We start from the raw sequence: 56,200 nt of genomic DNA, 5'->3' as shown, positions 1-56,200 counted from the left end.
GTCGACAACACCGAACTGATGGTCAGCGAGCTGGTCACCAACGCGATCCAGCACGCCACCCGGCCGGTCACCCTCCGTCTGGTGCGCACCTCGGTGCTGCGCTGCGAGGTCGGCGACGACAGCGCGCTGCTCCCCCGGGCCCGCCGCGCCGGGCCGGAGGACGAGCGCGGCCGGGGGCTCCAGATAGTCGCCCGCTGCGCCGAGCGCTGGGGCGCCACCCGGCTCGGCGCGGGCAAGGTGGTCTGGTTCGAGCAGCGCCTCCCGGTGGCCCGACCGGTGGCCTGACCGGTGGCCTGACGATCCGTCACCCCTGACTTTCGTCCACCCCGGGCCCTGCCCTTCGGGAGATCCGGCACCGGCCCGGGCTGCCTAGGTTCGTACGCCATGGAAGCCCTTGAACTCCTCACCGAGGCGGCCCTGGTGGGCCTGCTCGCCCTGCTCGCCCTGAGCTGGTGGTCGGCCAGGACGGCCGGTGCCGTCCTGGCCGGCCTCGGCACCGGCCTCGCCTACGGGCTCAGCGAACTGCTCAAGCTGCTGGTCCGGGAGGAGCGCCCGTGCCGGGGCCTGCCCGACTGCCCGCCACCCGGCGACTGGTCCTTCCCCAGCAACCACGCCACCATCGCCTTCGGCCTGGCCGCCGGCGTCCTGCTGCTCCGCCCCAGGCTGGGGTGGCTCGCCGTACCGCTGGCCGTGACGACCGCCGGGCTGCGGGTGGTGACGGGCGTTCACCACCTGCACGACGTGCTGGCCGGGGCGGTGCTCGGGGCCGCCGTGACCGCCGCCGTCCTGCTACTGGCCCGACGCCTCCGGCCGCAGTCCGGCCTCGTGGGCCAGCACCGCCGCGGCGGCCCGGTTGGCCACCCCGAGCCGGGCCAGCACGGAGCTGACGTGGGCCTTCACCGTCCCCTCCACCACGTGCAGGCGGCGGGCGATCCCCGCGTTCGGGAGTCCCGCGCCGACCAGGGCCAGCACCTCCCGCTCCCGGGCGGTGAGCACCGCGACCCGCTCCCGGGCGGCGGCGGCGCGGGCCGCCCCGGCCCCGGCCCCGGTGGCGGCCAGGTGGGCCACCACCCGGGCGGCCACCTTCGGTGACAGGTAGGCGGCGCCCTCGGCCACCGCCCGGACGCCCGCGATCAGCTCCTCCGGCTCCCCGGACTTCACCAGGAAGCCGGACGCCCCGCCGCCCAGCGCCTGCAGGATGTACTCGTCCTCGCCGAAGGTGGTCAGCATCAGGACTCCCGTGCCGGGCACCGTGCGGCGGATCTCGGCCGCCGCCGCGATCCCGTCGGTGCCCGGCATCCGGATGTCCAGCACGGCCACGTCCGGGCGGTGACGCTGCGCCAGCTCCACCGCCGCGTGCCCGTCGGCCGCCTCGGCGACCACCGCCAGCCCGGGGTCGGTGGCCAGCACCGCCCGCACCCCGGCCCGCACCATCGGCTCGTCGTCGGCCACCAGCACCCGGACGGGCGCCCCGGCACTCACCGGACACCCACGGCGGCGCTCACGGCGTCAGCAGGTCGCGGACGACCAGCCGCCCGTCCCGGAAGCACAGCCGGTAGGCGTCCCCCGAGCGGTCGTCGAACCGGTCCGCCGTCACCGCGTAGTACTCGCACTCGATGCCCTCTCCCTCCGGTGCCACCGCCCGTGGGCGGTGCACGGTCTGACGCTCCGGCAGCAGCGGGGCCAGCTCGGCCCGGCGCTGCCCGGTCTCGATCTTCGCCCAGTCCTCCGCCGCCAGCACCGCGCCCGAGGCGGACAGCGTCTCCCACCCCACCAGCCCGGCGGTCAGCACACCGCCGGTGAACAGCGGCAGCAGCACCGCCGCGACCAGCGCCCGGCGCACCCGGCGGCGGGCCCGGTGGTGCTCCGGCGGCCCGTCCCCGGCCACCGGTGCCGGGCGCGGCTCCCCCGTGTACGGGAGCCGGGCGTGCAGCCGGTGGCCGCCCGCGCCGTCCGGACCGTGGGTGAGTACGCCCCCGGCCAGCCGGACCCGCTCGTCCAGCCCGGCCAGCCCGTGGCCGCCGCCGGCGGGGACCGAACGGCCTTGTGTGGCAGGGCCGTTGACCACCTCCACCACCACCTGCCGGTCCGCGTACCGGAGCCGGACGGCGACCGGGGCGCCGGGGGCGTGCCGGGCCGCGTTGGTCAGCCCCTCCTGCACCACCCGCTCGACCGCACGGGCCACCGCGGCGGGGGCCTCGTCCACCCCCTCGTCCGACCCCTCGACGGTCAGCCCGGCGTCCAGACCGGCCGCCACGGCCTCCGCCACCAGGGTGCCGACGCTCCGTCCGCCCGGCTCCCGGGGCGCCCGGTCGCCGTCGGCGCGGAGCACCCCGATCACCTCGCCGAGCCGCTCCACCGAGGCCGCCGCCCGGGCCCGGATCTCACCCGCCGCCGCCCGGTGCTCCTCGGCCAGGCCCGGCGCCAGCTTGAGCGCCCCGGCGGAGAGGGCGATCAGCGACAGGTCGTGGCCCAGCACGTCGTGCATGTCCTGGGCGATCCGGGCCCGTTCGCGCAGCCGGGCCTGCTCGGCCGCCAGCCGCTGCTCGCGCTCCAGCTGGGCCGCCCGCTCCCAACCCAACCGGGCCAACTCCCGGTACTGGAGCCAGAACCGGCCCACCAGCCAGGGCAGCATGCAGGCCGTCACCAACACCGCGGTCAGCCGGGTGGCGGGCACCGTCCAGTCCGGCAGCACCAGCACCATCACCACTCCGGCCGTCACCGGGACGGCCAGCGCGACGACCGCCGGGAGCACCGGCCCGGGCCGCCGCCCGGCCAGCAGTGCGGCGAGGGCGGCGGGCAGCGCCCAGCCGAGGTGCGCGGTGGAGAGCCCGGCGCAGGCGCTGGCGGCCGCCGCGAGCAGCCAGCCCGGAGCGGTGGACCGGAGGTGGGCGCCCCGGAGGTCGGTGGCCCGGAGGTCGGTGGCCCGGAGGTCGGTGGAGGTCACCCGTTCGACGGTACGTGCCCCGAGGGGCCCTCGGACACCGACGAAAGTTCAGTTCCGGTGCGGACGGGCCGTCAGGGCGTAGAGCGCGCCGGCCGCCTCCGGGCCGAGGACCGCCCCGGCCAGCGGCGGGTTGGCGGAGAGCCGGTGCACGGCGCGGACCACGTCGGCCTGCCAGAGCTGGTCCAGTGCGTCGGCCACCTCGGCGGCGGTGGCGTGGTCCCCGGCCTCGGTACGGGTCAGCCAGTCCCGCAGCAGCGCCTTGACCACCGCGAAGGCCAGCCGCCGCCCCCGGACCAGCTCGGCGCGGGAGTTGAGCGCGAAGACCTCGATGGTGGCCTCGCCCTTGGCGGTCAGGCCCTGGTAGGCGCCGGACTCCAGGTAGAGCAGCAGGTGGTCGGCCGGGTCCTCGGCCGCCGGGTCGATCAGCAGCGGATCGCCGGCCGGGTCGCAGGGGAAGCGGTCGCGCTTCTGGTTGGAGTTGCAGTAGGCGCAGGCCAGCAGGTGGTTGTGCCAGTCGAAGGTGCGCAGCGGGGCGCGGGCGATCGGCTCGAAGTGGTCGATGTCGGTGCCCAGGTTGTCCCCGCAGTACATGCAGCGCAGCAGCCCCGGGGACATCTCGTGCAGCAGCGCGCGCAGCCGGGCCTTCGGCACCCGGGCGGTCCGCCAGGCCGCCCGCCCGCTGGCCGTGGTCACCCCGGCCCGCCGGATCGCCTCCGTCCGCTGCGCCAGCTCGGCCGCCAACCGGTCGTTCAGCGGCGGCCGTTGCAGCGGGATCACCGCCCACCGCCCAGTCTGTCGCGCGCCTCGTCCACCCGGGCCGCCAGCGAGGCGTTCAGCTTGGCACCCAGCTCCCGGTACTCGGCCAGCTCGGCGGCCGAGGCCCGCCCGGCGTACAGCTTCTGCTCCAGCGCGACCAGCAGCCGCCGCTCCGCCTCCGCCTGCGGCGAGTAGACGCTGGGCATGGCGAACAGCTCGGTCAGCGCGGTGTCGTCGCCGCTGCCGTAGACCACCCGCTGGTGCAGGTCCTCGTCCAGCACGTACGGGCCGCGGCGCTCGGCCGGGCCCGGCACCCGGACCAGCCCGCCCGGGTCGGCGGCCTGGCAGACGTACGGACTGTGGGTGGAGACGATGAACTGCAGGCCGGGGAAGTGCGCGACCAGCCAGTCGCCGAGGCGCTGCTGGCCCTCCGGGTGCAGGTGGGCCTCCGCCTCGTCGATCAGCACCACGCCGGTGACCGGGACGGTGGGCGGGGTGCCCTCGACCACCAACTCCTCGTCGGGGTGGGCACGGTGGACCTTGGCCAGCAGGTCCAGGACCAGGCCGACCAGCTCGCCGGTGCCGCCGTCCCCGAGCGGGGCCTCGCGGCCGGCCTCGGCGATCCGGATGCCGTCGCAGTCGATCCGGCCGAGGCGGCTCCCCGCCGGGAGCAGGCCGTCGTCGAGCAACGCCCTGACCCCGCCGACCAGTTCGACGGCACCGGGCTGGCGCTCCAGGGCCAGCAACTGCTGGCCCGTCAGCCAGGCGACGCCCTCGGTGAGGTGGCGGCGGGCCGGGTAGTGGGCCAGGAACCCGAGCGGCCCGTTGCGCCGGCACTGCAGCCCGCCGGTCTCCGTCCTGGTCACCCGCCAGTGCGCGCCGTCCAACCGGACGCCGCCCTCCTCCGCCCCCTCCGGCAGCCAGCCCAGCGGGTCGGTGGGCTCGCCGAGCGCCGCCGCGACGGCGGCCAGCAGGGTGGTCTTGCCCGCTCCGTTGGGGCCGGCCAGCACCGTCCAGCCGGCGTGCGACCCGTCCGGCCTGGTCAGGTCCAGATCGACCGCCCGGGTGCCCCGGAAACCGCGCAGGTTCTCCACCTCGACCCTGGCGACGTACATCCGCCCACCCCCATGTCCAGTGCGATCAGCCTAGGAGTTGAGTACCCGTCAGGACATGATCCGGACCGGCAACTCCACGAGAACCTTTGGGTTGACCGGCGAACGTGGCTACGCCATCGGGGGCGCGGGGAACTGCGCGCAGGGGAACGGCACCACGTGCAACCGGCTCGCCTGCCCCGACCTCACGCTGGTCCGCCTTCCGGACTCGCGCAGTTCCCCGCGCCCCTGGGGCCTTCGGCCCGGGGCCGTCGACCACCGACGCGTCGTCAGGCGACGATGCTGACCGGGAGTTCGGCGAGGACGTCGCGGAGGGCGGCGGCGAAGCGTTCGTACTCCGGGGTGCGGGCGGAGCCGGGGCGGGTGGCGAGGCCGATGCGGCGGCCGGGGGCGGGGTGGGCGAAGCGGACTGCGGAGAGGCGGTCGGTGCGGCCGGTCTCGACGTCGAGGGCGGTGGCCGGGAGGAGCGTCACCCCGAGCCCGCCGGCGACGAGTTGGACCAGGGTGGAGAGGCCGGCCGCCCGGGTGGAGCCGCCGGCGTCGGCGCCGACCTCGCGGCAGAGGTCGAGCGCCTGGTCCCGCAGGCAGTGCCCCTCCTCCAGGAGGAGCACGTCCAGGTCGAGCAGCGCGTCCCGCGGCACGTCGGTCCGCCCGGCGAGCTCGTGCTCGGGCGGCACCACCAGTACGAAGTCCTCGTCGAAGAGCGGGATGTCCCGGGTCGGCGAGGAGCCGCCCGCCGGGAGGGCGAGCAGCAGCAGGTCGAGCCGGCCGGCCGCGAGGCCGTCGAGCAGCGAGGGGGTGCGCTCCTCGTGGACGTGCAGTTCGAGGTCGGGGAAGGAGCCGCGGACCAGCCGGAGCACGGTGGGCAGCAGGTACGGTGCGACGGTCGGGATCACCCCGAGGTGGAGCGGCCCGGTGAAGGGCCGGCGGGCGGCCTCGACCTCCTCGGTGAGGGCGTGCAGGGTGGTGAGCACCCGGCGCGCGTGTTCGGCGACCCGCTCGCCCAGCGGGGTGATGATGACCTTCCGGGTCGTACGCTCGACCAGTTGCGCGCCGAGGGTCTCCTCCAGGGCGGCGACCGCCCCGGAGAGGGCGGGCTGGCTGGTGCCGCTGGCGGCGGCGGCCTCGCGGAAGTGGCGGTGTTCGGCGACGGCCAGGAAGGCCTTCAGCTGGGCGACGGTGGGGGTGCGGGGCGTGCGGGGCCTGGTGCTCACGGTACTGATAGCTCTCTCCGATCAGATGGATCGAGTCTAACGATTTCCCCTATCAGTCCCGGTGTGCGACTGTGGATGTTGTCCGGATACCGGACAAATCCCCTCAGTTTCCAAGCCTGGAGAAGCGAACGTGCTTACGATCGGTGACAAGTTCCCGGAGTTCGAACTCAACGCCTGTGTCGACCTCGACGCCGCGAACGCCTTCGCCGAGATCAACCACAAGTCCTACGAGGGCAAGTGGAAGATCGTCTTCTTCTGGCCGATGGACTTCACCTTCGTCTGCCCGACCGAGATCGCCGCGTTCGGCAAGCTGAACGAGGAGTTCGCGGACCGCGACGCCCAGATCCTCGGCGTCTCCGGCGACTCCGAGTACGTCCACCACGCCTGGCGCAAGGACCACAAGGACCTGCGCGACCTGCCCTTCCCGATGCTGGCCGACGTCAAGCACGAGCTCATGCGGGCCTGCGGCGTCGAGGGCGCGGACGGCACCGCCCAGCGCGCGGTCTTCATCGTGGACCCGAACAACGAGATCCAGTTCGTCATGGTGACCGCCGGCTCCGTCGGCCGTAACCCCAAGGAGGTCCTGCGGGTGCTGGACGCCCTGCAGACCGACGAGCTGTGCCCGTGCAACTGGAACAAGGGCGAGGACACCCTCGACGCCCAGTCCCTGCTGGCGGGCTGACCCGTGGCGCTCGACGAACTGAAGGCGGCCCTTCCCGAGTACGCGAAGGACCTGAAGCTCAACCTGAGCGCCGTGATAGGCAACTCCGAGCTGCCCTCCCAGCAGCTCTGGGGCACCGTGCTCTCCTGCGCCATGGCGACCCGTTCGGCCTCCGTGCTGCGCGAGCTGGAGCCGGTGGCCAAGGCCGAACTGAGCCCGGCGGCGTACAACGCCGCCAAGGGCGCGGCCGCGATCATGGGCATGAACAACGTCTACTACCGGACCACCCACCTGCTGTCCGACAAGGACTACGCGGGCATGCGGGCCGGTCTGCGGATGAACATCATCGGCACCCCGGGCGTCGAGAAGGCCGACTTCGAGCTGTGGTGCTTCGCGGTCTCCGCGATCAACGGCTGCGGCCAGTGCCTCGACTCGCACGAGGGCGTGCTGCGCAAGGCCGGCGTCGACCAGGAGACCATCCAGGCCTCCATCAAGATCGCCGCGGTGCTCCAGGCCGTCGCCTCGGTGCTGGACTCCGAGGCCGTGCTGACCACCGACGCGCTGGTCTGACACCGCGTCAACCGACGAGGGGCCCCTTCCGGGTGAAACCGGAAGGGGCCCCTCGTCGCGTACGGACCCTCAGGAACGCTCGGCCGCCTGCGCGGCCTGGGCCGCCTCCAGCGCCTCGAAGACCTCCTGCCCGGCCGCCGCCCGGCGGCGCAGGTGGGAGACCACCGTGTTGGTCACCGCGATCAGCGGCACCGCCACCACCGCGCCGCCGATCCCGCCGACGATGGTGCCGGCCGCGACGCCGAGCACCACCGCGAGCGGGTGGACCCGCACCGCCCGGCCGAGGATCAGCGGCTGGAGCAGGTGACCCTCCACCTGCTGCACCGCGACCAGCACCACCAGCACCATCAGCGCGGTGAACGGACCCACCGTCACCAGCGCGATCAGCACGGCGATGGCGCCCGTCACCAGCGCGCCGACCAGCGGCACGAAGGCCCCCAGGAAGACGATCACCGCCAGCGGCATGGCCAGCGGCACCCCGAGCAGCTGGATGCCGATCCCGATGCAGAGCGCGTCGATGAAGGCCACGCAGACGGTGCCGCGCACGTACGCGGTCAGGGTGGTCCAGGCCTTCGGGCCGGCCCCGGCCATCGCGTAGCGGGACTGCCGGGGCAGCACGCCGAGCAGCCAGTTCCAAATCCTGGCCCCGTCGTAGAGCAGGAAGAAGGTGGTGAAGAAGGCCAGCACCACGCCGGTGAGCACCTCGACCGCGACCGTCACGCCGGTGAAGCCGGCCGAGGTGATCTGCTCCGAGTTGGTGCCGATGGCGGTGGAGATCTGCTTGGCGAAGTCGGTGATCTGCTGCTCCGTCAGGTGCAGCGGCCCGGTGACCAGCCAGCCCCTCAGCCGTTCGACGCCGGCCTGCACCTGGTCGGTGACGTCGTGCAGGTTGGTGCTCACCTGCCAGACCACGAACCAGCCGACCAGGGCGATCCCGGCTATGCCGGCCAGGAAGCTGCTGGCCGCCGCGAGCGGGCGCGGGACGCCGTGCCGCTTCTGCCAGGAGACCACCGGCTCCAGCAGGGCCGAGACCAGCAGCGCCGCCAGCACCGCGAAGGCCACCAGCCGGAGCATGTCCACCACCCGGAAGACCAGGTAGAGCGCCCCGGCCAGGAGCAGCAGCCGCCAGGTCGACTCGGCCGCCACCCGCAGCCCCCACGGCACCGCCTCCGCCGGGGTGGCCGGGCGGACCGGGTACGGCTCGCGGGCCGGCTCCGGCCGCGGCGGCTCCACCGGGGCCGGGGCCTCGACGAAGACCCGCACCTGCGGGACGGCCTGCGGCTCCCGCGGCACCGGCAGCCCGGCACCGCCCGCCGGCTCCCGCGCCGCGCGGGCGTCCTCGGCGGCCCGCGCCGCCCGCCGCCGCAACGCCGTGCTCAACCGGGCCGCCGCCCGGGACATCCAGAGGCCCTGTGACACCTCGACACCCGCTCCCCGCTCGTGCCGTGGGTCCCGCCACGGCCGTCCGGGGACGACGCTACCGGGCCCTGCGCCGCGGCATCCACGGGTATCCCGGGCCGCTCCGGACAGACCGTGCCCAAGCGGGATGTTTCGGGCGGCACGATCGCGGGGAGGGGCCGGAGTACACGGACCAACTGTCCGCGGACCGGCCCGGAGGCACCAGGACCCCCTCCGGCCCCCGCGTTCGCACCCGGCCGCACCGCCCGCGCGCACGGTCAGCGCATCCGGGCGGCGCGGCCCACCTCTACGGGCGCCCGGAACGACGACGGCCCCGACCTGTGATCAGGTCGGGGCCGCGCGCGTGGTCTGACGTGGTGTCTAGTACCAGTGGTGGGACTGCCAGAACGTCCAGGCCCCACACGGCGAGCCGTAGCGGCTGTTCATGTAGTTGAGGCCCCACTTGATCTGGGTCGCCGGGTTGGTCCGCCAGTCCGCACCGGCCGAGGCCATCTTGGTGCCGGGCAGCGCCTGGACCAGGCCGTACGCGCCGGAGCTCGGGTTGCTGGCGGTGTAGTTCCAGCCGCTCTCGCGCTTCACGATCTGGCTGAAGCACTGGAACTGCGTCTCGTTCCCGACGATCTGGAGGGCCATCTCCTGGACCGAGCCGGGGCTGACGGTGGCCATCACGGAGCGCGCCTTGGCGCGGTTCGCGGCCTCCTCGTCGGCCTTGCGCTTGGCCTCGGCGGCCTTCGCGGCCTTCTCCGCGTCGGCCTTGGCCTGGGCGTCGGCGGCCGCCTTCTGACGGGCCGCCTCCTCGGCGGCCTTCTTGGCGGCGGCGTCGGCCGAAGCCTGCTGAGCGGTCGCCTGGGCGGCGAAGTGGTCGCTGACCGTCTGGGCGTGGGCGCCCACCGGGACGTCCTGGAGCAGGGTGGCTCCCGCGACGTCGACCGTCTGGGTCGGCTTGCCCTCGCTGCCCGAGGCCACACCTACGACCGCACCGACGGCGGTGACGGCGGTGGCGGAGGCCACGGCAACTCCCCGGACCGAGATCCGAGTCACATGGTTTCCTTCCAGCAGCACCCACAGCCGTGACCGTCCGGGTGCACCATGCCCCTGGTCGCTGGCCTCCATGGTGGTGCTCTGGTCACGGGAGACGCGGGCCCGGCACCTCTCCGGCAGGCCGGATCAGCGGTTCGTTCGGGCGGCGTACGGCTCATGGCTGTTCAGTTGTCCACCCGGCGACCGGAGTTGTCGGGTGATATGTGCCGTACGCGGGGCCTGACAGAACCCTCACCATGCCGCACGGGGGCCGGTCAACGCAATTCCCCTTCGCGTGGCAGATGTCACAACCTCCGCCACCAGGGTGTTTGACGGAGCACCGTCCGAATGACAGTCAGATCTGATGACAGCAACGGGACCTGATACTTCGTACCAGGTCCCGTTGCCCCGTCTTGCCCCGTTATGCCCTACCGGCCGGGGCCCTCCGGAGGCCCGCTAGGGGCCGACGTCCTCCAGCATCTCGGTCACCAGGGCCGCGATCGGCGAACGCTCCGAGCGGGTCAGCGTGATGTGGGCGAACAGCGGATGGCCCTTCAGCTTCTCCACCACCGCGACCACGCCGTCGTACCGGCCCACCCGCAGGTTGTCCCGCTGGGCCACGTCGTGGGTGAGGACCACCCGCGAGCCCTGGCCGATCCGGGACAGCACCGTGAGCAGCACGTTCCGCTCCAGCGACTGGGCCTCGTCCACGATCACGAAGGCGTCGTGCAGCGAACGGCCCCGGATGTGGGTGAGCGGGAGCACCTCCAACATGCCCCGGGAGATGACCTCCTCGATCACGTCCGGAGTGGTCACCGCCGAGAGCGTGTCGAAGACCGCCTGGGCCCACGGGCCCATCTTCTCCGCCTCGCTGCCCGGCAGGTAGCCCAACTCCTGGCCGCCGACCGCGTAGAGGGGACGGAAGACCATCACCTTGCGGTGCTGCCTCCGCTCCAGCACCGCCTCCAGACCGGCGCAGAGCGCCAGCGCGGACTTCCCGGTGCCGGCCCGGCCGCCCATCGAGACGATGCCGACCTCCTGGTCGAGCAACAGGTCGAGGGCCACCCGCTGTTCGGCACTGCGGCCGCGGAGCCCGAAGGCCTCCCGGTCCCCCCGGACCAGCCGCACCCGGCCGTCCGCGGTGACCCGGCCGAGGGCCCGGCCGCGCTCGGAGCTGAGCACCAGCCCGGTGTGCACCGGCAGCTCCTCCGCGCCCTCCACGTCCACCGAGGCGTCGTGGCCCGCGCCGAACAGCGCGTCCACCTGGTCACCGGAGACGTGGAGTTCGGACATCCCGGTGTAGCCCGAGGTGATCGCCAGCTCCGCGCGGTACTCCTCCGCGAGCAGACCGACCGAACTGGCCTTGATCCGCATCGGCAGGTCCTTGGAGACGACGGTGACGTCGTACCCCTCGGCCTGGAGGTTGCGCGCGACCGCGAGGATCCGGGTGTCGGCCTCGCCGCCGCCGAGGCGGTAGCCGGCCGGGAGCACCGAGGTGTCCGAGTGGTTGAGCTCCACCCTGATGGTGCCGCCCACCTCCCCCACCGGGATCGGCTCGTCGAGCCGGCCGAAGCGGACCCGGTAGTCGTCCAGCAGGCGCAGCGCCTGGCGGGCGAAGTAGCCGAGCTCCGGGTGGTGCCGCTTGGCCTCCAACTCGGTGACCACGACCACGGGGAGGACGACCTCGTGCTCCTCGAAGCGGGTCATGGCGAGTGGGTCCGCCAGGAGCACGCTGGTGTCGAGAACGTACGTGCGCCGGTCTGGTGTCCGGCGGCTCTTGGTACTGACCACTAGGCCTCCAGAGCCGGTCCCGCGACCCGGGTGGCCGGGTACCGGTCATGGTGGGTCTATTCCCTCGCCGATGACCCGGCGAACCCCCCTGGAGATCATCCTCTTGGTTAACTTTCGGTGCGTCAGCTCTCCTGCGGGACCGTGGTCCTGCGCCCGTGGGACCACAGCCCCATCCGACGGTTCCTCAGCTGACTGCGTCACTGCGGGGGCCGACCCCCGCACCCCCAGCCGCCCGTCCCCGCCCGCCGTTCCGACGCACCGGCCCTGCCGACCGGCCCGCCTCAGAGACCCATGCGCCGGTTGCGCAGCTGGAAGTCGCGCAGCGCCCGCAGGAAGTCGACCTTCCGGAAGGCCGGCCAGTACGCCTCGCAGAAGTAGAACTCCGAGTGGGCGCTCTGCCAGAGCAGGAAGCCGGACAGCCGCTGCTCGCCGGAGGTGCGGATGACCAGGTCGGGGTCGGGCTGGCCCTTGGTGTAGAGGTGCTCGGCGATGTGCTCGACGTCGAGGAGTTCGGCGAGCTCCTCGATGGAGGTGCCGCGCTCGGCGTGCTCCTGGAGCAGCGAGCGGACCGCGTCGGCGATCTCGTGCCGGCCGCCGTAGCCGACCGCGACGTTGACGGTGATCCCGTTGACGTGGGCGGTGGCCTCGGCGGCCTCCTTGAGGGTGGAGGAGGTCCGCTCGGGGAGCAGGTCCAGCGCGCCGACCGGGTGGACCTTCCAACGGCCGTCCGCGGCGAGGCGGCGGACGGTGTCCTCGATGATGCCGAGCAGCGGCGTCAGTTCGGCCGGCGGGCGGGAGAGGTTGTCGGTGGAGAGCATCCAGAGGGTGACCACCTGGACGTGCGTCTCCTCGCACCAGCCCAGGAACTCGCTGATCTTGTCCGCACCGCGCTGGTGGCCGTCCACGGTGGTGCCACCGGTCGCCTTGGCCCAGCGGCGGTTGCCGTCCAGGATCACGCCGATGTGGTGCGGGGTGTTCTCCAGGTAGACCTCGACCCGGCGGCCGTACAGCCGGTAGGCGTTGTCCAGCAGGGTGCGGAGACCCGGCGTGCGCTCGACGACGTCGCGCAGACCCAATGTAGTTCGGTCCCTCCGTGCTCGGCCCCCGGGACGGGTACCGAAAAATACCCTGCGCAGCCTACTCCGGCACCGGTCCGCACGGTAAAGCCGCAGGTACCGACCGCGTCACGACTTGACGGCCCCACCGTGACCAGGGACACGGAACGGTCTCCTGTTCCTTAAATATGGCGTAAGCCGACCGCCGACTCCTTGACGCTTGCCATTGGTCTAGTCCAGCTTTTGACCGAGAGCAGCGGACGCCCCACCGGCCGCCGCACTCACCGGAACCACAGCGGACCTTCCCTCCCCCACACGGAGCCGCCGCGCCCCCCACCGCGGCGGCTCCTCCCTCCTCCCCACAGGAGCGCATCCATGGCTCGTACGCTGTCGCAGCCGTCCCACCGGCGCCGGCGCAGCCCCGTTCCCGCCCTCGCCGCGGGCGGCACCGCGCTCGCGCTGGCCGCCACCGGCCTGGCCCTGTTCGCGGGCGGCGCCAACGCCGCCGTCGGCAACCTGGTGACCAACGGCGGCTTCGAGGCCGGGAACCTCTCCGGCTGGACCTGCACCGGCACCGCCTCCGCCGTCGCCTCCCCGGCGCACTCCGGCTCGTACGCGCTGAACGCGGCGCCGAGCAGCGCGGACACCGCCGAGTGCCGGCAGACCGTCAGCGTGCTGCCCAACACCAGCTACGCGCTGGCCGGTTGGGTGCAGGGCCCGTACACCTACCTCGGGGTCCGCGGCACCGGCGGCACCGACCCGTCGGTCTGGTCGAGCCAGTCCAGCTGGAACCAGCTCTCCACCACCTTCACCACCGGGGCGAACGTCAACAGCGTCACGCTGTACGTGCACGGCTGGTACGGCCAGGCCGCCTACCAGGCGGACGACATCACCCTGACCGGCCCGGGCGGCACCGCCTCCCCGACGCCGACGCCCACCCCGACCCCCACGGCCACCCCGACGGTCACCCCCACGGCCACGCCGACGCCGACCCCGACCGTCACGCCCACGCCGACGCCGACCCCCACGCCGACGCCGACGCCCACCCCGACCCCCACGGCCACCCCGACCGGCCCGGTCACCGACCTGCCGAAGCACGTGCTCACCGGCTACTGGCACAACTTCGACAACGGCGCGACCGTCCAGAAGCTGAGCGAGGTGCAGAGCGCCTACGACATCATCGAGGTGTCGTTCGCGGACGCCGTCCCGACCAGGACCGGCGCGATCACCTTCCAGCTCGACCCGGGCCTGTCCAGCAAGCTCGGCGGCTACACCGACGCGCAGTTCCGCGCCGACGTGAAGGCCAAGCAGGCGGCAGGCAAGAAGGTCGTCCTCTCCATCGGCGGCCAGAACGGCGCCATCACGGTCAACGACGCCACCGCCGCGACCGCCTTCACCGACACCGCCTACTCGGTGCTGAAGGACTACGGCTTCGACGGCATCGACGTGGACCTGGAGAACGGGCTCAACCCGGAGCACCTGGGCAACGCCCTGCTCAACCTCCAGGCGAAGATCGGCCCGAAGTTCGTCCTCACCATGGCGCCGGAGACCATCGGCGTCTACTCCACCGAGGGCGCGTACTTCAAGCTGGCGCTCAAGACCAAGTCCATCCTCACCGTGATGAACACCCAGTTCTACAACTCCGGTGGCATGAACGGCTGCGACGGCAAGGTCTACACCCAGGGCACCATCGACTTCATCACCTCCCAGGTCTGCACCCAGATCCAGGGCGGTCTGCGGCCCGACCAGGTCGGCATCGGCGTCCCGGCCTCGACCAAGGCGGCCGGCGGCGGCTACGTGGCCCCGAGCGTGGTCAACAACGCGCTCAGCTGCCTGGCCACCGGCACCAACTGCGGCTCCTTCGTCCCGCCGGCCAAGTGGCCGACCATCCGCGGCGCGATGACCTGGTCGACCAACTGGGACGCCAACAACGGCAACGCCTTCTCCAACACCGTGGGCCCGTTCGTCCACTCCATGCCGTAACACCTCCCCCGGTGCGCGCCCTATGAGGGTGGGGTCGCGCACCACCGAGGCCCGTCACGCCGCTCCGGGCGTGGCGGGCCTCTTGTCGTTTTTCGCCACACCAGTCACACCAGTCACTGTGGTGCGCTTCACGTTTCGGCCTCCACTCCGTGGCATATGCCCCCTGACGGTCCGTCAGGCGGGGCCGCCCCTCCGGATTCCGGACGGTCCGGGGCGACATGACAAGGTCTTGTGATGGCCGGTTAGCCCCCTAGGCCGGTCGGTTGGCGCGCATAGGATCGAATTGTTGCGAGCGGATGAATTCCACCGCACCGCGATGAACAGTTCGGCAACCTTTCATCCTTATTCCGAGGAGTGGGAATGCGAGCTTTCAAGAAGGCCGTCATCGGTTTCGTCAGCGCGGCCGCGCTGACCGTCGGCATGGCGGGCGCCGCCTCGGCCGCCAGTTACGACGGGGTCTGCGACTCGTCCGGCGGCGGTGAGGCGTGCCTCTACTTCAACTACAACTACACCGCACCGTTGTACGACACCCTGTACAGCAAGCCCAGCTACGGGACCAGCACGTTCTACGGCTCGGGCATGAACATCAACAACAACGTCGGGTCGGTCTGGAACCGCGACCCCGACTCCTCGCTGAAGCTCTACACCGGTGACAACTACACCGGCAGCCGGAAGGTCATCGCCGGCGGCGGCAAGTTCAACACCTACGGCGACGCCACCTTCCAGAACACCTTCAGTTCGCACTGTTTCTCGTCCAACCCGGGCTGCCCGGCCTGATTCACAGCGTGAGGCGCCCCGACGTCACCGGGGCGCCTCACCGGAATTATCCGAGCCGATTCAGGAAATTCGAGGAATTCACCGTGCCCAGCCCCGTCCGCTTCCGGATGCTCGCCGCTCCCCTGCTGCTCGCGCTGGCCGGCTGCCAGTCCGGTGGCGCGACCGCACCGAGCGCGTTCTCCGGCGCCCTGCCGACCAGGGCGGTGGCCGGTGCCACGGTGCCCGTGCTCCCGCTGGACGCCTACCAGCTGACGACCGATCAGCAGGAGCGGCTCCAGCAGGCGGCCGACCGGCTGGCAACGGCCTGCATGCGGGCCAAGGGGCTCGACTGGCCCGCACGCCCCGTCGCCGTCGGCCAGGAGCACGACGGCAACGAGCGGCGCTACGGCGTGAGCGACACCCGCACGGTCGAGACGCTCGGCTACCGGCTGCCGCCACCCGCCGGGGCGACCGCCGCCCAACTGGCCGACCGGAAGCAGCAGCTGGAGAACCGGAAGGCCGCCATGGCCGGTGCCGCGCTCGCCGCGTACACGGGCGAGAAGCCGGGGGCCACCACTCCCGACGAGGCCGGCCGCGGTGGCTGCCGCGGAGAGGCCGCGCAACGACTCGGCCTTCCGGCCGGAGCAGCCGACGGGGCCGACGCGGTCGACGAGGCGGTGCAGGAGGGCTGGCAGCGGACCGTCGCCGACCCCCGGGCCAAGGCCGCCGACGCGGCGTGGAGCAGTTGCATGCAGGAGGCCGGCCTCAGTTACCCCGACCCCCACCAGGCCGCGGGCGACCCGGCCTGGCGCCCCGGTGCCCCCGGCCTCGGCGCCACCCCCGACGCGCGGGAGATCAGCACCGCCCGGCACGACCTCGACTGCAAGCGCCGCACCGGCTACCTGACGGTCTGGCAGACGGTGGAGACCGAGCAGCAGAACGCCCTGCTCAAGGAGCGCGGGCCGCAGCTGTCGGCCGCCGCCGACGGCTGGCGCCGGGCGCTGGCCGCGGCCGAGGAGCTACTGCGCCAGTAGCACCGCGGCCAGCGTGCCGAGCAGCAGCGGCGGCCCGAAGGCCAGGTCGTCCCGGCGGCCGGCCCGGCGGGTGGCGAGCAGGGCGACCGCCCAGAGGCCGGCGAACAGGACGGCGAGGAGCAGGCCGGAGCGCACGGTGGACCAGCCGGTGACGGCCAGCAGGGCGCCGAGGCTGGGGGCCAGCTTGGCGTCGCCGAGGCCGATCGGGACCAGCAGGGCGAGCAGGGCGAAGCCGAGCCCCAGGGCCAGGGCCGCGAGCAGGCAGCGCAGCAGTGACTGGCGCTCCGTCAGGACCAGCAGGGCGGCGGTGCCGAGGGCCAGCGGGAGGGTGAGCACGTCGGGCAGGCGGTGCACCGAGGCGTCGATCAGGCCGAGCGGCACGCCGAGCAGGGCCAGCCAGACTAGCACCGGCCAGCCCGGCGCCCCGTACCCGTACCCGACCGCGGCTCCCACCGCCACCGTCACGGCGGCCTGCGCCGGCAGCGGCACCGGCCGTGCCGTCTCCCCTTCGTAGGGCACGGCCCAGCGGAGCACCGCCCAGCGCACCCACACCACCGCGGCCAGTCCCGCCAGCGCCCCGCCCAGAATCGCCGTCACGGTCCACAGCCTTCCAGAACACGTGACGCTGTGGGCAAGACCACTGCGGAACCGGGGCCTCCCGCCCGTAGCATTACCGAGCATGCAGGTCATCCAGTCCAGCAAGCTCGCCAATGTCTGTTACGACATCCGCGGCCCGGTGCTCGACGAGGCGATGCGACTGGAGGACCAGGGCCATCGCATCCTCAAGCTGAACACGGGCAACCCCGCCGCCTTCGGCTTCGAGGCGCCGCCCGAGATCCTCCAGGACATCCTGAAGAACCTCTCCTCCGCGCACGGCTACGGCGATTCCAAGGGCCTGCTCTCGGCCCGCCGCGCCATCGTGATGCACTACGAGGACCGCGGCCTGCACGGCCTCACGGTGGAGGACGTCTTCCTCGGCAACGGCGTCTCCGAACTGATCCAGCTGGCCATGACGGCCCTGCTGGACGACGGCGACGAGGTGCTCGTCCCGGCCCCCGACTACCCGCTGTGGACCGCCTCGGTCTCGCTGGCCGGCGGCACCGCCGTGCACTACCGCTGCGACGAGCAGTCCGAGTGGTACCCGGACCTGGCCGACATCGAGGCCAAGGTGACCGACCGGACCAGGGCGATCGTGGTGATCAACCCGAACAACCCGACCGGCGCGGTGTACCCGCAGGAGGTGCTGGAGGGGATCGTCGAGATCGCCCGCCGGCACAAGCTGGTGCTCTACGCGGACGAGATCTACGACAAGATCCTCTACGACGACGCGGTGCACGTCCCGCTGGCCACCCTGGCGCCGGACCTGTTCTGCGTGACCTTCAACGGGATGTCCAAGTCCTACCGGGTGGCGGGCTTCCGCTCCGGCTGGATGGTGCTCTCCGGCGACCGGCACCGGGCGGCCAGCTACATCGAGGGCCTGACCGTGCTGGCCAGCATGCGGCTGTGCGCCAACATGCCCGCCCAGCACGCGGTGGCCGCGGCGCTCGGCGGCCGACAGTCCGTCAAGGACCTGCTGCTGCCCGGCGGCCGGCTGCTGGAGTCCCGGGACGCGGCGTACGAGCTGCTCAACCAGATCCCGGGGGTCAGCTGCGTCAAGCCCAAGGGCGCGCTCTACGCCTTCCCCCGGCTGGACCCGCAGGTCTACAAGATCAAGGACGACGCCAGGATGGTGCTGGACCTGCTCCGGGCCAAGCGCATCCTGATCGTCCAGGGCACCGGCTTCAACTGGCCGGAGCCGGACCACTTCCGGCTGGTCACCCTGCCCCGCCCGGAGGACATCACCGACGCCGTGACCCGGATCGGCGACTTCCTCTCCGGCTACGTGCAGCCGTAGCGCGCGTCCCGGAAGCACGGCAGAACGGCCGGAGCCCCGCCCGGACGATCCCCAGAGGGTTGGGATCGTACGGTCGGGGCTCCGGCCGTTCGGTGACGCCGCGTCAGCTCACCCGGGCATCAGCCCAGGCGCTCGACCAGCGCCTCGTACTCGTCCCAGAGCGCCTTCGGCGTGTGCTCGCCGAACAGCTCCAGGTGGGCGGGGACCAGCGCGGCCTCCTTGCGCCAGATCTCCTTGTCGACCGAGAACAGCAGGTCGAGGTCGGCGTCGGCGATGTTCAGGCCCTTGAGGTCGAAGCCCTCGACGGTCGGCAGCACGCCGATCGGGGTCTCGACGCCGGCGCCGGTGCCCTCCAGGCGCTCGACGATCCACTTCAGCACGCGGCTGTTCTCGCCGTAGCCCGGCCAGACGAAGTCGCCGCCGGCGTTCTTGCGGAACCAGTTGACGTAGTAGATCTTCGGCAGCTTCGAGGCGTCGGCCTCGGCGCCGAGCTTCAGCCAGTGGGCGAAGTAGTCGCCCATGTTGTAGCCGCAGAACGGCAGCATCGCGAACGGGTCGCGGCGCAGCTCGCCGACGGTGCCCTCCTGGGCAGCGGTCTTCTCGGAGGCGATGTTGGCGCCCAGGAAGACGCCGTGCTGCCAGTCGAAGGACTCGGTGACCAGCGGGACGGCGGTGGCCCGGCGGCCGCCGAACAGGATGGCCGAGATCGGCACGCCGCCCTGGTCCTCCCACTCCGGGGCGATGGTCGGGCACTGCGCGGCCGGGACGGCGAAGCGGGCGTTGGGGTGGGCGGCGGGGGTGCCGGACTCCGGGGTCCAGTCGTTGCCGCGCCAGTCGGTGAGGTGGGCCGGCGGCTCCTCCGTCAGGCCCTCCCACCAGACGTCGCCGTCGTCGGTGAGCGCGACGTTGGTGAAGACCGTGTTGCCCCAGAGGGTGTCGATCGCGTTGGCGTTGGTGTCGGTGCCGGTGCCGGGGGCGACGCCGAAGAAGCCGGCCTCCGGGTTGATGGCGTAGAGCTGGCCGTCGGCGCCGAAGCGCATCCAGGCGATGTCGTCGCCGATGGTCTCGACCTTCCAGCCCGGGATGGTCGGCTGGAGCATCGCCAGGTTGGTCTTGCCGCAGGCGGACGGGAAGGCGGCCGCGATGTACTTGGGCTCGGCGCCGCTCGGCGGGGTGAGCTTGAGGACGAGCATGTGCTCGGCCAGCCAGCCCTCGTCGCGGGCCATGGTGGAGGCGATCCGCAGCGCGTAGCACTTCTTGCCGAGCAGGGCGTTGCCGCCGTAGCCGGAGCCGAAGGACCAGATCTCGCGGGTCTCCGGGAAGTGCGAGATGTACTTGGTGGTGTTGCACGGCCACGGGACGTCCGCCTGGCCCTCGGCCAGCGGGGCGCCGACGGTGTGCACGGCCTTGACGAACTCGCCGTCCTCGCCGAGCTGGTCCAGCACGGCCTGGCCCATCCGGGTCATCACGCGCATGGAGACGGCGACGTAGGCGGAGTCGGTGATCTCGACGCCGTACGCGGCCAGCGGGGAGCCGACCGGGCCCATGGAGAACGGCACGACGTACATCGTGCGGCCCTTCATCGCGCCCTTGAAGAGGCCCTCGGCGCCGGTGAACAGCTCCCGCATCTCGGCGGGGGCCTTCCAGTTGTTGGTCGGGCCCGCGTCCTTCTCCTGCTCGGAGCAGATGTAGGTGCGGTCCTCGACCCGGGCGACGTCGGTCGGGTCGGAGGCGGCGTAGTAGGAGTTGGGCCGCTTCTCCGGGTTCAGCTTGGTGAAGGTGCCCTGGGCCACCAGCTGGTCGGCGAGGCGCTGGTACTCCTCCTCCGAGCCGTCGCACCAGACGACGGCGTCCGGCTGGGTCAGCTCCGCGATCTCGCTCACCCAGGCGAGCAGGCGCTTGTGACGGGTCGGCGCGGTTGCGCTGAGCGCAGAGATCTCGTTCGACACGATCGCTCCGTTTCACGCCATCTCGTCGGGGAGGCGGCGTCGCGGTGGTTGAGGGTGTCTACACCGTAGCTCCGCCCTCAAGGCCGGGACACGGCACAGAGGCGTGATTGGCGGAATTTTTACGCCTTCTTGTCCAAGTACCGATGGGTAACAAGGCTTCGGCGTCCCTCCTTGGACCCCCGAGTGCCACCCTCGAACACTCCAGAACGTACAAAGGTGGCGATCATCACTTCCTACACGTCGGTAACCTACGGGACCGTAGGTAGGATCTGGCCATGACGGATGCTCTGACGCAGGCCCTGGCCGAGATCAAGCCCAAGTGGCGCGGATGGCTGCACGCGGGGATGTTCCCGGCCTCGGTGGCCGCCGGAATCGTGCTGATCTGTCTGGCCGGCTCGACCCAGGCCCGGATCGCCTGCACCGTGTACTCGATCAGCGCGTGGATGCTGTTCGGCGTGAGCGCCGTCTACCACCGCTTCGACTGGGGCCCGCGCGGCGACGCGATCCTGCGCCGGCTCGACCACGCGAACATCTTCCTGATCATCGCGGGCTCGTACACCCCGTTCACCATCCTGCTGCTGGACGGCGGCCGGCAGCAGGTGCTGCTCTGGCTGGTCTGGGGCGGAGCACTGGCGGGGATCGCCTTCCGGGTCTTCTGGGTCGGCGCGCCGCGCTGGCTCTACACCCCGTGCTACCTGGCCCTGGGGTGGGCGGCGGTCTTCTTCCTGCCGGACTTCCTGCGCACCGGCGGGGTCGCGGTCCTGGTGCTGATGCTCGTCGGCGGCGTGCTCTACAGCGTGGGCGGCGTGGTGTACGGACTCAAGAAGCCGAACCCCTCACCGCGCTGGTTCGGCTTCCACGAGGTCTTCCACGCCTTCACCCTGGGGGCGTTCATCACGCAGTACGTCGGGGTCTCCCTGGTCGCGTACAGCGTCGCCCACTGAGGGGCCGTCAACGGGCGGGCCGGCCCTCCAGCCGCCGCCGGGCCCGGGCGCACTGCTCGCAGTGGTCGGCCTCCGGCCGGACGGCCGCTCTGCGGTGCATCGCCCGCACCTTGAACCGGCGGGCCACGTCCATCATCACCAGCGCCACCTCGGCCGCCGCCACGATCCAGACCATCCTCGGTCCGCCCAGCACGTAGGCCAGCACGACGGCCAACGCCGCCGCGATCGCGACCAGCGCCCCCGTGTACCTCACCGCCATCTGCTCCCCTCTCCTGAACCCAACGGGACTCCGACGGCACACACGGTGACATGCCGGACCGGCAGGAAGGCGAACGAGGGGTCAACGCTTCGTCAAATAAGACCGACCGGCAGTTGGGGGGTGGGTCAAGGAGCGCCCGCCGCGTCAGCGGCTGATGTCCGCGTGGGGTGCGTGGCTCGGCGGCGTCGAGAAGGGGGTCCCCCCGGCCGGAGGCTGGGGGAGAGTCCATGCGGAGCATCGGCGACCGACGAGAAGCCGGCGAAGGGCCCCTCCTGCCCGTCGGCGGGCAAGGAGGGCGCGTGCCCCAACGCCGCGACGCCGCCCCCCAACTGCCGGTCGGTCTACGACCGAGGACGCGGTGCCGGTTTCCCGGCCCCGCGCCCTCGGTCGTACCCGTTCCCCGGCCCCGCTACCCGCGGGCCCTGCGCCGTGCCCGCAGTCCGAGGCCGGTCAGGGCGGTGGCCAGCAGGGCCGCGCCCGCCGTGCCCGCCGTCAGCAGCGACGGGCCGTCCGGCTCCGCCACCGGAGCGGCCTGGTAGCCGCCGCCCTTGCCCTGCCGGTCGTAGACCGAGCCGGGCAGCTTGTCGCCGTAGCGCTGCTTCACCTGACGCTGGTAGTCGGCCAGGGTGACCCCGGCGCCGACCGCCGTGCGGGCGTCCTCGTCCAGCGGCAGCACCCGGCCCCCGCGCAGCACGTACCAGGCGTCGATCTGCGGCTCGCGGAAGGCGGTGCCGCCCCCGCCCGCCGCGGCCTGGGCCACGTAGTCGGTCTCGTCGCCGCCGGTGGCGATGTTGACGACCCGCCAGCCCGCGCCCTGCTTCGCCGTCCAGACCGAGGCCACCTGGCCGTCGGCCGCCACGGCCTTGCTGGCGGTGAACTCCAGCCGGGCCACCGGGGCGCCCGGGGTGCCGGCCACGAAGCCCGGGTCCAGCAGGTAGACCGGGACGGTGTCACCGCTCAGCCGGGGTTCGGCCTCGGCCGCGGCCCTGGCCTCGTCGGCCGGGGAGAGCGCCAGCGACCGGTTCGGCGGGACGCCCTTGCGGGCGAAGAACCGGCCCAACTGCTCCAGCACGGCCGGGGACTGGGCCGCGCCGCGGGCCTCGCTCAGCTCCGTGGGGGCGAGCTGGGCGGGGGCCGCACCGGGATCGTCGGCCTGGGCCGACGGGGCGGCGGCCAGGCCGAGGGTGGCGGCCAGCACGGTGGCGGCCGCGAGGCGGGAGGCTTGCTTGCGGATGGTGTCGGTCATGGTCGTCTCCTCAGGCGCCGATCCGGTAGAGGGAGTGGGTCCAGGAGAACGTGTCGTTGTTGACGTAGTAGTTGTAGTCCGCCCAGTTGTAGCGGTAGCTGGAGGGCCACGGGTCGCCCCAGTAGACCCAGTTGTTGCCGGTGTCGTAGCCGTAGAGCACGTGCATGTGGCCGCCGCCGGAGGACCACTGGATGCGGGTCTCGACCGGCCGGTTGGCGTCGATCTCGGTCTGCACCGTGCTGTAGCGCAGGTAGCCCGTGACGTACGAGCCGGGGTTGATGCCGATGTAGCGCAGCGCCGTCTGCACGTTCCCCAGCGTGGCCTGGTTGTTGGGGCAGCTGGAGTTGACCGAGCGGTTGAACGCGGCGTTGCAGAACTGGTTCTGGCTGTAGGTGTAGCCGTAGTAGGTGGCGATGGTGTTGCCGCTCGCCGCCCAGCACCAGTTGGTCTGCTGCTGTTGCTGCATGGTGAGGTTGAGCTTGCGCACCCCGAGCGCCGTGACGGCACCGGGCGCCTGGGCGGCGGCCGGCCTGGCGAGGGGGGCGGTGGCGGCCACCAGGGTGGGGGCGAGGACGCCCAGCGCGAGTGCGGCGACCGCACGGCGCAGGCGGGTACGGGAGATCTGCATGGGCTTCTCCTCCTTGCGTTCCCGCAGGAGAGGGGATGTGGGGGCACCGCGATGGGGCGCGGTGCAGTGAGCATCGGCCCATGACGGGAGCCGGTCAACGCACCTCGTCGGGGCCCGGGCAGGGGTGTGAACGGGGCCCCGCACGGTGTGAACGCGGCCGGCGCCCGCCGCACGTCAACACGTCCCAACCGGTGACAACTCGCCACCGGCGTGTGAATATTCACGGTCAACCTGACAGACGGGAGCCCGTCGTGCAGCAGACCGTCCAACCCGAGCTCGCCACCGCCCTCCGCACCGGCCCGTTCCACCTCGCCCTGCGCGCCGCCATCACCGCCCGCGGCCTCGCCCTGCACCGCCTGCGGCTGCACCTGGCCCAGCGCGGCGTCCAGGTCGGGGTGACCAGCCTGAGCTACTGGCAACAGGGCCGACGACGGCCCGAACGGCCCGAATCCCTGCGCGCGGTACGGGTGTTGGAGGAGGTGCTGGAGCTACCGGAACACTCGCTGACCCGGCTGCTCGGCCCCCGCCAGGCAGCACCGACCGAGGTGGCCGGGCCCGCCACCCGGCCCTACCGCGACCTGATCGCACCGGCGGTGGCCGTCGACGGACTCCTCGCCACCATCGCCTCGCCGCCCGACACCGGCCTGCACACCGTCACCCACATCGAACGGGTCCGGATCGGCGCCGACCGGCAGATGGTCCGCCGCGACTCCCAGCACGCCCTGCGCGCCCACCGCGACGGCATCGACCGCTACCTGGCGCTCTACCAGGGGGATCCGGGGTGCGACATCGGGGCGGTGCGGGTGCGGGGGGAGGAGAACTGCCGGCCGGGGCGGGTACGGCGCGACCCGGAGGCCGAACTGCTGGTCGCGGAGCTGCTGTTGGACCGCCGCCTGCGGACCGGGGACACCCACCTGCTGGGGTACGGGTTCGACGACGCGCCCGCCGCGCAGCCCTCCACCGAGTACGTCCGCGGCTTCAACTCCGGTGCCGGGCAGTACGTCCTCCAGGTCACCTTCCACCCGGCCGCCCTGCCCGTCCGCTGCCACCGCTTCGCCAGCCGGGCTCCCGGCGAACCACCGTACGAGACGGAGGAGTTGACCCTGGACGGGCACCACTGCGTGCACCTGGTCGCCAGCTCGCTCAGCCCCTGTCTGCTCGGCATCCGCTGGGACTGGGAGTAGGGCCCGGCAAGGGGTGCCCCGCAGGGGCGCGGGGAACTGCGCGCAGGGGAACGGCAGCACCTGCAACCGGCTGACGGCGGCTCAGTTGCCGGTGAGCCGCCTCCCGACTCGCGCCCCGCGGCGGAGCCGCAGATCAGCAGAGCCTCGCGCCCCCGGTGGAACCACTTCCGTGCCCGGCGCCGCTCAGACGAAGTCGATGGAGACGCAGTCCTCGACGGGCCGGTAACCGAGCTTCTGGTAGATGGAGTTGCTGGTGGGGTTGGCCAGGTCGGTGTAGAGCAGGACCTCGGCCGCGCCGGAGGCGAGGGCGTGGGCGGAGCCGGCCGCGACCACGCCGCTGGCGTAGCCGTGGCCCCGGTGCTGCGGCGGGGTGTAGACGGGCCCGATCCGGGACATCCCGGCGATGACGTCGCTGACACCGGCGAAGGAGACCACCCGGCCCTCGTGCTCCCAGACGTGGAGGCCGCCGCGGGCGATCCGCCGCTCGACGGTGGGCCGGTGGTTCTCGCCGGGGATGCCGACCTCGGCCTCGGCGACGAAGGCGGTGAACCAGTCCACCAGGAGATCCGCCTCCGCCTCGGTGGCGAGCCGCACGGAGCCCCGGGGCAGCGGCGAGGGGTCGGTCAACTCGCCCAGCCGGTAGAGCCGTTCGTTGCTCTTGACGGCGCTCGCCACCCCGGTCTCACGCTCCCAGGCCTCGGCGAAGGTCCGCGCCGCGACGGTCCCGCCGCCGACGGCCGGCACCTCGCGCCCGGCCTTCGCGAGCGCCGTGGCCAGCTCGGCCGCCGCCTCGGGCGGCATGGCGCTGAGCCGCAGCGGGAACGGCGGCGTCCGGCAGAAGGCGCCGGCCACCGGTGCGTCCGGGGCCGGGCGCCACCAGCCGAACCACGGGTCGGCCTCGCCGAAGACGTGCAGGCCGCTCTGGGCGAGGTTGTGCACCAGGGTCAGCAGGACGGTGTTCTCGGCCGGATGGGCCGCCAGGAACTCGCCGGCGTGTGTCCGGAAGTCGTCCAGGGAGGAGGAGAGGGTCCAGTTCATGCCGCATCCTCCCTGATCAACGCCCCTTCACGCACCTCCATTACGGTCGGTCCGCGCCCCCACCTTGGCCGCCAGCTCCGCCGCCTCCGCGACCGGCGCCTCGCACACGAAGTGGTGGCAGACGTAGGCCCCCGCCGCCCCGCCCACCAGCGGCCGCCCGGCCAGCAGCGGCACCTCGGAGGTGCTGGGCTCGCCGACCGCGACCACGGCGCCCGGGGCGGTGCCGAGCAGCGCCGTCCGGTGCAGCAGCGCCCGCCCGGGGTCGCCCTCGGCCCCGACCACGGCCACCTCGCGCGGCCCGTCGGCCAGCGCCTCGGCGGCGGCCAGGCCCCAGCCGACGAACCGCGGCGCCCGGGTGCCCAGCGCGCCGACGATACCGAGCGCCCGCTCGGCCGCCGTCCGGTGCCGCTCGGAGCCGGTGTACGCGGCGTAGGTCAGCAGGGCCTGGGCGGCGGCCGTCCAGCCGGAGGGGGTGGCGTTGTCGGTCGGGTCCTGCGGCCGGCGGATCAGCTCCTCGGCGTCGTCGGCGGTGTCGTAGAGCGCGCCCGACGCCTCGTCGCGGAAGTGCGTCAGCACGGTGTCCAGCAGTCCGCCGGCCAGGCCCAGCCACTCGGCCCCGCCGGTCACCGCGTACAGCGCGAGGAAGCCCTCGGCGGTGTCCGCGTAGTCCTCCAGCACGCCCGCGTTGGCCCCGGCCCGGCCGTCCCGGGAGGTGCGCAGCAGTCGGCCGTCCTCGCCGAGGTGCACGGTGATCAGCAGGTCGGCGGCGCGTTCGGCCGCCTCGACCAGGTCGGGCCGGTCCAGCAGCGCGCCGGTCTCGGCCAGCGCGGCGACGGCCAGGCCGTTCCAGGCCGCCACCACCTTGTCGTCCCGGGCCGGGGCCGGACGCTTCAGCCGGGCCTCGTACAGCGCCGCGCGGATCCGCTCGTAGGCGATCTCGTCCACCGGGTCGGAGAGCAGCTGGAGCACCGAGCTGCCGTGCTCGAAGGTGCCCTCCGCGGTGACCTCGAAGAGCGTCGCGGCCACCGCCGCGTCCTGCTCCCCCAGCACCTCGGCCAACTGTTGCGGGGTCCAGGCGTAGTACGCGCCCTCGGCGTTCTTGCCGCTGGCCTCGTCCAGGCTGTCCGCGTCCAGCGCGGAGGCGAACCCGCCCTCGGGGGTGCGGAGTTCGCGCAGCATGAAGTCGGCCGTCTCCAGCGCGATCCGGCGCGGCAGCTCCTCCCCGGTGGTCCGCCACAGGTGCAGGTAGACGCGGAGCAGCAGCGCGTTGTCGTAGAGCATCTTCTCGAAGTGCGGCACCACCCAGCGGTTGTCCACCGCGTACCGGGCGAAGCCGCCGCCCAGCTGGTCGTAGATGCCGCCGCGGGCCATCGCCTCGCAGCTGTGCCCGGCCATCGCCAGCGCCTCGGCCGATCCGGTCCGGGCGTGGTGGCGCAGCAGGAACTCCACCGCCATCGACGGCGGGAACTTCGGCGCCCCGCCGAACCCGCCCCACTTCTCGTCGTACGTGCGGCCCAGCTCCGCCACCGCCGCGGCCAGCCCCTCCGCCCCGGGCACCTCGTGCACCCCGCTGCCGACCCCGTACACCGAGGCCCGCTCCGCCAGGTCCGCCCTGATCCGGGCGGCCACCTCGCCGACCTCGTCCCGGCGGTCCCGCCAGGCGGCGTTCACGCCCTCCAGCACCTGCCGGAAGCCGGGCATGCCGTGCCGCGGCCGCGGCGGGAAGTACGTCCCGAAGTAGAACGGCTCCTGATCGGGCGTCAGGAACACCGTCATCGGCCACCCGCCCTGCCCGGTGGCCGCCTGCACCGCCTCCATGTAGACCGCGTCCACGTCCGGCCGCTCCTCGCGGTCCACCTTCACGGCCACGAAGTGCTCATTGGTGTACGCCGCCATCTCCTCGTCCTCGAAGGACTCGTGCGCCATCACGTGGCACCAGTGGCAGGCCGCGTACCCGACGCTCAGCAGCACCGGCACCCCGCGCCGCCTCGCCTCCTCGAACGCCTCGGGCCCCCAGGGCCACCAGTCGACCGGGTTGTCGGCGTGCTGCAGCAGGTACGGCGAGGTCGCGTCCGCGAGACGGTTCGGCATGGCCCCATCCTTGCGCATCGAGCGCCTCAGGTCCCGTACACCGACTCCAGCAGGCCGTGGACGAAGGCGTCCACGTCGTCCAGGCCCGCCGCGGCGAGGGCTCCGGCCCCGCCGCCCAGCAGCTGCGGGATGGCGCCGTGCAGGGCGAGGGTGACGGCGGCGGCGCGCCCGGGGGTGACGGGGAGTCCGGCGGCGCGCTGCGCGTGTTCGAAGCCGGCGAAGTCGGCGGCGACGACGGTGGCGAGGATGTCGGCCAGCCAGGGGCGGCGGGCGGCCTCGGTCTGGAGTTCCAGGTAGGCGAGCATCCGGGGGGCGCCGGGGCCGGCCACGTTGCGGAGCAGTCCGGCCAGCAGGGCGGCCAGGCCGGCCCGGTCGACGGGCCGGGCGCCGGAGGCGACCAGTTCGGCGGTGGTGCGCCGGTACTGCTCGACGATCCGCTCGGCGGTGGCGCGGAGCAGGGCGTCGCGGCTCGGGTAGTAGTTCTTGGCGGTGCCCAGCGGCAGCCCGGCGGCGGCGTCCACGGCGCGGTGGGTCAGCCCGCGACCTCCCGCTTCGGCCAGGACGTGGATCGCGGCGTCGCGCAGCGCGTCCCGTCGGTTCCCACTCACCGTCAGTTCTCCTTGCTCGTCCGTGCGTTGCCCAAGGTACCCCAGGCGTGGTACCACAGGTGTGGTAGGCACCGACGGACACGAACGCCGGGGGGCGTGATGACGGGTACGGCCATCGTGGTGGGGGCGGGAGTCGGCGGGCTGGCGACCGCGATCGGGCTGCGCCGGGCGGGCTGGCGGGTGACGGTGCTGGAGCGCCGCACCGAGGTGGAGCGCTACGGCACCGCCTTCGCGCTGACCCCCGCCGCGCAGGACGCGCTGGACGAGCTCGGGGTGGGCGGGGCGGTGCGCCGCCGGGCGGTGCCCTACCGCTCCGCGCAGATCCGCCGGCCGGACGGCCGGGTGCTGGCGAGGCTGCCGCTGGACCGGGTGGAGAAGAAGGCGGGCAAGCCCGAACTGCTGGTCTCCCGCCCGTACTTGATCGACGCCCTGCTGGCCGGGCTGGAGTCCTTCGGGGACGTCGCGGTCAAGCTGGGCGAGCCGGTCACCGAGGTGGACGCGGTGCGGACCGGGCACGACCTGCTGGTCGGGGCCGACGGGATCCGCAGCGTGGTGCGCCGGCGCTGCTTCGGCGACGCGAGCGGGCCCGAGCCGATCGGCTCGGTGGCCTGGATCGGCATCGCCGACTTCGAGAGCGGGCTGCACGGCGAGACCTGGGGCCGGGGCCGCTTCTTCGGCCTGACGCCGGTCGAGCCCGGCCGCACCAACTGGTACGCGGCCGTCCCCGAGGGCACCACCGCCGCCGACCTGCCCGGCCTCTTCGAGGGCTGGCACGACCCGATCCCCCGCGTCCTCACCGGGACGGACCCGGCCGGCTGGCTCCGCTACGAGATGCGGCACCTGCACCCGGCCCTGCCGAGCTTCGTGCACGGCGGCCGGACCGCCCTGGTCGGCGACGCGGCGCACGCCATGACGCCCAACCTGGGCCAGGGCGCCTGCACCGCGATCCTGGACGCCGGGGCACTGACCCGGGCGGTGGTGCGGCACGGGCGCACCGGCCTGGCGGCCGCGCTGCGCGACTACGACCGCGAACGGCGGCGCACCGCCCAGCGCACCGCCTTCGTCTCCCGCACCCTGCACCGCTTCGTCTCCACCGAGCGCACCGCGCTCCGGGACGGGCTGGCCCGGCTGCTGCCGGGCTGAGCCGTCGTCAGTCCTTGGCGGGCTTGGCAGGGGCGGCGGCGGTCTCGGGCTCCTCGACGAAGTTCACCCGGCCGAACTGCTTGTTCATGGACTTGACCAGGAACCAGGTGGCCACGCCGAGGGCGGCGAAGACCACGAAGCCGAGCAGGCCGGGGGTGACCTTGGCCTTGTCGTAGGCGAGGGCCGCGGTGGCGAGGTCGGTGAGGTGCATCGGGGTGCTCATGTCTCCAATGGTGGCCCGGCCCTACACGGGCCGGGCCACCGGGGTGGAATGTGTCGCGCCGTCAGGCGTCGCCGTCAGGCCGAGGCGGCGCTACCGGCCGGGGTGCGCAGGCCGGCGAACAGGTCGTCCTCCGGCAGGTCGGTGTCGACCAGGGAGCGGGCCAGCTCGAAGTCCTCGGTCGGCCAGACGGCCTTCTGGACCTCCAGCGGCACCCGGAACCACGGGCCGTCCGGGTCGATCTGGGTGGCGTGCGCGATCAGCGCGCGGTCCCGGGTCTCGAACCAGTCGTCGCAGCGCACCCGGGTGGTGATCTCCCGGTCCTTGCGGCCGCTCTTCTCCCAGCCGGCGATCCACTCGCCGTACGGGGACTCGATGCCGTGCTCGGTGAGGTAGGCGTGCATGGTCTTGATCCGGTTCATGGTGAAGCCGTTGTAGTACAGCTTCGAGGGCTGCCACGGCTCGCCCAGGCCCGGGTACGCCTCCGGGTCACCGGCCGCGTCCCAGGCGGCCATGGTGATCTTGTGGGTCATGATGTGGTCGGGGTGCGGGTAGCCGCCGTTCTCGTCGTACGTGGTGATCACGTGCGGGCGGAACTCGCGGATCAGCTTGACCAGCGGCGCGGCCGCCTCGGCCACGTCCTGGAGCCCGAAGCAGCCCTCCGGCAGCGGCGGCAGCGGGTCGCCCTCCGGGAGGCCGGAGTCGACGAAGCCGAGCCAGGCCTGCTTGACGCCGAGGATCTCCCGGGCCGCGTCCATCTCCTTGCTGCGGACCTCGTGGATGTTCTCCTCGATCCACGGGTCCCCCTGGAGCTTGGGGTTGAGGATCGAGCCGCGCTCGCCCCCGGTGCAGGTGGCGACCAGGACGTCCACCCCCTGCGACACGTACATCGCCATGGTGGCGGCACCCTTGCTGGACTCGTCGTCCGGGTGCGCGTGCACCGCCATCAGTCGCAACTGCTCAGTCAACGCCTGGTTCCTTCCGGGAATCATCCGGTTCATCGGGCCGCTCCCCCGCCGCCTCCGGCGCGGACGGACCACTCCTATAGTGACTGACCGAAGGGCTCGTCCATTCCCTCCGCAGACCGGCGGCCCCTCCGCGAAAGGACTGAGCCGCCATGGACTCCGGACGTACGACCACCCCCACCGCCCCCGCCGCCGCGCCGCAGGGCCGCTACGGCCGCTCCTCCGACCGGGAGGCCGACCGCAGGCTCAGGACCGTCGGCGTGGTCTGCGGCGCGCTGGGCCTGGCCCTGGTCGGCTGGCTCGGCTGGTCGTACGTCAGCAAGGGCTCGGAGATGAACGGGCTGCTGCCCGGTTTCCAGGTGGTCTCCGACAGCGCCGTGCAGGTGCAGCTCTCCGTGCACAAGAGCGACGGGAAGGCCGGGGTCTGCACCGTCCGGGCCCAGGCCGAGGACGGCGGCGTGGTCGGGCTGCACGACTTCCAGGTGCCCGCCGAGGGGTCGGAGTACGACGAGGTGGTCACCCTGCGCACCACCGCCCGGGCCACCAGCGCACAACTGCTGGGCTGCGCCCCGGCGAAGTAACGCCTCCCTTTCGTCGGTGGAACTTGTTAGGCTCGTGGTTTCGCCCCTTCCGTGCCTCCTGCCCGGAAGCCGGGCGTTGCTTTGTAGTACGACACCGTTCGACTGCTGACCCAACCCTCAGCGCGACCCTGCACCTACGAGGAGCACCCGTGACCCAGACCAGCGAGAACGTGACCTGGCTCACTCAGGCCGGCTACGACAAGCTCAAGGCTGAGCTGGAGTACATGACCACCACCTGGCGTTCCGAGATCACCCAGAAGATCGAGGCCGCGCGCGAGGAGGGTGACCTCAAGGAGAACGCCGGTTACCACGCCGCCCGCGACGACCAGGGCAAGGGCGAGCTGCGCATCCGCCAGCTCACCCAGCTGCTGGAGCGGGCCCAGGTCGGCGAGGCTCCCGCGGGCACCGACGCCGTGGCCCCCGGCACCGTGGTCACCGTCGCCTTCGACGGCGACGAGGACGACACCATGAAGTTCCTGATCGGCTCCCGCGAGATGGCGGGCACCACCGACATCGACGTCTACTCGCCGCAGTCCCCGCTGGGCCTGGCGATCGACGGCAAGAAGATCGGTGACGAGGCGCACTACGAGCTGCCCAACGGCAAGCGCGCCATGGTCAAGATCGTCGCGGTCGAGGCCCACGCCGGCTGACGCGCCCTCAGCACGTACGAGAGCGGCCGCCCCCTCCTGGAGGGGGCGGCCGCTCTCGTACCGGGAGTCACCCCACGGCGGAGCGGTACTTGCGCACCGACAGCCAACCGAACAGCCCCAGGATCACCAGCGACCAGAGCACCGAGACCAGCACGGCGTTCTCCATCGGCCAGCCGCCCTGCACCGGGCCGAGCTGGTTGCCGAACAGGTCGCGGCAGGCCTGCACGGTGGCGCTGAACGGGTTCCAGTACGCGATCGGCTGGAGCCAGCCCGGCATCGAGCTGATCGGCACGAAGGCGTTGGAGACGAAGGTCAGCGGGAACAGCCAGATCAGACCGGCCGAGGTGGCCGCCTCGGGGCTGCGCACCGAGAGGCCGATCAGCGCGCCGATCCAGGAGAAGGCGTAGCCCAGCAGGAGCAGCAGCGCGAACGCGCCGAGCGCCTTGAGGAAGCCCTCGTGGAAGCGCCAGCCGACGATCGCCGCCACGACCGCCAGCACCAGCAGGGTGAAGGCGGTCTGCACCAGGTCGGCCAGGGTGCGGCCGACCAGCACCGCGGAGCGGGCCATCGGCAGCGAGCGGAAGCGGTCCACCAGGCCCTTGGTCATGTCCTCCGCGATGCCGGCCGAGGCGCCGGCCACCGCGAAGGTGACGGTCTGGGCGAAGATGCCCGCCATCAGGAACTGGGTGTAGGTGTCGGTGCTCGCGGTGGCACCGGGGATCTGGATCGCGCCGCCCATCACGTAGGTGAAGAGCAGCACGAACATCACCGGCTGCATCAGGCCGAAGACCACGATCTCCGGGATGCGGGTCATCCGGCGCAGGTTCCGCTTGGCGACCACCCAGGAGTCGTGCAGCATCGCCGCGAGGCCGTGCTTGGGGTGGGTGACGGCGGAGCCGATGGCTTGTTGCGGGTTGGCCGTGGTCATCAGGCGTCCTTCCCGTGGCTCTTGCGGCCCTTGGCCGGCTTCTGCCCCTCGCCCGACTCGTCCTCGTCCTCCTCGACCGTGGCCCGGCCGGTGAGGGAGAGGAAGACGTCGTCCAGGGTCGGGCGGCGCAGGCCGATGTCGTCGATCTCGATCGAGCGGGCGTCCAGCTCGCGGATCACGTCGGCCAGCACCCGGGCGCCGCCGCTGACCGGGACGGTGATCTTCCGGGTGTTCTTCTCCAGCGCCGGGTCGCCCTTGGCGTACGGGCCGAGCGCGGCCATCGCCTCGGTCACGTCGTCGCCGCGGTGCACCACGACCTCGATCCGCTCGCCGCCGATCTGGGCCTTGAGCTGGTCGGCGGTGCCGCGGGCGATCACCTTGCCGTGGTCGACCACCGCGATGTCGTGGGCGAGGCGGTCGGCCTCCTCCAGGTACTGGGTGGTGAGCAGCAGGGTGGTGCCCTGCTCGACCAGGGTCTCGATGACCTCCCAGAGCGCCAGCCGGTTCCGCGGGTCGAGGCCGGTGGTCGGCTCGTCCAGGAACATCACCGGCGGGCGGACCACCAGGGCGGCGGCCAGGTCCAGGCGGCGGCGCATGCCGCCGGAGTAGGTCTTGGCGGTGCGGTCGGCGGCCTCGGTCAGGTTGAACCACTCCAGCAGCTCCTTGGCCCGGGCCTTGGAGTCGCGGTTGCTCATCTGGTACAGCTCGCCGACCATCTCCAGGTTCTCACGGCCCGTCAGGTACTCGTCGACGGCGGCGTACTGGCCGGAGAGGCCGATCAGGCTGCGCACCCGGTTGGGGTGCTTGAGCACGTCCACCCCGGCGACCACGGCGCGGCCGGAGTCGGGGCGGAGCAGGGTGGTGAGGACCCGCACGGTGGTGGTCTTGCCGGCACCGTTGGGGCCGAGCAGCCCCAGCACCGTGCCTTCGGGGACGTCCAGACTGACGCCGTCGAGGGCGCGTACGTCACCGAAGGTCTTGACCAGGTTCTCGGCTTGGATGGCTGGCGCCATGAGCCTTCCTCATCTCGTCTTGCGGAATGACTTGCACAGGATGATCTGTCCGTTTTATCCCACGGCGGTACCCGGCGCACCGGGATTCGTGCCGCGGAACGGCGCTGACACCCTCTCAGCTACCGCTGACAACCGCCCCCGGTTTTCCCGCTCAGCGGCTCACCACGTAGTCCGCGTCCCGGAGTTCGCCCACCACCAGGGCGCAGTGCTCCGGCCCCTTGGTCTCCAGGTGCAGGTCCACCTCGACCTCGGTCAGCCCCAGCTGCGGGTCGATCCGCACGTGCGCCACGTCCAGCACGTTGGCATCCACCCGGGTGAGCACGGCCAGCAGGTCGGCCAGCGCCCCCGGCTTGTCGGTCAGCCGCACCCGCAGCGAGAGGTAGCGCCCGGCGGCGGCCAGGCCGTGCCGCAGCACCCGCTGCATCAGCTGGGGGTCGATGTTGCCGCCGGAGAGCACCGCCACCACCGGGCCGCCCCGGAAGTCCTCCGGGTGCTCCAGCAGGGCCGCCACCGGGCTGGCCCCGGCTGGCTCGACCACCATCTTGAGCCGCTCCAGGCCGACCAGCAGGGCCCGCGAGAGGCTCTCCTCGGAGACCGTCCGGACGCCGTCGGCCAGCGTGTTCACCACCTCGAAGGGGATGTCGCCGGGGCGGCCGACCATGATGCCGTCGGCCATCGTGGCGAAGCGCTCCAGCGAGACCGGCCGTCCGGCGGCCAGCGAGGGCGGGTACGCGGCCGCGCCGGCCGCCTGCACCCCGACCACCCGGACGTCCGGCCGCAGCGGCTTCACCGCCGCCGCGATGCCCGCCAGCAGCCCGCCGCCGCCCACCCCGACCAGGATGGTGCGCACCTCCGGGCACTGCTCCAGGATCTCCAGGCCGACGGTGGCCTGGCCGGTGACCACGTCCCAGTGGTCGAAGGGGTGGATGAAGACCGCGCCGGTGGCCTCCGAGTACTGCTGGGCGGCCCGCAGCGCCTCGTCCACGGTCGCCCCGTGCAGCTTCACCTCGGCCCCGTAGTCACGGGTGGCGGCCACCTTGGGCAGCGGGGCGGCGCGCGGCATGAAGACGGTGGCGCGCACCCCGAGCAGCGAGGCGGCCAGCGCCACGCCCTGCGCGTGGTTGCCCGCGCTGGCGGCCACCACGCCGCCGGCCCGCTGCACCGGGGTCAGCCCGGCGATCCGCACGTAGGCGCCGCGCAGCTTGAAGGAACCGGTGCGCTGGAGGTTCTCGCACTTGAGGTGGACCGGCGAGCCGATCAGCCCGGAGAGGTACCGGCTGCTCTCCATCGGGGTGACCCGGGCGACCCCGGCGAGCATCTTGTGCGCACCGCGGACGTCGTCCAGGGTGACCGGCCAGTTCTGCATGGTTCCTCAGGTGCCGTGTGCCGTACGGGAGTTGGCGAAGGGGCGCGCGCCGCACGGCGCGCGCCCCCGGGTGGAGCAGGATCAGCCGAGCGCCTGGGTCAGGTCCGCCAGCAGGTCGTCGATCGCCTCGATGCCGACCGAGACCCGGACCAGGTCGGCCGGGACCTCCAGCGCGGAGCCCGCGACCGAGGCGTGGGTCATCAGGCCCGGGTGCTCGATCAGCGACTCGACGCCGCCCAGCGACTCGCCCAGGGTGAACAGCTGCGCCCGGTTGCAGACCTCGACCGCCGCCTGCTGGCCGCCCGCGACGCGGAACGACACCATGCCGCCGAAGGCCTTCATCTGCTTGGCCGCGATGTCGTGGCCCTGGTGCTCCGGCAGGCCCGGGTAGTAGACCTGGCTGACCTTCGGGTGCGAGAGCAGCAGCTCGGCCACCTTCTCGGCGTTGGAGCTGTGCCGGTCCATCCGGACGCCCAGGGTCTTGATGCCGCGCAGCACCAGCCAGGCGTCGAACGGGCCGGAGACCGCGCCCATCGCGTTCTGGTGGTACGCCAGCTCCTCGCCGAGGCCCGCGTCGGCCGCGACCAGCGCGCCGCCGACCACGTCCGAGTGGCCGCCCATGTACTTGGTGGTGGAGTGCACCACCACGTCGGCGCCGAAGGAGAGCGGCTGCTGCAGGTAGGGGCTGGCGAAGGTGTTGTCCACCACCAGCAGCGCGCCCGCGGAGTGCGCCACCTCGGCCAGGCCGGCGATGTCGGAGATGCCCAGCAGCGGGTTGGACGGGGTCTCCACCCAGACGGCCTTGGTGTCCGGGCGGATCGCCGCGCGGACGGCGTCCAGGTTCTGGGTGTCGGCCACCGAGAACTCGACGCCCCAGCGGCTCAGCACCTTGGCGAACAGGCGGAAGGTGCCGCCGTAGGCGTCGTTCGGGATGACGATGTGGTCGCCCGGCTTCAGCACGGTGCGCAGCAGGGTGTCCTCGGCCGCGAGGCCGGAGGCGAAGGCGAGGCCGCGGGCGCCGCCCTCGATCGCGGCGAGGCACTCCTCCAGCGCGGTGCGGGTCGGGTTGGCGGAGCGGCTGTACTCGTAGCCGCCGCGCAGCCCGCCCACTCCGTCCTGCTTGTAGGTGGACACCTGGTAGATCGGCGTGACGACGGCCCCGGTCTGGGGGTCTGCTTCCTGGCCCGCGTGGATGGCGAGGGTCTCGAAGCCCTGGGGAAGAGGGTGCTCGGTCATGGTCCGAGCCTAGACCGCGAACGGGACCAAGGGGGTCAGAACGTCCTCCGGTCGGACCGTCCGTCAACTTCCGCGCGGGGTGCGGCTACGATCTGCACGCTCCGTACACCTGTCCGACCCGGGCGGAGCACGTCGGACCGCCCTGCCGCGCGCCGCCGCACCCGTCGTCCGACCCACCGTCAGTTCCCCCGTGAACCACCGGAGTGCCCCGTGCTGTTCCTGACCATCGCGGTCGTCATGCTGCTCTTCACCCTGGGCAAGTCGCTGCTCGCCCGCCGGGCCGCCCGCCCGGCGGCCCCGCTGGACGAGGCCACCGCCCAGCGCTTCGGCCTGGTCCCGGACCGGGGCCTGGTGCTCGGCCACACCACCCTGGACGACCGCGGCCGGGCCGCCCTGGAGGCGGCCGAGCGCGGCGACTGGCGCCCGGCCGCCGAGTACGTCGAGGCCGCCGGGACGGACTGGGACGAGCGCTACGACCGGATCGACCTGCTGGTCGACCTGGCCGGCCGGCACCACGCGTGGCTGGAGGCCTGGCGGCAGGAGCGGCCGGAGTCCTCGGACGCCGCCTCGATCCGCACCGCCGCGCTGGTGCACGCCGCCTGGGCGATCCGCGGCTCGGGCTACTCGGACACCGTCACCGACGAGATGCGCAAGGGCTTCCAGGCCAAGCTGGCCGAGGCCCGCGAGGCCGGCGCCCGGGCCGCCCGGCTCGCCCCCGCCGGGGACCCGACCCCGTACCTGGCCCAGCTGGCGCTGGCCCGCGGCCAGAACTGGTCCAACGAGGAGTTCCGCGCGCTCTGGTCCGAGGTCTCCTCCCGCGCCCCGCGGCACTGGGACGGCATCTGGCAGGGCAAGGAGTACTGGACCCGCAAGTGGCACGGCAGCCACGAGCTGATGCACGCCTTCGTCGACGCCACCGTCGCCGCGGCCCCGATCGGCAGCCTGCTCACCGTCTACAAGCTGGACGCCTACACCGAGCAGTACGGCGACGGCGCGGCCGGCCTCGGCACCCCGGAGCTGCGGGCCGCCGTGGACGCCCTGCTCGCCGACCTGGCCGCCGCCCGCCCGGACCACCCGCAGCTGACCACCGCCCGCGGCTGGGCCGTCCGCTTCCTGACCGGCCAGGGCCGGCACGCCGAGGCACTGGCCCAGTTCCAGGCCCTCGGCCCGGTCATCCCCCGCACCTTCCTGCGCTCCTCCCAGGGCCCGGACGAGTTCACCGACCTGCGGGCCCGCACGGTGGCCGCGTTCGCCCGCGGCTGAGCTCGCGGCTGAGCCCCCGTCAGCCCCCGTCGACCTGCGGGCCCGTCCGGAATGCCGGGCGGGCCCGCGGCGTTGTGACGGTCACCCCCCGATGCCGAACCCCGGGAGCAGGCCGTGCTGTTCAACCGTCACAAGAGCGAGCTCGTCACCCCCGAGCAGGCCCTGCCCGGCCGGGCCGAGCCCCGGTCCGTGCCGGCCGGGCCGCACACCGTCCTCGGCACCCCGCTCACCGGCCCGTACCCCGACGGCCTGGAGACCGCCGACTTCGCGCTCGGCTGCTTCTGGGGCGCGGAGCGCACCTTCTGGCGCCTGCCCGGCGTCTGGACCACCCTGGTCGGCTACCAGGGCGGCCACACGCCGAACCCGACGTACGAGGAGGTGTGCAGCGGCCTGACCGCGCACACCGAGGTGGTCCGGGTGGTGTACGACCCGCGGCTGGTCTCCTACGAGACCCTGCTGAAGACCTTCTGGGAGTCCCACGACCCGACCCAGGGCCACCGCCAGGGGAACGACCGGGGCACCCAGTACCGCTCCGCCGCCTACACCCACTCCCCCGCCCAGCTGTCCGCCGCACTGGCCAGCAAGGACGCCTTCCAGCCCGAGCTCACCGCGATCGGCCTCGGCCCGATCACCACCGAGATCGCCCCGGCCGGCCCGTTCTACCCGGCCGAGGAGTACCACCAGCAGTACCTCTCCGACGCCAAGAACCCGAACGGCTACTGCGGCCTCGGCGGCACCGGCGCCAGCTGCCCGATCGGCGTCGCCAAGGCCTGACGGCCCGGGCACGACGGAGGCCCCGCCGCTCCCCTGGAGAGGGGGAGCGGCGGGGCCTCCGTGCTGATCCGCCGTCAGCCCGCGACGGCGGCCTTGAGCTGGTCGTAGGTCATGCCGGTCTGGGCGAGCAGCTTGATCTGCGCCTCGGGCACGCCACCGAGCGCGGCGAGCTCCTTGATCTGGGCGTCGGTCAGGGTGCTGGTGCCGGCACCGGGCTTGGTGCCCGTGGTGGTCTTGCCGCCCGGGGTCTTGCCGCCCATCGCGGCACCCATGACGGCGCCCATGACGTCCTCGAAGTCCTTCTTGGTGAAGGCGGTGGCGCCGGCCGGGGCCTTGGGGGCCTCGGCGTCCTTGGTGAAGGTCACCTTGATCGGCATGTGGGCGTCGGCCGGGGCGTCCTTCTCGAACTGGGCCAGGTCGAGGGAGATCCCGGAGAGCGCGCCGTCCTTGATGTAGACGTCGACGCCGACCTTCTGGTCCGGGAAGTCGGACGGGACGGTGCCGGGGAGCTCGTCGAAGCCCGGGATGTCCTTGGCCAGCGGCTTGATGCTCTTCAGCAGGTCGTCGGCGAAGGCCTTGGCGGGGGCGGCCACGTAGATGTGGTCGGCGCCCTCGTGCTTGCCCTTGTCCTCGAAGGTGACGTTGCGGGAGATGACGTCCTTGACGGTGTTGACCAGGTTGGAGGCGACCTTCGGGTCCACCGACGGGGCGGCCGAGGGGGCGGTCTTGGTGCCGGACGCCTTGGTGGCCTCCTGCGCCAGCTCCTTGAAGGTCTTGGTGTCGACCGAGACCCACTTGCCGCCGAGGGCGTCCTGGATGACCTTCGGGAACATCGCGGCGCCCTGCTTCAGCTCCGCGGTGTCCTCGCCGGCGATCTTGGCGATGCCCTCGACGTCGGCCTTCGCGTAGAAGGTGCCGTCGACGTAGCGCAGGTCGGCGAGGGCCCCGTCCTTGCCGGTGACGGCGTAGGCGAAGTCGTAACCGAGGTCGTCCGGAATGGAGTTGAAGTCGGTGATCTGGCTGCCGTCCTTGAGGCCCGCCACGTCCTTCAGCGGCTTGTCGGAGGCCACGGCCACCGAGAGCTTGATGCCGGCCATCAGCTCGGCGGTCTTGCGGTCGAGCTGCTCGCTCTTCTTCTTGCCCTTGGTCATGGCCTTGTCGAAGGCCAGGATCTGGTCCGCGGTCGCGTCGAAGCCGACCTCGGCCTTGAAGCTCTTGCCCTCGGAGACCTTGCCGAAGGCGTCGGAGACCTTGTCGGCGGCGGACAGCTGCTTGACGGTGCCGCAGGCGACCAGGCCGCCGGCCAGCACGACGGAACAGGCGGTGGCGGCGACGGCGACACGCGCCGTCCGGCGCAGGGTGGTGTTGATGGGACTACTCCCCCGTGAAAGGCACCCGGACTGCTCCCCGGGCTGCAACGCTCGACTCTTGGTAACGCCCCCAGGCAAGCAGCTTTCGCCCACCGGGTCATCCCGTTTTCGGCACTCGTGGCCGAACCAGGACACACCCGGTAACTTATCCCGTTCTTATGACGTTCCGTCCGCAGGGTCAGACCGCGCTGCCCGCCTTCCAGGCGCTCCAGTCCATGTTCCAGCCATTCAGGCCGTTCGACGGACTCACCGTCCTGTCGCCGGAGTTGATCACCTCGACCACGTCGCCGACCATCGAATTCGCGTAGAACCTGGCCCCGTTCGTACCCGGATCCCCGGCCCCCTTGACGTCCCGCAGGGCGATGCAGCCGTGGCTGGTGTTGGCGTTGCCGAACTGTGACGCGGGGGACCAGTAGTTGCCGTGGATGAAGGTCCCGGAGGTGGTCAGGCGCTGGGCGTGCGGGACGTCCGGGATGTTGTACTCGTCGCCGAGGCCGACGGTCTGCGAGTCCATCTTGGTCTGGGTGTACTGCTCGGAGATGACCATCTTCCCGGCCCAGGTCCGGTGCTCCGGGGAGCCGCCGATCACCGGGTAGGTGGCGGTCACCTGGCCGTCGGTGGTCACCGTGAGGGTGTCCTTGGACAGGTCCGCGACGCTGACCTGACTGCGGCCGATGGTGAAGGTCACGTCCTTGGACTGGGTGCCGTAGACGCCCTTGGCGCCCTCCACGTCCTTGAGCCGCAGCTTGAGGGTGACCTTGGTGCCCTTGGCCCAGTACTGCTCGGGGCGGAAGTCGAGCCGGGTGCTGGAGTACCAGTGCCCGACGACCTCGACGCCCGGCTCGGCCGTCACCGTGATCGCCTGCTGGACGGCCTTGCGGTCGGTGACCGCCTTGTTGAAGTTGATCGAGACCGGCATGCCGACCCCGACGGTGGAGCCGTTCTCCGGGGTGAAGTAGCCGACGAAGGTGTTGGCCGGGGAGGCGGTGGCGAACTCCGCGTTGGCGTCCGCCTCCAGCTCGTCCTTGTCGTGGGCGACGGCCGCGAGGGCGTACTTGCTGCCGCTGGCCAGCGGCCCGGTGGACTCCCAGCTCGCGCCGTCGGCGGCGAGCTGCCCGGGTATCTCCTTGCCGTCCTCCGCGGTGAGCTTCACCGAGGCGAGCTTCCCGTCCACCACCGCGACCCGGACCGGCCGGCTGAACGGGGCGTCGGTGACGCCGTCCGCCGGGGAGACCGTGATCTTCGCGACCGAGGTCTTCGGCGAACTGCTGCCGCCGCCCCCGCCTCTGCCAGCACCGCCGCCACCACCGGACGGCTTGTCGTCGTTGCAGGCCGCCAGCAGGAGGACGGGGGCACCGAGCATCCCGGCCAGCACGCCACGCCTGGTCCAGCGCGGCTTCTCGGTCTGCGTCACGGCGGTTCTCCCTGCTCTTCACCTACGGGCGTTACGTACCAAATCAACGCGATCCGGGCGGAAGCGGTTCCATCACCAAACGGTTGAGATCGTACGAGAGTACTGAAGATGCCGCCAGAACGGACAAATCCCCCACCCGGGGCTCCGGGCGGGGGATCGTCGCGCTTGCCTACTGGTCCGCGTACTCGGTCCAGGTCTCCTCGTCCGGGTCGTAGTCGATCCGGGCCGACTCCCAGGTGGCCGAGGTCAGCTCGGTGCCGGGCACGCCGCCGAGCAGCGCCACCGGGTCGATGAAGTGGGCGAGCGAACCGGACGGGTCCAGCTCGATCGCCTCCACCGACTGGCCGCGCTCCTCGTCGTCCAGGTACTCGTCGGCCTCCACCTGGGCCAGGGCGGCGGCCTTCAGGGCCTGCTCGTCGGTGATCTCGGCGACGATCTCGATGCTGAGGCGTACGTAACGGGGGGCGTCCTGCTCGGGCAGGTCAGTGCTGGTCATGGGGCGAGCCTAGGCGAGGCCCGGCCGCCGGGGAAACGGGTGAGGCCGGCCCCCTCGGAAGGGGGCCGGCCTCGCCGTCTCCGCCCTGGTTCCCCCACCCGGGAACCGCGGAGCGCGCCTTGCGGCGCGGTAGGTGCCGCGGGGGCCACCGCACCCTGCGCCGGCCTGGGCCGGGCAGGGGCGGGACGACGGCAACCCCCACGGGCGGGACACGGAGGGCCGGGTCAGGGCCGACCGACGTGTCCGTGGTGACCACGGTGCGGGGAGCCGCTCCCGCGTCCGCTGTCACCTGCTTCGGCGTCTCGCCGTTGACCACTACAGTGCACGACCCGTGTTAACCGCGTGATGCGCGCAGGTGACGCCGGTGTACCACTTCGTGCGAGGAGCGTTCCGTCAGCCGCCGCACCCCGTACGGCGGCTGACGGCGGGTCAGTGACCGGCCCGGTTGGCCAGGTAGGCCAGCAGGTCCTGGCTGGTCACGATGCCCTGCGGCTTGCCCTCGACCAGCACCACGGCGGCGTCGGCCTTCTCCAGCACCGTCATCAGGCTGGTCACGGTCTCGCCCGAGCCGACCACCGGCAGCGGCTTGGACATCACGCTGTCCAGGGTGTCGGTGAGCGCGATCTTCTGGGTGAACAGGCCCTCCAGCAGCTCCCGCTCCACCACCGAGCCGATCACCTCGCCGGCCATGATGTCCGGGTGCCCGGCGCCCGGCGAGACCACCGGCATCTGCGAGACGCCGAAGTCGCGCAGCACCCGGATCGCCTCGGCCACCGTCTCGTTGGGGTGCATGTGGACGAACTGCGGGACGCCCTCGTGCTCCAGCGCGTCCTTGCGGGCCAGCACCTCGCCGATGTGCGCCTCGTCGGTCTCCGAGGGCAGGAAGCCGTAGTCGGCCATCCAGTCGTCGTTGAAGATCTTCGACAGGTAGCCGCGGCCGCCGTCCGGCAGCAGCACCACGACCACGTCGTCCGGGCCGAGCCGCTTGGCGACCTCCAGCGCGGCCACCACGGCCATCCCGCAGGAGCCGCCGACCAGCAGGCCCTCCTCCTTGGCCAGGCGGCGGGTCATCTGGAACGAGTCCTTGTCCGAGACCGCGACGATCTCGTCCGCCACCTCACGGTCGTAGGCGGTCGGCCAGAAGTCCTCGCCGACGCCCTCGACCAGGTACGGACGGCCGGTGCCGCCGGAGTAGACCGAGCCCTCCGGGTCGGCGCCGATCACCTTGACGGCGCCCTTCGAGGCGTCCTTGAGGTAGCGGCCGGTGCCGGAGATGGTGCCGCCGGTGCCGACGCCGGCCACGAAGTGGGTGATCTTCCCCTCGGTCTGCTCCCAGAGCTCGGGGCCGGTCGAGTGGTAGTGCGAGGCCGGGTTGTCCGGGTTGGAGTACTGGTCCGGCTTCCAGGCGTTCGGGGTCTCGCGGACCAGGCGGTCGGAGACGTTGTAGTAGGAGTCCGGGTGCTCGGGCGCGACGGCGGTCGGGCAGACCACCACCTCGGCGCCGTAGGCCCGGAGGGTGTTGATCTTGTCGGTGGAGACCTTGTCGGGGCAGACGAAGATGCACTTGTAGCCCTTCTGCTGGGCCACGATCGCCAGGCCGACCCCGGTGTTGCCGGAGGTGGGCTCGACGATGGTGCCGCCCGGCTTGAGGGCGCCCGAGGCCTCGGCGGCCTCGATCATGCGCACCGCGATCCGGTCCTTCACCGAGCCGCCGGGGTTGAAGTACTCGACCTTCGCCAGCACCGTGGCGCTGATCCCCTCGGTGACCTTGTTGAGCTTCACCAGCGGCGTTCCGCCGACCAGGTCGATGATCGAATTGTGGTACCGCACGGGGGTCCTCCCGGTCTGGGGCAATGCGACGGCTGTGAGTACCTCAAAGCCTAGGGCGTCTCAAGGGGTGGACGGGCACGTGCGGGGCGGGCGGGGCGCGGGCGCCGGTCGCGCGGCGCGCCGCACCTGACGTTCTCTCCCCGGATGGACGAGGGTGCCCGGTAGGCCGCGCCGTCGTTGGGTACCCAGAAGGGGACAGAAGGTACCGCCCCGGTGAGGGGCCCGGTGGACGGAGGGGGTACGGGGTTGACGCGGGAGTCACGGGCCCGGGCGGCCCGGCGGATCGCCACCGCGGCCGCGTACGGCGGCGGCGGGCTGGGCCTGCTCGGGGTGGGTTTCGTCGGGCTGCTGGTCACCGAGAGCCGGCTGGCGGTCCGCGCGGTCGGACTGCTGGAGGGCGACCCGCCGCGCGCCGACGGCGTGTACGGGGCCGCCTTCGCCGATCCGGCGGGTGAGCAGGAGCCGCTGGTGCTGGGCTTCCTGGGCGACTCGACGGCGGCCGGGCTCGGCGTGCGGCGGGGCCACGAGACCCCGGGCGCGCTGCTGGCGGCCGGGCTGGCCTCGGTGGCCGAACGGCGGGTGCGGCTGGCGAACGTGGCCCGCTCCGGCGGCCGCTCCGCCGACCTGGCCGAGCAGGTGCTCCAGGTGCTGCCGCACCGCCCCGAGCTGGCCGTGATCATCGTCGGCGCCAACGACGTCACCAAGCGCACCCCGCCCGCCCTGGCGGTCCGTCAGCTGGGCGAGGCGGTCCGGGCGCTGCGCGAGGCCGGCTGCCAGGTGGTGGTCGGCACCTGCCCGGACCTGGGCACCATCAAGCCGGTGCGCCCGCCGCTGCGCTGGGTCGCCCGGCGGCTGAGCCGTGAGCTGGCCGCCGCGCAGACCATCGCGGTGGTGGAGGAGGGCGGCCGGACGGTCTCGCTGGGATCGCTGCTGGGCCCGGAGTTCGCGGCCCGCCCGGAGATGTTCGCCGCCGACCGCTACCACCCCTCCGCGCAGGGCTACGCGACCGCCGCGATGGCCCTGCTGCCCTCGCTCTGCGCCGCCCTGGACCTCTGGCCGGACGAGCACGAGCCGGCCGCCCCCGGGGCAGAGCAGGTGCTGCCGGTGGCCGTCGCCGCGGCGGCCGCGGCGGGCCGTTCGGGCACCGAGGTGACCGCCGACGAGCGGATCGGGGACTTCGGCCGCCGGTGGGCGCAGGTCAAGCTGCGCCTGCGGTTCGGCCTGCCGGACGCGGCCGACTCGACGCCCGAACCGGCGTCGGCCAACTCACACACGGGGACGGGTGACGACCGAGCTACCAAGCGGTAACTTTCTTCCGGGCCGTCCGCCGCCGCCCCCGCGCGGCCGCACCCGGACGCCCCGTCAGCCCGGACACCCAGCGAGGAGCCCACCATGCCCGAAGCCGTCATCGTCAGCGCCGCCCGTTCGCCGATCGGCCGGGCCTTCAAGGGTTCGCTCAAGGACATCCGCCCGGACGACCTGACCTCGCAGATCATCGGCGCCGCGCTGGCCAAGGTCCCCGAGCTGGACCCGCGCCAGATCGACGACCTGATGCTCGGCTGCGGCCTGCCCGGCGGCGAGCAGGGCCACAACCTGGGCCGGATCATCGCGGTCCAGATGGGCATGGACTACCTGCCCGGCGCCACCATCACCCGGTACTGCGCCTCCTCGCTGCAGACCACCCGGATGGCACTGCACGCCATCAAGGCGGGCGAGGGCGACATCTTCATCTCGGCCGGCGTGGAGACCGTCTCGCGCAGCGTGAACGGCACCTCGGACGGCATGCCGGGCACCCAGAACCCGCTCTTCGCGGACGCCGTGGCGCGCACCGCCAAGCGGGCCGCGGAGGGCGGCGGCGAGTGGCACGACCCGCGCGAGGACGGCCTGCTGCCGGACGCCTACATCGCGATGGGCCAGACCGCCGAGAACCTGGCCGCGCTCAAGGGGATCACCCGCGCCGAGCAGGACGAGTTCGGCGTCCGCTCGCAGAACCTGGCCGAGGCCGCCATCAAGTCCGGCTTCTGGGCCCGCGACATCACTCCCGTCACCCTGCCCGACGGCACCGTGGTCTCCGCCGACGACGGCCCGCGCGCCGGGGTCACCCTGGAGGCCGTCTCCGGCCTCAAGCCGGTCTTCCGCCCGGACGGCACCGTCACCGCCGGCAACTGCTGCCCGCTGAACGACGGCGCGGCCGCCCTGGTGATCATGTCCGACACCAAGGCCCGCGAGCTCGGCCTCACCCCGCTGGCCCGGGTGGTCTCCACCGGCGTCAGCGGCCTCTCCCCCGAGATCATGGGCTACGGCCCGGTCGAGGCCAGCCGCCAGGCGCTCAAGCGGGCCGGTCTGACCATCGACGACATCGACCTGGTCGAGATCAACGAGGCCTTCGCGGCCCAGGTCATCCCCTCCTACCGGGACCTGGGCATCCCACTGGAGAAGCTGAACGTCAACGGCGGCGCGATCGCCGTCGGCCACCCCTTCGGCATGACCGGCGCCCGCCTCACCAGCACCCTGATCAACTCCCTCCAGTGGCACGACAAGCAGTTCGGCCTGGAGACCATGTGCGTCGGCGGCGGCCAGGGCATGGCGATGGTCATCGAGCGCCTGAGCTGAGCGGGACACCCGTTCGGAGTGACGTTGCGTAACTGAGGGCCGGATCACACTCTTTGAGCGATCCGGCCCTCGGCGCACCCTCCGGAGGCCGTTTTGTCGACGCCCTGGAATCGGCCAACTCCGCAGCGTAGAGCGGGACTACCTAACAATTTGAGGACAAGGACGAAAGTCACGGACAAATCGGACATCTGCCACTGCAGCATCAGCCGCCCATGCGGCACTGTGGAGACGTAACCCCGTTCCGCTCCTCCCTAGGAGTACGTTCCGTGAGCGTCGTGTACACCATCCTGCTGCTGGTCCTGATCGCCCTCTCCGTCTGCCTGCTGGTCCAGGCGCGCCGCATCTCCCGCCGCCTCGCCGAGCAGACCGCCGCCGCAAGTGCCGCCGCCCCCGCGGTGGTTGACGAGACCGTGATACGCCGGGCGGTGCACGAGGCACTGGCCGCCGACCGTGAGCGGGAGATCGCCGAGGCCCGCGCGTTCTGGGCCGAGCAGGAGGCCCGGGCCGCCGAGGACGCCCCGATCTTCGACTCCCCGTTCACCAGCGCCCAGGAGGAGTGGCCGCTCTTCTTCCCGCGGCCGACCGGCCCGCTGGACGCCGCCGACCAGGCGGGCACCATGGACCCGGAGTTCGGCGAGGCGCTGCGCAGCGCCCTGGAGGACATGATCAACGAGGACGGCGGCACCGCCGTCCCCCGCCCGGCGGGCGCGCACCCCTCCGGCGGCCACCCCGCCGAGAGCGCCGGGGAGATCCGGGCCCGCCGCGAGGCCGACCTGCTCGCCACCGGCCTGGAGGCCGGCCTGCTGGACGCCGAACCGGCCGCGGACGCCGAGCCGGTGGCCGCCCCCGACCCGCGCCGCCACCCCTCGCACCCGGACTTCGTGCCCAGCCCGACGCCGTCCCGCGAGTGGACCGACACCCGCCTGGCCACCCTGGCCGACGAGGGCGTCGCGCTCACCGACGTCCGCCCCGGCCCGCTCGGCACCCTGGACGTGTACGCCTTCGCCGACGGCACCACGCTCTGCGTCGCCCCCGGCGACCGGGAGGCCGCCTACCGCCTGATCGACGCCGTCCGGGCCGGCGAGGACGTCCGGCTGCTCGGCGGCTCGCGGTTCTCCGGCTCCTACTCGCTGACCTTCTCCACCGACGAGGAGGCCGTCTACGTGCTGGCCGACCGGGTGGTCGCCAGCATCTGATCCACCGTCAGCAGGCCGACGGCCGGCCGAGTCATCGGGGTTACCGACTCGGCCGGCCGTCGGCGTGTGTGCGTGCGGGCAGGCGGACGGTCAGGCGGTGAGCTCGTCCGCCGACCGCACCGCGTCCAGCGCCTGGGCCAGCACCTCGGGGCCGGCCACCGCGGCCAGCTCCCGCCCGGCGACGGCCAGTTGGTCGCCCACCGCGAAGGCCCCGGCGTCCGGGAACTCCCGCGGCGGCTCGCCCGCCAACTCCAGCGCCCGCCCGGCCGAGTCGGCCGCCAGGGCCAGCACCGCCGCCGCCCGGCTCGGGTACCCGGGCACCGGGGCCAGCAGCCTGCTCTGCGGCATCGAGCGGAAGCGGTCGGCCAGCCGGTCCACGGCGGCCAGGAAGGTCTGTGCGTCTGCCATGCGGCCGAGCCTATGCGCTGCCGGGAACGGCGGAAGCCCGCCCCGGTGCGAACCGGGGCGGGCTTCCAGTGGATCGAGCCGGGATCAGTCGTCGCCGCGCAGGATGGCGATCAGGCGCAGCATCTCCAGGTAGATCCAGACCAGCGAGAGGGTGAGCCCGAAGGCGGCCCGCCAGGCCTCCTTCTCCGGGGCGCCGCCCTGGATGCCGGCCTCGATCTCGGCGAAGTCCAGCGAGAGGAAGAAGGCACCGATGCCGATGCCGAGGATGCCCACCAGGATGCCCAGCGGGCCCGAGCGCAGGCCCATGTCGGCGCCGAACATCGAGGCCACCAGGTTGACCAGCATCAGCAGCACGAAGCCCATGGCGATCGCGATGCCGATCCGGGTGTAGCGCGGGGTGACCCGGATCCGGCCGGACTTGTAGGCGATCAGCATGGCCGCGAAGACCGCCGCGGTGCCGAGCACCGCCTGCACCACGATGCCGTTCCACATGGACTCGAAGGCGTGGCTGATCGCGCCGAGGAAGAAGCCCTCCAGGGCCGCGTAGGCGATGATCAGCGGCGGGCTGACGCTCCGCTTGAAGCTGATCACCATGCCGACCACGAAGGCGGCGAACGCGGCGCCGACGGCCGGGCCGAAGGAGGTGGCGGGCAGCGCGAACCAGGCCACCGCGCCGGCCGCGACCAGGGTCAGCAGCGTGATCGCGGTGCGGGCGACCACGTCGTCCATGGTCATCCGGCCGGTCTGCAGCGGGCCGGCCGAAGGCGCCTGGTACATCTGCGTCAGCTGCTCGTCGGTCAGCTGACCGGGCTGCGGCTGGGCGTAGGGGTTGTTGCCGTACGGGTTGGTGCCGTAGGGGTTCCCGGCCTGCGGCGCCCCGGCCTGGGGCTGCTGGGCCGTGTTGAATCCCGCGTAGCCGGTGTCGCGGGTGAAGGACCCCTCCCGCGAGAAGACCGGGTTGCTGCTTCTCATGTCATTCCCTCCGGGGCGGCGTGGTGCCGCCCGCACCGCTCCAGGGTAATGCCTTGGCAAAGGAATGAGCCTCAGCCGCGAGGATGATCTCGCACACGCGCGCCACCTGCGCGGAGTCTGTGGTGCCCGGGGCCGGACTCGAACCGGCACGGCCTACGGCCAAGCAGTTTTAAGCTGCCCGTGTCTGCGTTCCACCACCCGGGCGGGACCTCTCCGCCCCTCGTACGGGCTTCCCCCTGAGACTAGTCGCCCAGAGCACTCTTTCGCACACTCTCAGGCAGGCAATTTGTCATGTTTCCTTGACATCTGACGAATCGTCTGGAAATCGGCCACCCCTCGGCGCGATCCGGCCATCCGCCCCGGCTCGGGGTCGGTGTCATACCGCAGGAGGAGAAGCCCGCGTTCCGCCTACGCCCAGCGGCGGTGGGTTCAACCGTCCCGGGGAGCGACGGATTCCATGATCGTCCAGCGGAAGATGGTGTAGCGGCCGGGCCCTGCGTCCGGCCTCCCACGACCCCCTCACGTCCGCAAGGAGTTCCCCCGTGATCACCAAGCCCGCGTACGCCGCCCACACCGGCCAGGCGGCCGCCCGCGCCACCGGCCTCAACAAGGTCTACGGCGAGGGCGAGACCAGGGTGGTCGCGCTGGACAACGTCAGCGTCGTGTTCCCGCAGGGCCAGTTCACCGCCATCATGGGCCCCTCGGGCTCCGGCAAGTCCACCCTCATGCACTGCATGGCCGGTCTGGACACGGTGAGCTCCGGCTCCTCCACCATCGGGGACACCGAGCTGGTCGGCCTGAAGGACAAGCAGCTCACCAAGCTCCGCCGGGACAAGATCGGCTTCATCTTCCAGGCCTTCAACCTGCTGCCGACGCTGACCGCGCTGGAGAACATCACGCTGCCGATGGACATCGCCGGCCGCAAGGTCGACCAGCCGTGGCTGGACCGCGTGGTGGAGACGGTCGGCCTCTCCGGCCGGCTCTCGCACCGCCCCTCGCAGCTCTCCGGCGGCCAGCAGCAGCGCGTGGCCTGCGCCCGCGCGCTGGCCAGCAAGCCGGACATCGTCTTCGCCGACGAGCCGACCGGGAACCTCGACTCCCGCTCCGGCGCGGAGATCCTCTCCTTCCTGCGCAACTCGGTGCGCGAGCTGGGCCAGACCGTCGTGATGGTCACCCACGACCCGGTCGCCGCCTCCTACGCGGACCGCGTGGTCTTCCTGGCCGACGGCCGGATCGTGGACGAGCTGACCGGCCCGACCGCGGACAGCGTGCTGGACCGGATGCGCCGCTTCGACGCCAAGGGCCGGACGAGCTGACGGCCTGACGGCCCGTCACCGCCCGCCCGCCCGCTCCCACTCCCCCAGGACGACATCCGATGTTCCGCACCGCACTGCGCAACGTGGCGGCCCACAAGGGCCGGCTGCTCATGACGGTCCTCGCCGTCATGCTCGGCACCGCCTTCGTGGCCGGCACCATGGTCTTCTCCGACACGCTCGGCAAGGCCATGACCAACAGCTACTCCAAGAGCTACTCCGACGTCTCGGTCCAGGTCACCGACGCCTCGGCCTCCGCCTACGCCCGCGCCTCCGAGAAGACCGGCGGCGACGCCGAGCTCACCAAGGCCACCGTCGACCAGCTGGCCGCCCTCCCGGGCGTGGAGCGGGTCCGCGGCGTGGCGGCCGGCTTCACCGCCGTGGCCGACCGGAAGGGCGACCTGATCGGCCAGGCGTACAGCGCCTACGGCGCCAACTGGGCCCCGGCCGCCGACGGCAAGGACCCGCGCTACCCGATGGTCGAGGGCCAGGGCCCGAAGAAGGCCGGCGAGATCGCGCTGGACCGCGCCAGCGCCGACAAGGCCGGGTACAAGGTCGGCGACACCGTCCGGGTGGCGGGCAACGGCCCGGCCCAGGACGTGAAGCTGACCGGCGTCTTCACCACCGACGACCCGCAGATCACCGCGGGCGCCACCCTCACGCTCTTCGACACCGCCACCGCGCAGCAGTTCCTGCTCTCGCCCGGCCGCTTCTCGGCCATCGACGTCCAGGGCAAGCCCGGCACCTCGCAGACCGCGCTGCAGGAGGCGGTGATCGCCAAGCTGCCCAAGGAAGGCGCGATCACCGCGAAGACCGGTGACCAGCTGACGGCCGATCAGACCAAGATGGTCGAGCAGAGCACCAGCGGCATGAAGACCATGCTGCTGGCCTTCGCCGGCATCTCGCTCTTCGTCGGCATCTTCATCATCGCCAACACCTTCACCATGCTGATCGCCCAGCGCACCAAGGAGCTGGCCCTGCTCCGCGCCATCGGCGCGGCCCGCGGCCAGATCACCCGCTCGGTGCTGGCCGAGGCGCTGCTGATCGGCCTGACCGCCTCGGTGGCCGGCCTGGTCACCGGCATCGGGATCGGCGCCGCGATGCAGGCCGGGATCGCGAAGCTGGCCGAGGGCATGCCGACCGGCCCGCTGGTGATCGCCCCGGCCACCGTGATCACCGCGCTGGTGACCGGTGTCCTGGTCACCGTGGTCTCCGCGCTGCTGCCGGCCCTGCGGGCCTCCCGGATCGCCCCGGTGGCCGCGATGGCCAGCGGCGACGCCCCGGCCACCCAGAAGAGCCTGATCGTCCGGAACGTCATCGGCTCGCTGCTCACCGCGGCCGGCTTCGCGATGATCCTCGGCGGCGCCTCCAAGGGCGGCGAGACCGGCCGCTACGTCATCATGGGCGGCGCCCCGGTCGCGATGATCGGCATCTTCGTCCTGCTGCCACTGCTCTCCCGTCCGGTGATCGCGCTGGCCGGCCCGCTGCTGGCCGCCGTGGCCGGCACCCCCGGCAAGCTGGCCCGCCGCAACGCGGTGCGCAACCCGCGCCGCACCGCCACCACCGCCGCCGCGCTCACCATCGGCCTCACCCTGGTGACCGCCATGACGGTGATGGGCGCCTCGGTCAGCGGCGCGGTGGACCGGATCGTCACCAAGGGCGTGGTGGCCGACTACAAGGTCTCCAGCGCCAACCGGATGAGCCTCTCCCCCGAGCTGGCCGAGAAGGTCGCCAAGGCCCCCGGCGTGGCCGCCTCCAGCGCGCTCACCAACGCCTACTGGGACCTGGACGGCAAGGACGCCGCGGTCTCCGGTGTGAACCCGCAGAACCTGCCCAAGCTGCTCGACCTCACCATGGACGCCGGCTCGGCGGACACCCTGACCAAGGGTCAGGTCCTGGTCGAGGCCGGGATCGCCAAGAAGCGCGGCCTGACGGTGGGTTCGACGGTCAAGGCCGACTTCCTGGACGGCACCACCGGCGCCCTGACGGTCGGCGGCGTCTACCAGTCGCTGGACCTGCTCTCGCCCTTCGTGGTCGCCGACTCGGTGATGGCCCCGCACGCCAAGGACGCCGACATCCGGGACATCCTGGTGAAGGGCACCGACGGCGCCACCTCCACGCTGGCCAAGTCGGTCAAGGAGGCCACCGGCAACAACCCGGTGATCGAGGTCAAGACCCAGGCGCAGATGAAGGAGGAGTTCAACCAGATCATCTCCTTCGCGCTCAACATGATGTACGGCCTGCTGGCCATGTCGGTGCTGGTCGCCGTCCTCGGCGTGGTCAACACGCTGGCGATGTCGGTGTTCGAGCGGAAGCGGGAGATCGGGATGCTGCGGGCGATCGGCCTGGACCGGCGGGGCATCAAGCGGATGGTCCACCTGGAGTCGGTGGTGATCTCGCTCTTCGGCGCCGTCACCGGTGTGCTGCTCGGCTCCTTCCTGGCCTGGGCGGTCAACTCCACCCTGGACTCCGCCATCCCGGGCCTGGTCACCGAGCTGCCCTACGGCCAGCTGCTGCTCTTCCTGCTGATGGCCGGTCTGGTCGGCCTGGTGGCCGCCCTGTGGCCCGCCCGCCGGGCGTCCAAGCTGGACATCCTGACCAGCATCAAGACCGACTGACGGCCCGTCCGGAGCACGCGGAAGGCCCCCACCGGGAGATCCGGTGGGGGCCTTCTGCGGTTCCAACTGCTGTACTCCGCCCGGTCGTGGGACCGGCTGAGCACCACGGAGGTCGTGGTCCGGCGACACTGCCGGGCGGAGAGCCTCCGACTCATACCCCGGGAGCGGTCAACTCCCGGGGCCAGTCGCTCACTTGCTGGCCAGCTCCTTGGCGGGCTCGGCGGCGGGGGCCGGGACGGCCGCCTTCGGCGCGGGGCCGGTGGCCTCCTGGAACGCCTCGAACGGCTTCTCCATCTGGGCCAGGCCGACGGTCTCGCGCTTGAGGAACATCGCCAGCGTCCAGTCGGTGAAGACCCGGATCTTGCGGTTCATGGTCGGGACCATCGCGCCGTGGTAGCCGCGGTGGAACCACCAGGCCAGGCGGCCCTTGAGCTTGACCTTGCCGAAGAGGATGGCCACGCCCTTGTGCAGGCCGAGGCCCGCCACCGCGCCGAGGTTCTTGTGCTTGTACTCGGTCTGCGGGAAGCCGCGCATGCCCGAGATGACGTTGTCACCGAGGACGGCGGCCTGGCGGACGGCGTGCTGCGCGTTCGGCGGGCACCAGGCGCCCTCGCCGGCGGCGAGGTCGGGCACCTGGGCGTTGTCGCCGGCGGCCCAGACGTAGTCGAAGCCGGTGACCTGGAGGGTCGGCGCGGCGTCCACGTGGCCGCGCGGGCCGAGCGGGAGGCCGAAGTTCGACAGCACCGGGTTCGGCTTGACGCCCGCGGTCCACACGATGGTGGAGGCGTCCATCTCCATGCCGTTCTTCAGCACCACGTGCTGGTCGACGCAGGAGTCCATGGAGGTCTCGATGTAGACCTCGATGTTGCGCTCCTCGAGCTTCTCCTTGGTCCACAGACCGAGGTCCGGGCCCATCTCGGGGAGGATGCGGTTGGCGGCCTCGACGACGATGAAGCGCATGTCGTCGCGGCTGACGGTGCGGTAGATCTTGGCGGCGTCGCGCGCCATGTCCTCGATCTCCGCGATGGTCTCGATGCCGGCGAAGCCGCCGCCGATGACCACGAAGGTGAGCGCCTTGCGGCGGATCGCCTCATCCGTGGTGGACTCGGCCCGGTCCAGCTGGGCCATCACGTGGTTGCGGAGGCTGATGGCCTCCTCCACGGTCTTCATGCCGATGCCGTGCTCGGCCAGACCGGGGATCGGGAAGGTGCGGGAGACCGAGCCGGTGGCGACGACCAGGTAGTCGAAGGACAGCTCGTAGGAGTCGCCCGCTGCGGGCTGGATGGTGGCGACCTTGCGGGCGTGGTCCACACCGGTGACCGCACCGGTGAGCACCTCCGCCTTCTTGAGGGCGCTGCGCAGCGGCGCGACGAGGTTGCGAGGCGCGACGTTGCCGCCGGCCGCCTCGGGAAGGAAGGGCAGGTACGTCATGTACGACCGCGGGTCGACGACCGTGACGGTCGCTTCGCCGTAGCGCATCTTCTTGAGAATGCGCATCGCGGCATACAGGCCGACGTAACCACCGCCGACGATCAGGATGCGAGGACGCTCCGTGGTGCTCATATCCGAAAGTATCCACCCCCGTTCGGGGGCACCTTCGTGAGGCCCGTCACAAGCCTCTGGACACCCTCTGCTACACTGCGCGGCCACACGAAGGGCCCTACGGTGTCACCTCACCCGCACCCGACGCCGTTCCCGGACGGCTCGAACGGGACCGGTGCGACACCCCGTCGCTGAGCAGCAACGATCCCGATCCGCTCCCGGTTCCCGGCCCGTTGTTTCGATTCCACTACCCAGCTCGACGCCTGCCTTCGAACCATCGGACAGGGCCCGCCGGGGGCCTTCGGTCCCGCATATCGGACAGACCGGACTGCTGAGTGCGACGAAAGGCTGGTTCGCCATGTGAAGAAATTCACGAAGGTTCTTGCGACACCCGGTGCAGCAGGCGGCCCCGGGTGCCGTCCAGGCACTCCGGGGCCGCTCGGAAGGGCTTCCGGCAGGGGTGTCAGGAGACCAGGCTCCAGGCGACGCCGTCCAGGATGTCGTGCTCGCTGACCACCAGTTCGGCGGCCCCGGTGCGCTCCATGATCTCCAGCAGCACCAGCGCCCCGGCGCCGATCACGTCCACCCGACCCGGGTGCATGACCGGGATCGCGGCCCGCTCGGCGTGGTCCATCGCCAGCAGCCGGCGGGCGGTCTCGCGGACCTGCCCGACCGTCAGCCGGGCGTGGTGGATCCGGGCCGAGTCGTACTCCGGGAGCTCCAGCGCGATGCCCGCGACCGTGGTCACGGTGCCCGCCAGGCCGACCAGGGTGGCCGCCGTGGTCAGCGGCACCACCTCGGCCGCCCGGTCCAGCGCGGCCTCCACGTCGGCCTTCGCCCGGGCGATCTGCTCCTCGGTCGGCACGCCGGCGCCGCCCTCGAAGTGGCGCTCGGTCAGCCGGACGCAGCCGATGTCCACCGAGCGGGCCGCCTCGACGCCCTCCCCGCCGAGCACGAACTCGGTGGAGCCGCCGCCCAGGTCGAAGACCAGGTACGGAGAGGGGAACTGACCGCCCGTCAGCTCCTTGGTGGCGCCGGTGAAGGAGAGCCGGGCCTCCTCGTCGCCGCTCACCACGGTCGGCTCGACGCCCAGGATCTCCTTGACCCCGGCCACGTACTCGGCGCTGTTCTCGGCGTCCCGGGAGGCGCTGGTGGCCACGAACCGCAGGCGGTCCGGGCCGACCCCGTGCTCGGCCAGCACGGCGGCGTACTCGCGGCAGGCGGCGAAGGTGCGCTCCAGCGCCTCGGGGGCCAGCCGGCCGGTGCGGTCCACGCCCTGGCCCAGCCGGTTGATCACCATCCGGCGGTCCAGGTCGGTGATCTCGCCGGTCTCCGGGTCCAGGTCGGCCACCAGCAGCCGGATGGAGTTGGTGCCGCAGTCGATGGCACCCACCCTGGTCACGCTCACTCGGACTCCCCCTGCTCGGCCTCGGCGGCGGCCTTCTTGGCGGCCCGCTCGGCGGTCAACTGCTCCTTGGCGGCGATCACGGCCGCGTGGTCCTGGTCCTTGGCCCGGTTCCTCAGGACCCGGGCGCCGGCCTCCTCGACCTCGGCCGGGGAGACGCAGGGGCCCTTGGCCCACCAGTCCTCCAGCATGCCGATGGCCTCGTCGCCGAGCGGGTTGACGCCCTCGCCGGCCGCCAGCGAGTGGCCGACCAGCACGTGCAGGCACTTCACCCGGTCCGGCATGCCGCCGGCGCTCGGGAAGCCCTCCAGCACCTCGATGGCGTCGCGGCGCGCGATGTAGTCCTCGTGCGCCTTCTGGTACGCCGCCGCCAGCTCCGGGTCCTCGGCCAGCCGGGCGGTCTGCTCCTTCATCACGCCGTCCGCCTCCAGGGTGCCGATCAGCGAGGCGGCCTTGGGGCAGGTCAGGTAGTAGAGGGTGGGGAACGGCGTGCCGTCGGGCAGCCGGGGCGCGGTCTCCACCACGTCCGGGTTGCCGCACGGGCAGCGGTGGGCCACGCCGCGCAGGCCGCGCGGCACCCGGCCGAGCTGGGCCGCGATGGCGGCGACGTCCTGGTCGTCGACCAGGGGGGTGTCAGTGGAGGGGGTGTCAGTCATCGGGTGTGTGCTGCCTCTAGCGGGGTGCGGGTGTGGTGTCGGCCTGGTCGACCGAGTCCCAGACGCTGG

At 72.4% G+C, this 56,200-nt stretch carries 52 protein-coding genes, 1 tRNA gene and 1 pseudogene (2 of these 54 cut by a window edge); 20 read left to right on the top strand and 34 right to left on the bottom strand.

The window, feature by feature from the left end:
• A protein-coding gene (locus tag ACIA8O_RS24595) for a SpoIIE family protein phosphatase (RefSeq protein WP_396296092.1) crosses the window boundary here: on the top strand, window positions 1-285 show its final stretch. Its footprint begins 1,584 nt before the window's first position; the window shows 285 of its 1,869 coding nt (coding positions 1,585-1,869); the start codon falls outside the window, past its left edge; its stop codon occupies window positions 283-285.
• Between the two features lie 99 nt (window positions 286-384).
• Window positions 385-765, top strand: a pseudogene (locus ACIA8O_RS24590) (phosphatase PAP2 family protein); the annotation flags it as partial.
• A gap of 24 nt (window positions 766-789) precedes the next feature.
• Here the strand turns inward: ACIA8O_RS24590 and ACIA8O_RS24585 are convergent.
• The 5 genes from ACIA8O_RS24585 to ACIA8O_RS24565 all read right to left on the bottom strand — a co-directional run bounded on the left by ACIA8O_RS24585 (window position 790) and on the right by ACIA8O_RS24565 (window position 6,029).
• A complete protein-coding gene (locus ACIA8O_RS24585) occupies window positions 790-1,482 on the bottom strand; it encodes a response regulator (protein WP_396296091.1) in 693 nt (230 codons plus the stop codon).
• A 19-nt stretch (window positions 1,483-1,501) separates the two neighbouring features.
• Window positions 1,502-2,947 carry a sensor histidine kinase gene (locus ACIA8O_RS24580; protein ID WP_396296090.1) on the bottom strand — a complete coding sequence of 482 codons (1,446 nt, stop codon included), beginning with the start codon at window positions 2,945-2,947 and terminating at the stop codon, window positions 1,502-1,504.
• 48 nt (window positions 2,948-2,995) lie between these two features.
• Complete coding sequence (locus tag ACIA8O_RS24575) at window positions 2,996-3,724, bottom strand: HNH endonuclease (protein WP_396296089.1); 729 nt, start codon at window positions 3,722-3,724, stop codon at window positions 2,996-2,998.
• A complete protein-coding gene (locus ACIA8O_RS24570) occupies window positions 3,721-4,818 on the bottom strand; it encodes an AAA family ATPase (RefSeq protein WP_396296088.1) in 1,098 nt (365 codons plus the stop codon). Before ACIA8O_RS24570 ends, ACIA8O_RS24575 begins: the two co-directional genes overlap by 4 nt.
• 266 nt (window positions 4,819-5,084) lie before the next feature.
• Window positions 5,085-6,029 (bottom strand): LysR substrate-binding domain-containing protein, encoded by a 945-nt coding sequence (locus tag ACIA8O_RS24565; RefSeq protein WP_396296087.1) that lies wholly within the window; start codon window positions 6,027-6,029, stop codon window positions 5,085-5,087.
• A gap of 130 nt (window positions 6,030-6,159) precedes the next feature.
• Here ACIA8O_RS24565 and ACIA8O_RS24560 point away from each other — a divergent pair, with 130 nt between their 5' ends.
• Complete coding sequence (locus ACIA8O_RS24560; RefSeq protein WP_396296086.1) at window positions 6,160-6,711, top strand: peroxiredoxin; 552 nt, start codon at window positions 6,160-6,162, stop codon at window positions 6,709-6,711.
• A gap of 3 nt (window positions 6,712-6,714) precedes the next feature.
• Entirely contained in the window at window positions 6,715-7,260 is a 546-nt protein-coding gene (locus ACIA8O_RS24555; protein ID WP_396296085.1) for an alkyl hydroperoxide reductase, read from the top strand.
• A 69-nt stretch (window positions 7,261-7,329) separates the two neighbouring features.
• Here ACIA8O_RS24555 and ACIA8O_RS24550 read toward each other — a convergent pair whose 3' ends face one another.
• The 4 genes from ACIA8O_RS24550 to ACIA8O_RS24535 form a co-directional block, all read right to left on the bottom strand.
• Window positions 7,330-8,679 (bottom strand): AI-2E family transporter, encoded by a 1,350-nt coding sequence (locus tag ACIA8O_RS24550; protein ID WP_396296084.1) that lies wholly within the window; start codon window positions 8,677-8,679, stop codon window positions 7,330-7,332.
• A gap of 360 nt (window positions 8,680-9,039) precedes the next feature.
• On the bottom strand, window positions 9,040-9,720 hold the full coding sequence (locus ACIA8O_RS24545; protein WP_396296083.1) for a transglycosylase SLT domain-containing protein: 681 nt from the start codon (window positions 9,718-9,720) through the stop codon (window positions 9,040-9,042).
• A gap of 435 nt (window positions 9,721-10,155) precedes the next feature.
• Window positions 10,156-11,490 carry a PhoH family protein gene (locus tag ACIA8O_RS24540; RefSeq protein ID WP_396296082.1) on the bottom strand — a complete coding sequence of 445 codons (1,335 nt, stop codon included), beginning with the start codon at window positions 11,488-11,490 and terminating at the stop codon, window positions 10,156-10,158.
• A gap of 281 nt (window positions 11,491-11,771) precedes the next feature.
• The gene (locus tag ACIA8O_RS24535) at window positions 11,772-12,566 is read right to left on the bottom strand and encodes an isoprenyl transferase (RefSeq protein ID WP_396296081.1); all 795 of its coding nucleotides are present in this window, start codon (window positions 12,564-12,566) and stop codon (window positions 11,772-11,774) included.
• Window positions 12,567-12,920: 354 nt separating this feature from the next.
• On the opposite strand from ACIA8O_RS24535, the gene ACIA8O_RS24530 reads away from it, so the two are divergent.
• The 3 genes from ACIA8O_RS24530 (at window position 12,921) to ACIA8O_RS24520 (ending at window position 16,318) form a co-directional block, all read left to right on the top strand.
• A complete protein-coding gene (locus ACIA8O_RS24530; protein ID WP_396296080.1) occupies window positions 12,921-14,528 on the top strand; it encodes a chitinase in 1,608 nt (535 codons plus the stop codon).
• A gap of 360 nt (window positions 14,529-14,888) precedes the next feature.
• A complete protein-coding gene (locus ACIA8O_RS24525; protein ID WP_396296079.1) occupies window positions 14,889-15,305 on the top strand; it encodes a peptidase inhibitor family I36 protein in 417 nt (138 codons plus the stop codon).
• A gap of 83 nt (window positions 15,306-15,388) precedes the next feature.
• On the top strand, window positions 15,389-16,318 hold the full coding sequence (locus ACIA8O_RS24520) for a hypothetical protein (RefSeq protein WP_396296078.1): 930 nt from the start codon (window positions 15,389-15,391) through the stop codon (window positions 16,316-16,318).
• On the opposite strand, the gene ACIA8O_RS24515 is transcribed toward ACIA8O_RS24520, so the two are convergent.
• Window positions 16,304-16,915: a prepilin peptidase gene (locus tag ACIA8O_RS24515; protein ID WP_396296077.1), complete on the bottom strand. Its 612-nt coding sequence runs from the start codon at window positions 16,913-16,915 to the stop codon at window positions 16,304-16,306. The two genes, ACIA8O_RS24520 and ACIA8O_RS24515, sit on opposite strands and share 15 nt — an antisense overlap.
• A gap of 82 nt (window positions 16,916-16,997) precedes the next feature.
• On the opposite strand from ACIA8O_RS24515, the gene ACIA8O_RS24510 reads away from it, so the two are divergent.
• Window positions 16,998-18,212, top strand: a complete 1,215-nt coding sequence (locus ACIA8O_RS24510) for a pyridoxal phosphate-dependent aminotransferase (protein WP_396296076.1) — start codon at window positions 16,998-17,000, stop codon at window positions 18,210-18,212.
• A 119-nt stretch (window positions 18,213-18,331) separates the two neighbouring features.
• On the opposite strand, the gene ACIA8O_RS24505 is transcribed toward ACIA8O_RS24510, so the two are convergent.
• Window positions 18,332-20,161 (bottom strand): phosphoenolpyruvate carboxykinase (GTP), encoded by a 1,830-nt coding sequence (locus ACIA8O_RS24505; RefSeq protein WP_396296075.1) that lies wholly within the window; start codon window positions 20,159-20,161, stop codon window positions 18,332-18,334.
• A gap of 275 nt (window positions 20,162-20,436) precedes the next feature.
• Here ACIA8O_RS24505 and ACIA8O_RS24500 point away from each other — a divergent pair, with 275 nt between their 5' ends.
• Complete coding sequence (locus ACIA8O_RS24500; protein ID WP_396296074.1) at window positions 20,437-21,105, top strand: hemolysin III family protein; 669 nt, start codon at window positions 20,437-20,439, stop codon at window positions 21,103-21,105.
• Between the two features lie 7 nt (window positions 21,106-21,112).
• On the opposite strand, the gene ACIA8O_RS24495 is transcribed toward ACIA8O_RS24500, so the two are convergent.
• The 3 genes from ACIA8O_RS24495 to ACIA8O_RS24485 all read right to left on the bottom strand — a co-directional run bounded on the left by ACIA8O_RS24495 (window position 21,113) and on the right by ACIA8O_RS24485 (window position 23,238).
• Window positions 21,113-21,364 (bottom strand): hypothetical protein, encoded by a 252-nt coding sequence (locus ACIA8O_RS24495; protein WP_396296073.1) that lies wholly within the window; start codon window positions 21,362-21,364, stop codon window positions 21,113-21,115.
• Between the two features lie 409 nt (window positions 21,365-21,773).
• A complete protein-coding gene (locus ACIA8O_RS24490) occupies window positions 21,774-22,610 on the bottom strand; it encodes a hypothetical protein (RefSeq protein WP_396296072.1) in 837 nt (278 codons plus the stop codon).
• A 10-nt stretch (window positions 22,611-22,620) separates the two neighbouring features.
• Window positions 22,621-23,238 (bottom strand): papain-like cysteine protease family protein, encoded by a 618-nt coding sequence (locus tag ACIA8O_RS24485; protein ID WP_396296071.1) that lies wholly within the window; start codon window positions 23,236-23,238, stop codon window positions 22,621-22,623.
• 251 nt (window positions 23,239-23,489) lie between these two features.
• On the opposite strand from ACIA8O_RS24485, the gene ACIA8O_RS24480 reads away from it, so the two are divergent.
• A complete protein-coding gene (locus ACIA8O_RS24480; protein ID WP_396296070.1) occupies window positions 23,490-24,422 on the top strand; it encodes a hypothetical protein in 933 nt (310 codons plus the stop codon).
• A 183-nt stretch (window positions 24,423-24,605) separates the two neighbouring features.
• Here ACIA8O_RS24480 and ACIA8O_RS24475 read toward each other — a convergent pair whose 3' ends face one another.
• Genes ACIA8O_RS24475 through ACIA8O_RS24465 form a run of 3 tightly spaced genes read right to left on the bottom strand, consistent with a single transcriptional unit; the run spans window position 24,606 to window position 28,159 of the window.
• Window positions 24,606-25,460, bottom strand: a complete 855-nt coding sequence (locus ACIA8O_RS24475; protein ID WP_396296069.1) for a GNAT family N-acetyltransferase — start codon at window positions 25,458-25,460, stop codon at window positions 24,606-24,608.
• 27 nt (window positions 25,461-25,487) lie between these two features.
• Window positions 25,488-27,551: a thioredoxin domain-containing protein gene (locus ACIA8O_RS24470; RefSeq protein WP_396296068.1), complete on the bottom strand. Its 2,064-nt coding sequence runs from the start codon at window positions 27,549-27,551 to the stop codon at window positions 25,488-25,490.
• A 26-nt stretch (window positions 27,552-27,577) separates the two neighbouring features.
• Window positions 27,578-28,159: a TetR/AcrR family transcriptional regulator gene (locus tag ACIA8O_RS24465; protein WP_396296067.1), complete on the bottom strand. Its 582-nt coding sequence runs from the start codon at window positions 28,157-28,159 to the stop codon at window positions 27,578-27,580.
• Window positions 28,160-28,258: 99 nt separating this feature from the next.
• Here ACIA8O_RS24465 and ACIA8O_RS24460 point away from each other — a divergent pair, with 99 nt between their 5' ends.
• Window positions 28,259-29,302 (top strand): FAD-dependent oxidoreductase, encoded by a 1,044-nt coding sequence (locus ACIA8O_RS24460; RefSeq protein ID WP_396296066.1) that lies wholly within the window; start codon window positions 28,259-28,261, stop codon window positions 29,300-29,302.
• Window positions 29,303-29,309: 7 nt separating this feature from the next.
• On the opposite strand, the gene ACIA8O_RS24455 is transcribed toward ACIA8O_RS24460, so the two are convergent.
• A complete protein-coding gene (locus tag ACIA8O_RS24455; RefSeq protein ID WP_396296065.1) occupies window positions 29,310-29,525 on the bottom strand; it encodes a hypothetical protein in 216 nt (71 codons plus the stop codon).
• 74 nt (window positions 29,526-29,599) lie between these two features.
• Window positions 29,600-30,490, bottom strand: a complete 891-nt coding sequence (gene mca, locus ACIA8O_RS24450; RefSeq protein ID WP_396296064.1) for a mycothiol conjugate amidase Mca — start codon at window positions 30,488-30,490, stop codon at window positions 29,600-29,602.
• Between the two features lie 149 nt (window positions 30,491-30,639).
• On the opposite strand from mca, the gene ACIA8O_RS24445 reads away from it, so the two are divergent.
• Together ACIA8O_RS24445 and greA are read left to right on the top strand one after the other, a co-directional pair.
• Entirely contained in the window at window positions 30,640-31,068 is a 429-nt protein-coding gene (locus ACIA8O_RS24445; protein WP_396296063.1) for a DUF4307 domain-containing protein, read from the top strand.
• 149 nt (window positions 31,069-31,217) lie between these two features.
• On the top strand, window positions 31,218-31,718 hold the full coding sequence (gene greA / locus ACIA8O_RS24440) for a transcription elongation factor GreA (RefSeq protein ID WP_396296062.1): 501 nt from the start codon (window positions 31,218-31,220) through the stop codon (window positions 31,716-31,718).
• Window positions 31,719-31,785: 67 nt separating this feature from the next.
• Here the strand turns inward: greA and ACIA8O_RS24435 are convergent, their stop codons facing one another.
• From ACIA8O_RS24435 to ACIA8O_RS24420, 4 genes are all read right to left on the bottom strand, one after another.
• The gene (locus ACIA8O_RS24435) at window positions 31,786-32,577 is read right to left on the bottom strand and encodes an ABC transporter permease (protein WP_345282208.1); all 792 of its coding nucleotides are present in this window, start codon (window positions 32,575-32,577) and stop codon (window positions 31,786-31,788) included.
• A 68-nt stretch (window positions 32,578-32,645) separates the two neighbouring features.
• Window positions 32,646-33,659, bottom strand: a complete 1,014-nt coding sequence (locus tag ACIA8O_RS24430) for an ATP-binding cassette domain-containing protein (RefSeq protein ID WP_396296061.1) — start codon at window positions 33,657-33,659, stop codon at window positions 32,646-32,648.
• 151 nt (window positions 33,660-33,810) lie between these two features.
• On the bottom strand, window positions 33,811-35,025 hold the full coding sequence (gene ilvA / locus ACIA8O_RS24425; protein WP_396296060.1) for a threonine ammonia-lyase: 1,215 nt from the start codon (window positions 35,023-35,025) through the stop codon (window positions 33,811-33,813).
• Between the two features lie 81 nt (window positions 35,026-35,106).
• Entirely contained in the window at window positions 35,107-36,261 is a 1,155-nt protein-coding gene (locus ACIA8O_RS24420; protein WP_396296059.1) for a cystathionine gamma-synthase, read from the bottom strand.
• A 210-nt stretch (window positions 36,262-36,471) separates the two neighbouring features.
• Here ACIA8O_RS24420 and ACIA8O_RS24415 point away from each other — a divergent pair, with 210 nt between their 5' ends.
• Window positions 36,472-37,524, top strand: a complete 1,053-nt coding sequence (locus ACIA8O_RS24415) for a DUF4034 domain-containing protein (protein ID WP_396296058.1) — start codon at window positions 36,472-36,474, stop codon at window positions 37,522-37,524.
• A gap of 114 nt (window positions 37,525-37,638) precedes the next feature.
• A complete protein-coding gene (gene msrA / locus ACIA8O_RS24410; protein WP_396296057.1) occupies window positions 37,639-38,298 on the top strand; it encodes a peptide-methionine (S)-S-oxide reductase MsrA in 660 nt (219 codons plus the stop codon).
• A gap of 74 nt (window positions 38,299-38,372) precedes the next feature.
• Here msrA and ACIA8O_RS24405 read toward each other — a convergent pair whose 3' ends face one another.
• From ACIA8O_RS24405 to ACIA8O_RS24390, 4 genes are all read right to left on the bottom strand, one after another.
• A complete protein-coding gene (locus ACIA8O_RS24405; RefSeq protein ID WP_396296056.1) occupies window positions 38,373-39,608 on the bottom strand; it encodes a hypothetical protein in 1,236 nt (411 codons plus the stop codon).
• Between the two features lie 238 nt (window positions 39,609-39,846).
• Window positions 39,847-41,031: an Ig-like domain-containing protein gene (locus ACIA8O_RS24400; RefSeq protein ID WP_396296154.1), complete on the bottom strand. Its 1,185-nt coding sequence runs from the start codon at window positions 41,029-41,031 to the stop codon at window positions 39,847-39,849.
• A 220-nt stretch (window positions 41,032-41,251) separates the two neighbouring features.
• On the bottom strand, window positions 41,252-41,578 hold the full coding sequence (locus ACIA8O_RS24395) for a hypothetical protein (RefSeq protein ID WP_345281996.1): 327 nt from the start codon (window positions 41,576-41,578) through the stop codon (window positions 41,252-41,254).
• A gap of 429 nt (window positions 41,579-42,007) precedes the next feature.
• Entirely contained in the window at window positions 42,008-43,408 is a 1,401-nt protein-coding gene (locus ACIA8O_RS24390; protein WP_396296055.1) for a cystathionine beta-synthase, read from the bottom strand.
• 246 nt (window positions 43,409-43,654) lie between these two features.
• On the opposite strand from ACIA8O_RS24390, the gene ACIA8O_RS24385 reads away from it, so the two are divergent.
• The 3 genes from ACIA8O_RS24385 (at window position 43,655) to ACIA8O_RS24375 (ending at window position 47,217) form a co-directional block, all read left to right on the top strand.
• Window positions 43,655-44,716 carry an SGNH/GDSL hydrolase family protein gene (locus tag ACIA8O_RS24385; RefSeq protein WP_396296054.1) on the top strand — a complete coding sequence of 354 codons (1,062 nt, stop codon included), beginning with the start codon at window positions 43,655-43,657 and terminating at the stop codon, window positions 44,714-44,716.
• Between the two features lie 84 nt (window positions 44,717-44,800).
• Entirely contained in the window at window positions 44,801-46,021 is a 1,221-nt protein-coding gene (locus ACIA8O_RS24380; RefSeq protein WP_396296053.1) for an acetyl-CoA C-acetyltransferase, read from the top strand.
• 266 nt (window positions 46,022-46,287) lie between these two features.
• Window positions 46,288-47,217, top strand: a complete 930-nt coding sequence (locus ACIA8O_RS24375; protein WP_396296052.1) for a hypothetical protein — start codon at window positions 46,288-46,290, stop codon at window positions 47,215-47,217.
• 90 nt (window positions 47,218-47,307) lie between these two features.
• Here ACIA8O_RS24375 and ACIA8O_RS24370 read toward each other — a convergent pair whose 3' ends face one another.
• From ACIA8O_RS24370 to ACIA8O_RS24360, 3 genes are all read right to left on the bottom strand, one after another.
• Window positions 47,308-47,625: a hypothetical protein gene (locus ACIA8O_RS24370; RefSeq protein WP_396296051.1), complete on the bottom strand. Its 318-nt coding sequence runs from the start codon at window positions 47,623-47,625 to the stop codon at window positions 47,308-47,310.
• 84 nt (window positions 47,626-47,709) lie between these two features.
• On the bottom strand, window positions 47,710-48,597 hold the full coding sequence (locus tag ACIA8O_RS24365) for a Bax inhibitor-1/YccA family protein (protein ID WP_396296050.1): 888 nt from the start codon (window positions 48,595-48,597) through the stop codon (window positions 47,710-47,712).
• 120 nt (window positions 48,598-48,717) lie between these two features.
• Window positions 48,718-48,801 (bottom strand) — tRNA-Leu (locus ACIA8O_RS24360).
• 341 nt (window positions 48,802-49,142) lie between these two features.
• On the opposite strand from ACIA8O_RS24360, the gene ACIA8O_RS24355 reads away from it, so the two are divergent.
• Both ACIA8O_RS24355 and ACIA8O_RS24350 read left to right on the top strand, forming a co-directional pair.
• The gene (locus ACIA8O_RS24355) at window positions 49,143-49,913 is read left to right on the top strand and encodes an ABC transporter ATP-binding protein (protein WP_396296153.1); all 771 of its coding nucleotides are present in this window, start codon (window positions 49,143-49,145) and stop codon (window positions 49,911-49,913) included.
• A 59-nt stretch (window positions 49,914-49,972) separates the two neighbouring features.
• Window positions 49,973-52,528: an ABC transporter permease gene (locus ACIA8O_RS24350; protein ID WP_396296049.1), complete on the top strand. Its 2,556-nt coding sequence runs from the start codon at window positions 49,973-49,975 to the stop codon at window positions 52,526-52,528.
• Between the two features lie 189 nt (window positions 52,529-52,717).
• On the opposite strand, the gene ACIA8O_RS24345 is transcribed toward ACIA8O_RS24350, so the two are convergent.
• The 4 genes from ACIA8O_RS24345 to ACIA8O_RS24330 form a co-directional block, all read right to left on the bottom strand.
• Entirely contained in the window at window positions 52,718-54,091 is a 1,374-nt protein-coding gene (locus tag ACIA8O_RS24345; RefSeq protein WP_396296048.1) for an NAD(P)/FAD-dependent oxidoreductase, read from the bottom strand.
• Between the two features lie 442 nt (window positions 54,092-54,533).
• Window positions 54,534-55,472, bottom strand: coding sequence for an exopolyphosphatase (locus tag ACIA8O_RS24340; RefSeq protein WP_396296152.1), 939 nt, complete (start codon window positions 55,470-55,472; stop codon window positions 54,534-54,536).
• 2 nt (window positions 55,473-55,474) lie between these two features.
• Window positions 55,475-56,131: a DUF501 domain-containing protein gene (locus ACIA8O_RS24335; RefSeq protein WP_396296047.1), complete on the bottom strand. Its 657-nt coding sequence runs from the start codon at window positions 56,129-56,131 to the stop codon at window positions 55,475-55,477.
• Window positions 56,132-56,147: 16 nt separating this feature from the next.
• Window positions 56,148-56,200, bottom strand: partial view of a septum formation initiator family protein gene (locus tag ACIA8O_RS24330; RefSeq protein WP_396296046.1) — the end only. It continues 352 nt past the right edge of the window; 53 of the gene's 405 nt are visible here — the last part of the coding sequence; the start codon falls outside the window, past its right edge — the gene reads right to left on this strand; its stop codon occupies window positions 56,148-56,150.

This window comes from Kitasatospora sp. NPDC051853 (genome assembly GCF_044452665.1).
Classification (GTDB): Bacteria; Actinomycetota; Actinomycetes; order Streptomycetales; family Streptomycetaceae; genus Kitasatospora.
The sequence above is the reverse complement of the archived record's forward strand: the minus strand, read 5'-3'. Positions and strand labels throughout refer to the sequence as shown.

Bases quoted from the DNA above. Each gene is read 5' to 3' on its own strand.
- ACIA8O_RS24335 (WP_396296047.1), bottom strand. From the start codon at position 56,131: ATGACTGACACCCCCTCCACTGACACCCCCCTGGTCGACGACCAGGAC.
- ACIA8O_RS24445 (WP_396296063.1), top strand. From the start codon at position 30,640: ATGGACTCCGGACGTACGACCACCCCCACCGCCCCCGCCGCCGCGCCG.
- ACIA8O_RS24460 (WP_396296066.1), top strand. From the start codon at position 28,259: ATGACGGGTACGGCCATCGTGGTGGGGGCGGGAGTCGGCGGGCTGGCG.
- ACIA8O_RS24500 (WP_396296074.1), top strand. From the start codon at position 20,437: ATGACGGATGCTCTGACGCAGGCCCTGGCCGAGATCAAGCCCAAGTGG.
- ACIA8O_RS24470 (WP_396296068.1), bottom strand. From the start codon at position 27,551: ATGCCGAACCGTCTCGCGGACGCGACCTCGCCGTACCTGCTGCAGCAC.
- ilvA (WP_396296060.1), bottom strand. From the start codon at position 35,025: ATGCAGAACTGGCCGGTCACCCTGGACGACGTCCGCGGTGCGCACAAG.
- ACIA8O_RS24350 (WP_396296049.1), top strand. From the start codon at position 49,973: ATGTTCCGCACCGCACTGCGCAACGTGGCGGCCCACAAGGGCCGGCTG.
- ACIA8O_RS24525 (WP_396296079.1), top strand. From the start codon at position 14,889: ATGCGAGCTTTCAAGAAGGCCGTCATCGGTTTCGTCAGCGCGGCCGCG.
- ACIA8O_RS24370 (WP_396296051.1), bottom strand. From the start codon at position 47,625: ATGGCAGACGCACAGACCTTCCTGGCCGCCGTGGACCGGCTGGCCGAC.
- ACIA8O_RS24435 (WP_345282208.1), bottom strand. From the start codon at position 32,577: ATGCTGCACGACTCCTGGGTGGTCGCCAAGCGGAACCTGCGCCGGATG.
- ACIA8O_RS24365 (WP_396296050.1), bottom strand. From the start codon at position 48,597: ATGAGAAGCAGCAACCCGGTCTTCTCGCGGGAGGGGTCCTTCACCCGC.
- ACIA8O_RS24485 (WP_396296071.1), bottom strand. From the start codon at position 23,238: ATGCAGATCTCCCGTACCCGCCTGCGCCGTGCGGTCGCCGCACTCGCG.
- ACIA8O_RS24475 (WP_396296069.1), bottom strand. From the start codon at position 25,460: ATGAACTGGACCCTCTCCTCCTCCCTGGACGACTTCCGGACACACGCC.
- ACIA8O_RS24430 (WP_396296061.1), bottom strand. From the start codon at position 33,659: ATGGCGCCAGCCATCCAAGCCGAGAACCTGGTCAAGACCTTCGGTGAC.
- ACIA8O_RS24345 (WP_396296048.1), bottom strand. From the start codon at position 54,091: ATGAGCACCACGGAGCGTCCTCGCATCCTGATCGTCGGCGGTGGTTAC.
- ACIA8O_RS24420 (WP_396296059.1), bottom strand. From the start codon at position 36,261: ATGACCGAGCACCCTCTTCCCCAGGGCTTCGAGACCCTCGCCATCCAC.
- ACIA8O_RS24495 (WP_396296073.1), bottom strand. From the start codon at position 21,364: ATGGCGGTGAGGTACACGGGGGCGCTGGTCGCGATCGCGGCGGCGTTG.
- ACIA8O_RS24490 (WP_396296072.1), bottom strand. From the start codon at position 22,610: ATGACCGACACCATCCGCAAGCAAGCCTCCCGCCTCGCGGCCGCCACC.
- ACIA8O_RS24530 (WP_396296080.1), top strand. From the start codon at position 12,921: ATGGCTCGTACGCTGTCGCAGCCGTCCCACCGGCGCCGGCGCAGCCCC.
- ACIA8O_RS24395 (WP_345281996.1), bottom strand. From the start codon at position 41,578: ATGACCAGCACTGACCTGCCCGAGCAGGACGCCCCCCGTTACGTACGC.
- ACIA8O_RS24570 (WP_396296088.1), bottom strand. From the start codon at position 4,818: ATGTACGTCGCCAGGGTCGAGGTGGAGAACCTGCGCGGTTTCCGGGGC.
- ACIA8O_RS24400 (WP_396296154.1), bottom strand. From the start codon at position 41,031: ATGCTCGGTGCCCCCGTCCTCCTGCTGGCGGCCTGCAACGACGACAAG.
- ACIA8O_RS24380 (WP_396296053.1), top strand. From the start codon at position 44,801: ATGCCCGAAGCCGTCATCGTCAGCGCCGCCCGTTCGCCGATCGGCCGG.
- ACIA8O_RS24510 (WP_396296076.1), top strand. From the start codon at position 16,998: ATGCAGGTCATCCAGTCCAGCAAGCTCGCCAATGTCTGTTACGACATC.
- ACIA8O_RS24455 (WP_396296065.1), bottom strand. From the start codon at position 29,525: ATGAGCACCCCGATGCACCTCACCGACCTCGCCACCGCGGCCCTCGCC.